Below are 57,671 nucleotides of genomic sequence, written 5' to 3'. Positions count from 1 at the left end.
TTCAATGGAGGAGAGGAAATCGATGGCGGGAGAACTGGAATTCATGAGCCGGGAGGTCGTTTCGGGCCGCCTGTCGAGGCGCGATTTTCTCGGGCGCGCGGCAGCGCTCGGCGTAACGCTCGCCTCGGCCCAGGTGCTGCTTGGCAATGCCGCGCGGGCGAGCGGGCCGGTCAAGGGCGGCATATTGCGGGCCGGGCTCGTCGGCGGCGAATCCACGAACAGCCTCGATCCGGCGACCTGGGCGAGCCAGGTGCCCTATACATTCGGCCGCTGCTGGGGAGAGCAGTTGCTCGAGGTATCTCCGGCGGGCGAGATAGAATATCGGCTGGCTGAATCCTACGAAGCGTCGAAGGACGCGAAGACCTGGGCGTTCACGATCCGCAAGGGGGTGACCTTCCATAACGGCAAGGAACTGACGCCCGCCGATGTCGTCGCCACATTCGAGCGTCATGCCGACAAGAATTCGAAATCGGCTGCCCTGCCCTTCGTCCAGGAATTCGAGACCATCAAGGCAGACGGCGACAAGGTCGTCATCACGCTGCGCCAGCCGAACGCCGACATGCCGTTCATCGTCAGCGATTATCATCTTATGATCCAGCCGAACGGCGGCAAGGATGACCCGACGGCCGGCATCGGAACCGGCCCCTACAAAGTCGTCGTCAACGAACCGGGCGTAAAGCATGTCGGCGAGCGTCAGGACGGCTATTGGGGAGCGGCCGAGCGCGGCCATGCCGATCAGATCGAAATCACTGTCATCAATGACGCAACGGCGCGCACCGCCTCGCTCCAGGCGGGCGGCGTGCACATCATTAATCGCATCGAGCCGAAGATCGTCGCGCTCGTCAAACGCATTCCCGGAGTCACGATCCGCAACGTCCCCGGCAAGGGCCACTATGTCCTGATCGCCCATTGCAACACGGCGCCCTTCGACAACAACGACCTGCGGCTTGCGCTGAAATACGCGGTGGACCGCGAGGAAATGGTGGCGAAGATTCTCGCCGGATACGGCACGGTCGGCAACGATACGCCGATGATCAAGGGTTACCCGCTCTTCGACGACGATATCGAGCAGCGCGTCTTTGATCCGGACAGGGCGAAGTTTCACTTCAAGAAATCGGGCCATGACGGTTCGATCCTGCTGCGGACCTCCGACGTCGCCTTCCCAGGGGCAGTCGACGCCGCGCAGCTTTTCCAGGCAAGCGCCGCAAAGTGCGGCATCGACGTCGAGCTGAAGCGCGAGCCCGGTGACGGCTACTGGTCCGACGTCTGGAACAAGCAGCCCTTCAGCATGTCTTACTGGACCGGCCGGCCGACGCAGGACCAGGTCTATTCCATCGCCTATCTTTCGAAGGCGGAATGGAACGACACCCGCTTCTTCCGCGAGGATTTCGACAAGCTGATCTTTGCGGCGCGCGGCGAGCTGGACGAGGCGAAGCGCAAGGTTCTCTATCGCGAGGCGGCAATGATCCTGCGCGATGAGGGTGGTGTGATCGCGCCGATGTTCAACAACTATATCGATGCCACCAGCGACAAGGTCGGCGGCTGGGTCGACGATCCGAACGGCGAACTCATGGGTGGACATGCGCTGACCAAGTGCTGGCTCGCCGCCTGAGCGTGATCCTTGAAGCAGCCGGCGGCCGATGGCCGTCGGCAACCGTTACACACCTTTCCTGGAGTGCCCTAGCCGCGGCGGCGATGCAGCGAAAGCCACCCGTCCTCGACGAGGCGAGCCTCGACGTCGCTGTAATGCGACAGCATGATATGCGGCATCTCGGCCGCCGCGGCATGCGCCCCGGTGATGACGGCGACCTCGGCGCCCGCGGATTTGCCCGCGAGCACGCCTGCAGGCGCGTCCTCGAAGACGAGGCAATCTTCGGCACGCACCCCGAGTCTCTGGGCCGCGAGCAGATAGCCCTGCGGGTCGGGCTTCCCGACCGAGACATCCTCACCGGTCACCATGTGGCGCGGCACCGGAATACCGGCCGCCTCGAGCCGGCGCGCGGCGAGTTCGAGCGGCGCCGACGTAACGATCGCCCACCTTTCCGGCGGCAATGTCTTCAGGAAGGAGACGGCGCCCGGAATTTCGACAATTCCCTCGACATCGGCAATCTCCGCCTCGGCAAGAATACGCGCCTCCTGTTCCGGATCGACCGGCAGGCCCAGGGCGCGGATCGTGTCGACGGCTCGCACGCCATGGACGATCTTCATGAGCGCCACGGGATCTATTCCGTTGCGGAGTGCCCAGGATCCCCAGACCCTTTCAACGACTGCCATCGAGTTGAGTAGCGTGCCGTCCATGTCGAAAAGGAGGGCGGCGAAATTCTTCGTGAAGATTGCGGAAGAGGACGTGTCCAAACCGGGTCCCTTGGATTTCGAGTTCACATGCTTTGCAGGTCGGCACAACTATAGCCTGAGGCGGCGTTGCACAATGCTAAAGCAATTGCTTTCCGCACGCTTATCGGCGCACTGCCCCGGTTGCAGGAACCTGCAACCCATAGAAACCACACATGGGTATGTCGTCGTGTATCGTTCTAGCTGTATCCATCCGTGACCAGAAAATCGATCGGGCCTCCCGCCCTGTCGTCATCGAAGACGGCGCAGGAGAGCATGCCGCCGAAGACGGCGCCGGAATCGACATTGGTCCTGTTGCCGACGGTGCGGGGATTGCTTCGGCTCGGCGTATGTCCGTGGCAGACATGCTTGCCCCAATAGGTACCGGAGTAGTTCGGATCGGTGCGGATCCAGAGGAGGATGTCGTCGCCCTGTTCTTCGAGCGGAATCGTCTCGTCGACACCCGCATGGACGAAAATGCGATGCCGATCGACGACGAGCGATGGCAGTTCCGCCATCCAGACGAGATGGCTCAACGGAATGGCGCCGCCGTAGGAAGCCATCGTCTCCTCGCCCCCATTCGTTAGCCATAGGGACATCTCGGCCTGGCCCTTGCGTGCCGCCAGCAGCATGGCCTCGTGATTGCCCTTGAGCGTGATCCATTCCCAGCTCGCCCTGCGCGGCCCGCCCATGATCCGCTCCACGACGCCGCGGCTGTCCGGGCCGCGATCGACGAGGTCGCCGAGGAAGACCACCCTGCCGCCGGCGACGACGGATTCGATGCTGGCCAGCAAGGCTTCGAGTTGTTCGAGGCAACCGTGAATGTCACCGACGGCGAAGGTGAAACGCCGGCTATTCATGAATCGCTTCTCCTTTGCTCGTCCAAGACGGCGCGCTCCTTTCGTCGCTGATATGAATCGGCCATCTGAGGCCGCCCGGGGTGTCCGAGTGCTTTAGCGCATCGTCTTGACAATCGGAACCGATATTCGGAATGCCCGATGCGTAGCAGGAATAGTGGGCTCGGACAGGCACAAGACGGCTTCTTCACTTCATCCCTGTGACGGGCACAGGAATGAGGGCCACAGGGAGACCCGCCCAAAGCCTACCGGTGAGAGGATCCCTTCGGAATCGCCGAACTGGTGATCGAGACGGGATCGCTTGCGGGAAACGTATCTTCGAGGCCCTCTTCCAACTGCTCTTCCATGGCGTCCCGGTCATGCGCCTGCCGGGCATTCGCAAGCGCTCCCTCGGGGACCGAAGGAGACCGTTTCGTGCCGGTGATGGCAAGAAGCGTTTCATCCGCCTCGATGGCCGCGGCGAGTATCTCCTTTGCCTGGGCAACGGCATTCAGCCTGTTGAGGCTACCGTCGGCATTCTGCGGACAGGAGACGGAGACGACCTCCCCGTTGGTGCCGACGAATTCGACGGTGAAACCCGCCTTTCCGCCGCGCTCGGGATAGACCTGAATTCCGGCGATCTGCATCGGATTCTCCTCTGATGTACGCCCCGCCGACTGCGGATGCGGGATCGGCCTGCAGTCTACCAGATTTGGTGAAGGTCGACAGCTCGCCCGTGGGAGAGGCATAACGGAAAATCACAAAACGCCGGGCGCCCATCTCGCTTCCTGCGGGCCGCCGGCGCTTGATTCGGGTTCGCCATTCTGGGCCGCGTGATATCCCGGTGCCGGCTGGTGCTCTTTGTTTGCGGGCCGCGTGCAGGCGGCGAAGGCGTCGAGATCGCGGTTATAGACCCTCGTCTCGACGTCCATCATGCCAAGCACCGTGTGAAACAGGTTGTCGTGCGATTTCGGCTTGTCGGCGTCCTTGGCAAGACAGCCGGCGTCGACGCCCATCGCAGCCTGATACGGCTCCGAAAACCAGGCGATGAAAGGCACCTGCGTCTGCTCCTTCGGTGCAATCACATAGGGCGCGCCGTGGAGATAGAGGCCGTTCTCCCCAAGCGACTCGCCGTGATCCGACATATAGATCATCGCGCCGGCAATGCGGTCCTGATGCTTTTCGAGGAGCCGCGCGACGCTGGCGAGGATGTGGTCGGTGTAGAGGATCGTATTATCGTAGGCATTGACCAGTTCCGCAGTAGAGCAACGCATGAGTTCCGGCGTGCGGCAGTCGGGCGTGAAGCGGCGGAACGCCGCGGGATAGCGCAGATAATAAGAGGGGCCGTGGCTGCCTAGCTGGTGCAGCACGATGACGCTGTTCGAAATCGCCGCCCCGAGCTTCCGGTCGAGATCGCTGAGGAGGATCTCGTCCAGGCATTCGCCGTTGTTGCAAAGCGGGCTGTTCTTGCGGCCGGTCTGGCTTGCGAAGCTGATGAGATCGGCAATCCCCTTGCTGCCGGTATTGTTGTCCCACCAGCTCACCGAGACGCCGGCATGCGTCAGCACATTGACGAGATTTTCGGTCGAGCGCGCCTTCCAATCGCTATACTGGCTGCGCGGATAGACCGAAAACATGCATGGAAGCGAGACGGCGGTCGCGGTGCCGCAACTCGTCGTGTTGCGGTAGTTGACGACCCCGAGAGCTTTCAATTCCGGATTCGTCTCGCGTTCGTAGCCGTTGAGCGAAAAGTTCATCGCCCGCGCCGTCTCGCCGGCAACTACGACGACGACTACCGGTTTCCCCGCGGCGGCAACGCGCGCGCCCTGATGGGCATCGGTTCCGAGCGGCCTTACGACCAGATTGCGCTCCCGATAGGTCGAAAGGCCATAGCGCACGGTGGCGATCAGCGGTCCGGACGGATTGAACCTTTTCATGAGGTCCGTATGTTCGCGCAGCGCGTAGGCCACCGTCGCGAAGTTGGCATAGATGAGCCCTGCGCCGACGAGGAGCGATACGGAGACGAAGGCGAAATTGACCGCGGCCTTGGGCAGGAACCGGCGGTGGCGCACCCTGACCCAGACGATCAAGATCGAAGGGAGGACGGCGTAGACGAGCAGATGCCGCGCAAGGCTGAATGTCAGCAGGTGGCTGGCTTCGGCCTGTGTCGTAACGGCGGCATTGCCGATCATGTCCCGATCTATGATGATGCCGAAGGTGTCGGCAAAATACGCGGCGGTGGCGGACACCAGAATGAGAATGACCAGCGCCGGCTTCATCAGGTACTTGACCGAGAGAGGCGTCAAGATCGCGAAGAGGGCGAGATAGAGTGCCGCCGCGAAGGCAAGCAGGCTCGTCCGGGCGTGAACGAAATAGACGCTGGCATGAGCCCAGAACGAGTTGTTGGTCGCCAGCAGCAGATAGAGAGCGACGATCGCGCTCAGGCTTATACTGCCAATCTCGGGCCGGGGAATCCGCGGGATTTTCAAGCTGCTCACCTCCAAAGACGCGCCCCTTGCATGCATGGTGCGGCGTGACGTTCATGTTCCCTGCACCGTTTGCGATCCAGGGGAGCATGCCCAGTAGCCTGGACGAGCTGTCGGAAAGCTGTCGGGAAACACCGCTGGTAGAGCAGAGCTCCGCACCCGGCAGGGACTTCACAAGTTGGCACCTCGGAAAAAACGTCCTATGGTCCGCCGTCACCGGCGCCAGAAGACTCAGGCTGCGATCTGCATGCGTTTACTCCTCGTCGAGGACAGTCCTCGCCTCACCGAACTCATCAACGAGACCATGCATGACGCGGGTTGGCGGCTCGACGGCGTTTCGACGCTGCGCGATGCCGAGGCCGCCATTGCCGCGCGCGAGCACGACCTGGTTCTCCTCGATCTCGGCCTTCCCGACGGCGACGGCCTGCAGCTGCTGCAATGGATTCGGCGGGAGCATGTCGGCCTGCCGGTGCTGATCATCACCGCCCGCGGATCGGTCGACGAGCGTATCGCCGGGCTCGACGCCGGCGCCGACGATTATCTCGTCAAGCCGTTTCACCATCGCGAACTTCTGTCTCGCTGCAGGGCGATGCTGAGGCGAAATCCCAACGCTATACAGCCGGTCCTCGAGGCCGGTGCCCTGCGCTATGATCCTGCAACGGCGGAGCTTACCTGCGAGGGCGCCGTTCTGCCTCTTCCTCCGCGCGAGCGCTCTCTGATCGAGATCCTGTTGCGCGAGGTCGGGCGTGTCGTCCCGAAGCGCAGGCTCGAAACGGCGCTTTCGGAATATGGCCAGGAACTGAGCTCGAATGCGCTGGAACTCGCCGTCTCCAGGGTACGCAAGCGACTGCAGTCGGTGGAAACCGGCGTGCAGATCGAAACCGTGCGCGGCATCGGCTATCTGCTGCGGACCGTTTGATGAAGAGCTGGAACCCGTCGCTCATCGGCATCGTCGCCCGCCGCGTCATCGCCTTCTCCCTGCTCGCCATGATCCTGCAGATCGGCGTCGTCTTCGCCGACTACTGGTTCGACGATGACGAGCTCAGCGTCCTGATGTTGCAGGAGGAGACAGAAACCCTGTCGACCGCAATCGCGACGCAGGACGGGGATCTGACATTCAAGCCCAATCACGAGCTGAAAGAGCGTTACCTGGAACGCCATGGACCGGGTGCGATCTATGTGAGGGTGCGCACCGCTTCCGGCTCGGTTCTCTTCACCAACTGCTCGGCCGAATGTTCACAGCATTTTCTTCCGCTCGCCGTCAGCGCACCGACTTTCTGGAAGCGGCTAATTGCGCCCGGCAAACCCTTCAGCGTTGCCGGCGGCCAATCGTTCGAACGTCATGGCGAGGTCGTGCTCGTCGAGCTCGCCGTCTTGAAGGACCCCAACGGCTTCATGTATAGCGTTCTGCTTCGGGAAATGTTCGATTCCATGATCGTGCCCATGACGCTGATGTTCTGTCTCGTGATCGGAGCCACGATCTGGTCGATCCGCAGTGCGCTCAAACCGGTGGCAGCAGCGGTGCGGGCGGCCGATGCGATCGATCCGCGCGACGGCAATGCCCGCCTGCCCTCGTCGCACATGCCCGAGGAGATCGAGCGCCTGGTCGCCGCCGTCAACCGTCTCCTGGCGCGCGTTGCAGATCTCATCCAGGCGCAGAAGGTCTTTTCCTCCTCGATCGCCCACGAAATCCGCACACCGGTTTCGATCGCCAAGATGGAACTGAGCCGCATCGACGATCCCCGAGCCCGAAACGCGGAGCGCGACCTGGACGCGCTGACCCATATCCTCGAACAACTGACCTCGCTTGCCCGAGCCGACGCTGTGGACCCCACGGCCTTTCAGCGCGCCGACCTCTCGGCGATCGGGGCGGAGGTCGCGCAGACGACTGCGCCGTTCGTTTTCGACAACGGCAAGTCCATCGAATTCGTAGACCACGGCACGCCGCCGGTGAGCGTGATTGCGCCGCTCATCGAGAACATGCTGCGCAACCTGATCGAAAACGCGGTCAAACATAATCCACCCAATACCTGCATAGTGCTCACCTGCGGTCCCGGACCTCTGGTGTCTGTCGAGGACGACGGCAGGGGTCTCGTCGACCTGCCGGAGCACAATGACGATCTCGGGTATGTCAAGCGCTCCGGCCAGCTGGGGCTCGGCCTCAAGATCGTTCACCGCATCGGCGAGCTTCACAAAGCGAGGATCGCGGTCGATACGGTTCCTGGTGGAGGAACGAAAATCACTATCGATTTTGCCTCGGCCGCATAGAGCGGGATGAGGAAACTGTGTGCGGTTTTCCGTCCGCATCCCGCTAAATCAGGTCTGCGCGCGAGTTCATTCGATCGATTGACTTAGTCGGTTGATTGGCGCATTATCGACGCATGATCAAGGACGGAAACCGACCCGCTGTGCTCCGAGCCGACCGCGGCGACGCGACACGGGAGAAGCTGCTCAACACGGCCATCGACGTCTTCGGACGCTACGGCTTCGATGGCGCGACCACACGAAAGCTCGCCGATGCAGCGGGCGTCAATCTCCAGGCGATTCCTTATTATTTCGGCGGCAAGGAAGGGCTTTATGTAGCCGCCGCCGAGCACCTTGCCTCGATCATCGGCGGCCATGTCGGCGACCTGCGGACCATGATCGTCTCCCGCCTTGCCGAACTCGACGCCGAAGGCGCTGCGATGACGTCGATGGAGGCGCGGCATTTCCTGACCCAGATGGTCCAGAGGATGATCGCTCTCTTCGTCAGCAAGGAATCGGAAAGCTGGGCACGGTTCATCATTCGCGAGCAGATGGAACCGACCGAAGCTTTCAAACGCATCTACGGTAGCATCATGGGACCGATGATCGAAATGGCGCGCCGGCTGATCGGCGCGATCCTCGAGGACGACCCGGCCTCGGAGCACATTCGTTTGAGAACTCTGTCCTTCGTCGGAAGCGTTCTGGTGTTTCGAATGGCGCATGCAGCCGTCTATGCCCAGCTCGAATGGGAATCTGCCGGACCGAAGGAGATCGAGACATTGCATCGCCATGCCGCCGAACTCGTGGCGGTGCTCGGTGCCGAGAGGGACCGCCGGTCATGAGGAAGGTCGCCATACTCGTTGCAATCGTCGCCGCAGGTCTCGCCGGTGCCTGGTGGTTCGACCTGCCGGCGCGCCTCGGCTTTGCGCGCGAGCCGCGGCAGGCGGTGCTTTACGGCAATGTTGACATCCGCCAGGTGTCGCTTGGCTTTCGGGTGAGCGGGCGGATCGCTGAGTTGCGCGTCGACGAGGGCGATAGCGTGAAGGCGGGCGACGTGATCGCCAAGCTTGACGCCGAGCCGTTCCGCCAGGCGGTCGGCGCCGCGGAGGCGGAAGCCGAGGTTACCCGGGCGACGCTGGCAAAGCTCAGGGCGGGCGCCCGCGCAGCCGAGATCGCCCAGGCGCGCGCCACGCACGAAGAACGCCTAGCAGAGCTCGAGAATGCGAAGCTCGCCTTTGAACGCGCAAAGCAGCTGCGTCCGAATGGTACGATCTCGCAGGCGGAGCTCGACCAGGCAAATGCCAGCCGTGCAGCGGCGGATGCACGTGCAAGGTCGGCACGCGAGGCCCTGGTGCTTCTCGAAGAGGGAAACCGCGCCGAGGACATAGCGGCGGCAGCGGCCCAGGCGAATGCCGCGACGGCAAAGGCCGACAGCGCCCGCATCTCGCTCGAGGACACCCAACTTGCCGCCCCGAGCGACGGCGTCATTCTCTCGCGCGTGCGTGAAACCGGCGCGATCGTCTCGCCAGCCGATATCGTCTATGTGCTTTCGCTGACGGAACCGGTCTGGGTCCGCGCCTATGTCGCAGAGCCAGACCTCGGCCGTGTGCATCCGGGAATGAAGGTGACGATCACCTCCGACACCGCGCCGGACCGTATCTATGAGGGAACCGTCGGCTTCATTTCCCCCGTCGCCGAGTTCACGCCCAAAACGGTGGAGACGCCCGAGCTCAGAACCGACCTCGTCTACAGGCTGCGCATCGTGATCGCCAATCCGGGCAAGGATCTTCGCCAGGGCATGCCCGTCACCGTGCACCTGCCGGAAGCGAAGGAGGCTTCCTGATGCCCGCCCCCGCAACGGAGCCCGGCACGGCCCCGTTCGTTCGGCTGACCGGCGTCACCAAGCGGTTCGGTACGGCGCGCCCGGCGCTCGACGCAGTTGCGGGTGAAATCTTCGGCGGACGGGTCACCGGTCTCGTCGGTCCGGATGGCGCAGGCAAAACGACGCTGATCCGGCTGATGACCGGCCTGATGCTGCCGGATGCCGGCACCATAGAAGTGCTCGGCTACGATACCCGCAGGGATCCCGCCAGCATTCAGGCGGCAATCGGCTATATGCCGCAGCGCTTCGGCCTCTATGAAGACCTGTCGGTCCAGGAGAACCTCGACCTCTACGCCGATTTGCGCGGCCTGCCGAAGACGGAGCGCAGCCGGACTTTCGGCGAGTTGCTCGACTTCACCGACCTTGCCCGCTTCACGACGCGGCTTGCCGGCAAGCTCTCCGGCGGCATGAAACAGAAGCTCGGCCTCGCCTGCGCGCTCCTGCGCAAGCCAAGGCTCCTGCTTCTCGACGAGCCCGGCGTCGGCGTCGATCCGATTTCGCGGCGCGACCTCTGGAAGATGGTCGGAAATCTGAGGACGGAGGGCATCGGCGTTGTCTGGTCGACCGCCTATCTCGAAGAGGCGGAAGCCTGCGACCATGTTTTCCTGCTCAATCAGGGGAGCCTCATGTTTTCCGGCCCGCCGGCGGAGATGACCGGCCGCGTGGAGGACCGCGTCTTTCGCCTCTCCGGCATCCGCGGCCGCCGCCGCGAAGCGCTTGCGCGATTCCTCGAAGACGAAGGGGTGGTCGACGGCGTGATCCAGGGCGAAGCCATACGGCTCGTCATGAAGGCGGGTCTTTCGCCGCCGCCGCTCGGCGACACTGCCGATGCGGTTGACGCAGCCGTCACCCCGCCGCGCTTCGAGGACGCTTTCGTCGATATGCTCGGCGGAGGTCCCGGCGGCCGGTCGAGGCTTGCGGAAACGCAGCGGGAGTTCACCGAAGATGCCGGCAGACCCGTGATCGAGGCGCGGGGTCTGACGAAACGCTTCGGCGACTTTACCGCCGCCGACAACATCACCTTCGATATTCCGCGGGGCGAGATTTTCGGTCTTCTCGGCCCGAACGGCGCCGGCAAGTCGACGACGTTCAAAATGCTTTGCGGCCTCCTGAAGCCGAGCGCCGGCGAAGGCCGGGTCGCTGGCTTCGACCTCAGGCGCAACGCCCCCGAGGCGCGCAATCGGCTGGGCTACATGGCGCAGAAATTCTCGCTCTACGGTGATTTGAGCGTCATCCAGAACTTCAATTTCTTTGCGGGCGTCTACGGACTGTCCGGCGCGAGAAAACGCGAACGCATCGGTCTGATGAGCGAGATCTTCGACTTCCGCACGATCCTCGACATGTCGGCCAAGGACCTGCCGCTCGGCCTCAAGCAGCGGCTGGCGCTTGCCTGTTCCGTGCTCCACGAACCGGAAGTGCTTTTCCTCGACGAACCGACCTCCGGCGTCGATCCCATCACCCGGCGCGAGTTCTGGACCCATATCAACGGCCTCGTCGAAAAGGGCGTGACCGTGCTCGTCACCACGCATTTCATGGACGAAGCAGAATATTGCGACCGCATCTCACTCATCTATCGCGGCCGCTCGATCGCGCTTGGCTCGCCGGACGACATGAAGGCACGTGTCGCAGGCAAGGACCTCCCCGACCCGACCATGGAGGACGCGTTCATCGCGCTCATTCAGGGCTTCGAGGCGAAGGAGGCTGCATGAAGGCCGAGAGCAAAATGGCGAAAGCGTACGAACCTGCGGGCCGGGCCCGGCGTTTCGCTGCCCTGGTGCGCAAGGAAAGCTATCAGGTCATACGCGATCCGAGCAGTATCCTGATCGCCTTCGTCCTGCCATTGGTCCTCCTCTTCCTCTTCGGTTATGGCGTGTCGCTCGATACGACGCGCACGCGTGTCGCCCTGGTGGTCGAGGAAGCGACCCCGCTCACGCGCGATCTCGCCGCCAGCTTCGAGGCATCGCGCTACTTTTCCGTTGCCACCGGACGCGACCGCAGGGAATTCGAGGACGACCTCGTCCTTGGACGGGTACGCGGCATCCTGGTGATCCCCGCAGGCTTTGCCGCCGAGCACGCGGCGGGGCGCCATCCGTCGGTCCAGGTGATCGTCGACGGATCCGATCCGAACACCGCCAATTTCGTGCAGAACTATGCGCAGGGCGCCGTTGCGAATTGGGAGCGCCAGCGCTTAAGCGAAGGCCGGAGCCCGCCCCCGGCGATCGCCGCCGAACAGCGCTTCTGGTTCAATCCGCAACTGACAAGCCGAAACTTCCTGGTGCCGGGCTCGATCGCCATCGTGATGACGCTGGTCGGCACGCTGCTGACCTCGCTTGTCGTCGCCCGCGAATGGGAGCGCGGCACGATGGAGGCGATGATGGCGACGCCCGTCTCCGCCGCCGAACTGCTCGCCGGCAAGCTGCTGCCCTACTTCGTCCTCGGCCTCACGTCGATGACGCTTTGCGTCCTTGTGGCGGTCTTTCTCTTCGATGTCCCCTTCCGGGGATCGGTGGCGGCGCTCTACGCCCTTTCGGCGACCTTCCTGATGCCGGCGCTCGGACAGGGGCTGCTGATCTCGGCCGCGACGAAAAACCAGTTTCTCGCTTCGCAACTCGCGCTGATCTCGGCCTTCCTGCCGGCCTTCCTGCTGTCCGGCTTTCTCTTCGAGATCAATTCCATGCCCACCGTCATCCAATGGGTCACCTATGCCGTCCCGGCGCGCTATCTCATACCCAGTCTGCAGACCGTGTTTCTCGCCGGCGATATCTGGCCGATGTTTGCACGCGCCATCGCGGTGATGTTCCTGATCGGCTGCATGTTCTTCGCGCTGGCCGCGCGCAGCACCAGAAAGAGGATCGGCTGACATGTGGTGGACGCGGCTCAAAGCCCTGATCGTCAAGGAGCTGCTCGCGGTCCTGCGTGATCCGAAGGGCCGCACCGTCTTGATCGGCCCGCCGATCATCCAGCTCCTGGTCTTCTCCTATGCGGCGACGCTCGAGGTGACGAACGTTGACCTGATGGTGCTCAATCGTGACAACGGCCACTGGAGCCAGGAACTCGTGCAGCAGGTCGGCGGCTCTCCGACCTTTCGCTCGATAGAGCTCGCGAGCAGCCCTCACGAGGTCCGCCTCGCGATCGATACCCAGCGTGTCCTCGCCGTAGTGGAGATCGGCCCCACCTTCTCCCGCGACATCGAGGCGGGGAGACCGGCGGAGGTACAGATGATCCTCGACGGCCGGCGTTCCAACGCATCGCAGATCGTCTCCGGCTATCTCGGCCGCATCGTCGGCGCCGTCGCGGCCGAAACGCCGGCCGGAAAGCGTGCGGCCTCCGAGACCATCCGGGTCGAGGCCCGAAACTGGTTCAATCCGAACCTCACCTATCAATGGTTCATGGTGCCGAACCTGGTCGCGAGCATCGCTCTCCTGATCGGGCTCATCGTCACGGCGCTGTCGGTCGCGCGCGAGCGGGAGCTCGGCACTTTCGACCAGCTCATCGTGTCACCATTGCGCACCCACGAGATCCTGCTCGGCAAGCTCATTCCGCCAATGATGATCGGCCTCTTCCACATCACCATCTATATCCTCGCCGCGGTCTTCATCTTCGGCGTGCCGCTGCGCGGTTCACTGTTCCTGCTCTATGGGAGCGCCATCTTCTATCTCGCGTCCGTCGTCGGTCTCGGTCTCTTCATCTCGGCACTGTCCATGACGCAGCAGCAGGCGATCCTCGGAGCCTTCCTCTTCATGGTGCCGGCCATGCTGCTTTCGGGCTTCGCGACGCCGATCGAAAACATGCCCTCCTGGCTGCAGCCGGTGACGCTCATCAATCCGCTGCGCTATTTCCTGGTGATCGTGAAGGGTGTGTTTCTGAAGGACATACCGCTAGCCGAAGTCGTCCACCAGACACTTCCTCTGTGCCTGATCGCGATCGTCACCCTATCGTCAGCCGCGTGGCTCTTCCGCAGGCGGCTCGAATAGGTTTGGAACGATTGAACCAATTCACTTGCCGAACAGACCCTCGATCTCTTCTCGACCCATCAAGTCGAAATCGTCCGGCACCGTAATTTGACCCGCCAAGAAGCCGATCCGTCATTTCTCGTGCGGGGCCGGCTGATCGAGTGGGACCACTTTCGCCATAGGTTTTCCTGCCTCGGCTATGATGAAGGCCTCTCCCTGCGAAGCCTTCTGAACCAGCCGCGACAAATGCTTCTTCGCTTCATGGATGTCGATCGTTTCCACCACTGCCTCGCCCCCGTGGAATCAGCGCCGCAGAATCCGCGCTGAAGTCCCGCATTCTATCCAGCAAGCTTCGACAACACAGTAAACGTCTTCGTCAGAGCGCCATCAAGCTTTCAGAAACGCTTCGATGGCGCCGATCTCGTTCTGGCGGATGTCGTGGCCGCCGGAATGCCACTCGAATTCCACCGTCGCCTTCTGCTTCGTGTAGTAGTCCCCGAGCGCCTGTGTCATCGGAGCCGGGCAGATCGGGTCCCGCTCTCCGGCGGTAATCAGAATCTTCCGCCCGGCGAGCGCGGGATTGTCCCTCGGACGGAAAGGGATCAGCGGATGCATGAGCACGGCCTTTTCGAAGACGCCCTCTTCGATCAGTACATTCGCGAGAATGTTGGCACCGTTGGAATAGCCGAGACCGATGATCTCCGAGGCATCGTGTTCGCCAGCGAGCGCCTTCACGAAACCCGCCATCTTCTCCGTCGCACGCGCGAGGTCCGCCATGTCGTAAACGCCCTCGCCCGTTCGCCGGAAGAAGCGGGCGGCCCCATGTTCCGATACGTCGCCTCGCGGCGAGACGACGGTAGCCTCCGGCAGGAGCTGCGCTCCGAAGCCGAAGAACTGGTTCTCGTCCCCGCCGGTCCCGTGAAGGACGAAAAGGATCGGAGCGCCGGGCATGCCGGGTTTCAATTTGTGCACATAGCCACGATCGACCATCGATTTCTCCTTTGCGCGCGTAGTGGCGAACACTCATTCTATCTAAAGAAGCGCGCTCCTTCCTGCGCAAGCGGAGGAGGAGCGCGCAGGGTGCTGGCCGCTAGGCTTCCAGTTTCTGCAAATGGCTTTCGAGAACCGGGCGCAGATGCTTGTGTTGTTGCGGCAGCTTCAGCGCCTCGCCCAGATGCGCGATGTCCTCGTCCCGGTCGAAGCCGGGCTCGTTCGTGGCGATCTCAAAGAGAACGCCGCCCGGCGTTCGGAAATAGATCGCCCAGAAATAATCCCGGTCGATCACCGGCGTCACATGGTAGCCGGTGTCCATCAGCGCCTTGCGCACCTCCAGCTGCTTCTCGCGGTTGTCGACGGCGAATGCGACGTGGTGCACCGAACCGGCGCCCTGCGCAGCGCGGCTGATGTTTGGCAGCGTCTCCAGGTCGACGAGGCTCGCGCCGTTGCCGCCGGGCACGATCAGCCTGGTGACGCCGTCCTTGCGGTCGAGTTCCTCGTAACCCATGAACTTCAGCAGTTCCGCCGTCGCGCCTTCGTCGCGTAGGCGTATGGCGACCGAATGGAAGCCGCGGATGGCGTGATCCTCGGTGATGCCGCCCTCGGTCCAGGGCGTACGCGGGTCGTCCTCGACCTCGACGAGAGCGAAGCCGTCGCCGTCCGGACCGGCAAAGTTCAGGCGCTTCTCGCCAAAGCCTTCCGCCTGCTTGAGACCGCTCGCACCGAGTGCCGCCAAGCGCTCCTGCCAGAAGCCGAGCGAGCCCCGCGGGACGGAGAAGACGGTCGTCCCCACCTCTCCCGTGCCCGCGCGACCGCGCGGCATCTGCGGAAAGGGAAAATAGGTCATCACGGTGCCGGGGGTGCCGGTCGCGTCGCCATAGTAGAGATGGTAGACGTCAGGCGAGTCGAAGTTCACCGTCTTCTTGACGCGGCGCAGGCCGAGCGTGTCGGTGAAGAACCGGTTGTTCGTGCGGGCGTCGTCCGCCATCGACGTTACGTGATGCAGGCCTTTGATCTGCTGGAGCATGATCCGCTTCCTTTCTGCCCGCGGCTTTGCGGGATGCGTTGATGCCGATTAGATGCTCTCTGGACGCCGAGAGCGAAAGACCGTTCCGAAAGAACGGATTGTCAATGGCGTGTTGACACGACAGACTGACCGTTAACAATACAGGCCCAGGCAGGAGAGGACTGCCTGCATGGCAGCTTGCCAGGCGTCGGAGCGCCATTTAGCATCGCGGCGGCCGCCAGCAGTCGACCTGCGGCCAACACCGCGAGCGGGAGGAGGAGCCCGGGCATTCCGTGAAATACCGTTTCGTTCTTGCCCTCCTTCTCCTGCCGGCAGCCGCCGGATTGATCGCAGTCCAGGGAACCGCCGTCGCAACGCGCAGCTATATGCAGGAGGCCTCGTCGCAGGCGAACACGGCTCTGCGGCTGGCGGTTGCGGCCCTTAGCGGTCACCTGAACCGCTATCAGGCCCTGCCCGCGCTGATCGCCGACCATGACGACGTCAAGGAACTGGTGACGCGTCCGCGCGACCGGCGGCTGCGCGGGGCCGTCAATTCGTATCTCAAGGAGATCAACGAACTCCTCAAATCCTCCGACATCTATGTCATCACGCCGGACGGCAACACGATCGCGGCCAGCAACTACGATGGGCCGACGAGCTTTGTCGGCGAGAATTTCAGCTACCGCCCCTATTTCCAGGACGCACTCAAAGGTGACCAGTCCCGCTTCTATGCTCTCGGCACGACATCGCTGAAGCGCGGTTACTATTTCGGTGCGCCGATCCGCGTCGGCGGAGAAATCCGCGGCGTGATCGTGTTCAAGGTGGATATCGAAACCATTGAAGCCTCCTGGCAGGGCGGCGAATACAGGATCTTCGTCTCCGACCCGGAAGGCATCATCTTCATGAGCGGCAATCCGGCATGGCTCTATGCCGGGATCCTGCCGCTGACGCCTGACCGGCTTGCCCGGACGGAGGGCTCGCGGCGCTATGCGGATGCAAGGCTTCGACCGCTGCCTGCCGTGCAAAGCGAGCTTTCCGGACATCGATTGCTAAGGGTGTCCGAGGGCAGCGAGCGGGAATATCTTGCCCTCTCGCATTATATGCCGGAGGCGGATTGGACCGTGAACGTGCTTACGGACACCGCCTCCGTGCGGACCCAGGCCCTGACCACGGTTGCGGCCGTCATGCTGCTCCTTTGCCTTGCCGCCCTGGCGATCGCGATTATCATCCAGCGGCGCACACGGCTCAGGGAACGCATTCTGATGCAGGAGCAGGCGCAGGAGGAACTCGAGCGCCGTGTCGAGGAGCGCACGGCGGATCTTGCGCGCGTCAATTCGCAGATCGAAGCGGAGATCGCAGAGCGGCGGCTTACCGAGCAGCAGTTGCGCCAGACCCAGGCCGATCTCATCCAGGCGGGCAAACTTGCCGGCCTCGGGCAGATGTCCGCTGCCCTGTCTCACGAATTCAACCAGCCGCTCGCCGCCGCCAAGACCTATGCCGACAGCGCCGCGCTGCTGATCGAGCGCGGCCGCACGGCCGAGGCGAGCGACAATATCCGGCGGATTTCGGGCTTGATCGACCGCATGGCCTCGATCAGCCGTCACCTGCGCAATTTCGCGCGAAAACCCAACGAGAAGCTCGGCCCGGTTCGTCTCGACGAGGTGGTGCGCGACACGCTGGAGATCGTGGAGACGCGGTTGAAGGCGGCAGGCGCGGAGATGGACATCGATATCGGCGATGAGTTGGCGGTCCTCGCCGGTTCGGTCCGCTTGCAGCAGGTGCTTGTCAACGTGATCTCGAACGCCGCCGACGCCGTCGAGGGACTTGACGATCGCAAGCTTTCCGTGCGCGCCTGGCGCGAAGGCGGCAGGGCCGCGCTGACGGTGCGCGATCGCGGCGCGGGCGTTGCTCCGGCAGTTGCGCAACGCATCTTCGATCCGTTCTACACGACCAAGGGAGTCGGAAGAGGCTTAGGCCTGGGCCTCTCCATTTCCTACAACATCATCAAGGATTTCGGAGGCAGCCTCACCGTGTCGAACCATTCGGAGGGTGGCGCGGTGTTCCGCATCGAGCTTGCCCTTGCCGGCGAAACCGGGCAGGAGGCAGCCGAATGAGCGAAAGCCGCATCCTGCTCGTCGACGATGAAGAGGAACTGCGTCGCTCCAGCGCTCAGGCCCTGGAACTCGCCGGCTTCCGGGTGGATACGTTCGCCAGCGCCGAATATGCACTCGAACGCATCGCCTTTAGCTTCCACGGCGTCGTCATCAGCGATATCCGCATGCCCGGAATGGACGGAATGACCTTTCTGCAGCGCATCCGGGAGATCGATGCCGAACTGCCGGTGATCCTGGTGACGGGACACGGCGATGTGCAACTTGCGGTCCGGGCGATGCGCGAAGGCGCCTATGATTTCGTCGAAAAGCCCTTCACCGCCCAGATGCTTGCCGGCACCATTCGCCGCGCGCTCGATTGGCGCAGTCTCGTGCTCGAAAACCGCCGCCTGCGGGCCGTTGCGGGCAAACGCGACGACATCGAACAGCGGCTGCCCGGGCGAAGCCAGGCAATGGTCGACCTGCGCTACCGCATCAGGGCGATCGGCGCCTCCGACGCCGATACGCTGATCATCGGCGAAACGGGAGTTGGAAAAGAAGTCGTCGCCCGCGCGCTCCACGATTTGAGCAGCCGCGCGAGCGGCCCGTTCATCGCCATCAATTGCGCGGCTCTTCCGGAAAACCTGATCGAAAGCGAGCTCTTCGGGCACGAACCGGGCGCATTCCCCGGAGCGCTCAGGCCGCGCTACGGCAAATTCGAACATGGCCGCGGCGGCACCATCCTGCTCGACGAGATCGGCTCCATGCCTTTCGATCTCCAGGCGAAATTCCTTCGCGTGCTGCAGGAGCGGGTCATAACGCGCCTCGGCTCGAACGAGACCGTACCGCTCGATGTTCGCTTCATCGCCACCAGCAAGGTCGATCTGGAACGCGAGGTAGCAAGCAGCCGCTTTCGTGCCGACCTGCTTTACCGGTTGAACGTCGCAACCTTGAGAGTGCCGACGCTTTCGCAGCGCCGCTCCGATATCCCCCTGCTCTTCATGCAGCTCGTCCGCGAATCCGCCGCTCGCTACGGCCGGGACGACATCGTCGTCTCGCCCGCGCTCGCTTCGGAAATGGCCGCACGCGAGTGGCCCGGCAACGTGCGCGAGTTGCGCAATGCCGCCGAGCGCCTGGTCCTCGGGCTCGAAGTCGAACGCGAAGAGGCGCTCGCACCGGCGAACGGCCAGCGCCTGACCGACAAGGTGGCCGCCTTCGAAAAGAGCGTCATCGCCAGCGCCCTTGCGGCCCATGGCGGCGCGTTGAAGCCCGTCTACGAGTCGCTCGGCATCTCGCGCAAGACGCTGTATGAAAAGATGCAGAAGTTCGGGCTCGACAAGAAGGCGTTATCGGAGGAGCGGTGATCGGTCGGGTCGGGCGACCCTGCCATCGGCCCTGCGAGAAAAGGCCCCTCACCCTAACCCTCTCCCCGCATGCGGCCGCATGCGGGGAGAGGGGACTTTCGTGGCCTCGGCGGCACCGCGTTTCCCTTCTCCCCGTCGAAACGCGTCAAACGGGGAGAAGGTCGCGGCAGCGGGATGAGGGGCGAATCCACGCGAAAATGCCTGCGGCTGCCTCACACGTTGAACGCCGCGCCGATCAGCGTCTTCGTATAGGGCTCCCTCGGCGCATCGAAGATCGCGTCCGTTTCTCCCTCTTCGACGATCCGGCCGTTCTTCATCACGATCACATAGTCAGACATCGCCTTCACCACCGAAAGATCGTGGCTGATGAAGATGTAGGAGAGACCGTGCTTTTCCTGCAGATCGCGTAGGAGTTCGATCACCTGCCCCTGCACCGACCGGTCGAGGGCCGAAGTCGGCTCGTCGAGAATGACGACCTTCGGCTTCAGGATGATCGCGCGGGCGATTGCGATGCGCTGGCGCTGTCCGCCGGAGAATTCATGCGGATAGCGGTTGCGCGACGCGGGATCGAGGCCGACTTCCTTCAACGCGGCGATGGCCCTGCGGTCGCGATCGGCACGGCTCAGGTCGGGCTCATGCACATGGAGGCCTTCGGTGATGATCTCCCCCACGGTCCGGCGCGGCGAGAGCGACCCGTAGGGGTCCTGAAAGACGAGCTGCAGCTGGCGGCGCAGCGGCCGCATCGCGCCGCGGTCAAAGCCGGAAATGTCGGTCGAGCCGAAACGGTAGTAACCGCTGCTCGGCAGAAGCCTCAGAAGCGCCCTGCCGAGCGTCGATTTCCCGGAGCCGGATTCGCCGACGATGCCGATCGTCTGACCCTGCCTGAGCCTAAGATTGACGCCGTCGACGGCACGGAAAGCGGCCGAGGCCCCGCGGAAGAGGCCGCCTGGGATCGTATAGTCCACCGCGACATTGCGACCCTCCAGGATGATCGGGGCGTTGTCGGGGGGCGAAGCCTTGCGCCCGCTCGGTTCGGCCTCCAGCAGCATCCTGGTATAGTCCCCCTTCGGCCGCTCGAAGATATCAGCCGTCATCCCCTGCTCCACGACCTCGCCCCGGCGCATGACCGCGACACGGTCGGCGAAGTACTTGACGATGCCGAGGTCGTGGGTGATCAGCACGATCGCCATGCCGAAGCGCCTTTGCAGCGATTTGAGCAGATCGAGGATCTGGGCCTGGATGGTCACGTCAAGGGCGGTCGTCGGCTCGTCGGCGATCAGGATATCCGGCTCGTTGGCAAGCGCCATGGCGATCATGACACGCTGGCGCTGGCCGCCGGAAAGCTCGTGCGGATAGCTGTCGATGCGCCGCCCCGGCTCGGGAATGCCGACGAGCTCCAGGAGCTCGAGGACGCGCCCGCGCGCCTCCTTGAAGCTGCCGCCGCGGTGATGGACGATCGGCTCGGCGATCTGACGGCCGATGGTGTAGAGCGGATCGAGCGAGGTCATCGGCTCCTGGAAGATCATGGTGATCTTCGAGCCGCGCACCTTGTTCAGGGCCTTCGGTGCGAGCCCTACGAGTTCCTGGCCGCGATAGCGCGCCGAACCGGTCACCGTCCCGTTCTTGGCGAGCAGGCCCATGATTCCCATCATGGTCTGGCTCTTGCCCGAGCCGGATTCGCCGACGACCGCGAGCGTCTCGCCGGAACGGACGTCGAGATCGATGCCCTTGACCGCTTCGACGGTGCCGTCGGGGGTGGAAAAGTCGACCTTCAGGCCACGTACAGCGAGAATGGAGTCCTTCATCTCTGTCATGTCAGCGGTCCTTCGGGTCGAGCGCATCACGCAGGCCGTCGCCGACGAAGTTCAGCGAGAACAGCGTCACGACGAAGAAGATGGCGGGGAAGATCAGGAGCCACGGCGCCGACTGTATGTTGTTCGCACCTTCCGAGATCAGCGCACCCCAGCTCGTAAGCGGGGCCTGCACGCCCAGTCCGAGGAACGACAGAAAGCTTTCGAGCAGGATGACCTTCGGCACGACGACGGTGACGAAGACGATGACCGGACCGATCGTATTCGGGATGATGTGCCGGCGGATGATCTGCCAGTCGGTCAGACCCAGCGCCTGCGCCGCTCCAACGAACTCGCGCCGCTTAAGCGCCAGCGTTTGGCCGCGCACGATGCGGGCCATATCCAGCCATTCGACAGCCCCGATCACCAGGAAGATCAGGATGAAGCTGCGGCCGAAGAAGACGACGAGCACCACGACGAGGAAAACGAAGGGCAGCGAATACAGGATCTCTACCAGGCGCATCATGACGTTATCGACGCGCCCGCCGATATAGCCCGAGGTCGCCCCGTATACGACGCCGATGCCGAGCGAAACGAGACTAGCCAGCAGGCCGACGGCGATGGAGATCTGGCCGCCCAGCATCACCCGGACAAGCAGGTCGCGGCCGTTGGAATCGGTGCCGAAGGGGAAATATTCCCGCGCCACCTCGCCCTCGACCTTCAGGGTACGGCCATCGTTCTCCGTCGCGACCACCTTGGAGTTCTCGAACTCGTTTGCCCGGTCGAAATAGCGCGTGGCGCGGGGATCGATCGGCTTATCGGAGGTCACCGTGGCGGTGAAGGTTTCGCCGTCGACGTTGAATTCCGTGAGCGTGACGCGTGCACGGGTCGCCACGCCCTCCATCACGTCCTGAAGCGTCGACGTATCCGGGCGCGGCTCGAGGCTGGGGCCGATCGTGACATAGGACGGAAAGACCTGATCGTAGCTGTGAGGCGAGAAAAGCGGACCGACGAATGAAAACAGCGCGATGAGCACCAGCATGACGCAACCGGCCATGGCCGGGCGGTTGCGGCGGAAGCGCAGCGTTGCAAGCTGGAAGAGGCTGCGGCCCTTGGTTTCGGGCGTCGATGCGGGAATCTGAGCGATATCAGTCATGGCGAACCCTCGGATCGAGCAGGCCGTAGAGAATATCGACCAGAAGATTGAAGAGGATGACGAAGATCGCGATGAGGATCACGGTGCCCATTACCAGCGTATAGTCGCGGTTGATTGCTCCGAGCACGAAGTAGCGCCCGACCCCCGGTATAGTGAAGATCGTTTCCACCACGGCCGAGCCCGTAAGGAGGGCGGCGGCGCAAGGAGCAAGATAGGAGACGACCGGCAGCATGGCACCGCGCATGGCGTGCGTCACGACCACGGCGCGGGACGGCAGGCCATAGGCTTTCGCGGTGCGGATATGATCCGTGTTGAGCGCCTCGATCATCGAGCCGCGTGTGAGCCTGGCGAACACTGCAAGCTGGGGAAGCGCGAGCGCGATCATCGGCAGGATGAGGAAGCGGAGAGAACCGTCCCCCCAGCCGCCGGCGGGCAGCCACGCGAGCACGATCGCAAAGATCAGCGTCAGAACGGGACCGACGACGAAGTTCGGAACGGTGACCCCGATCGTGGAAACCGACATGACCGCGAAATCCAGGAAGCTGTTCTGCCGCAATGCGGCGATCGTTCCCGTTATGACGCCGCCGACGACCGCGAGTAACAGCGCGTAAAAGCCGAGCTCCATCGAATAGGGCAGGCCCTTGCCGATCAGCTGCGCCACATTGTTGTCATGGTAGATGTAGCTCGGACCGAAGTCGCCCGTGACCGCATTGCCTAGATAGGTAGCGTATTGGCGCCAGAGCGGCTGATCGAGGTGATAGGTCCTCATCAGGTTCTCCATCGTGGAGGGCGGGAGAGGACGCTCGAGGTTGAAGGGCCCACCGGGGGCAAAACGCATCAGAAAGAAGGATATGGTGACGACGATGAACAGCGTCGGCACCGCACTCGCCAGCCGGCGAAGGATGAAGGAGATCATGGACTTGGCTCCGGAGGCGACGCGCGGGTGCCCGCGCGTCGCCTCTGTTCGTTACTCGGCGACGCTCAGGAACTTGCTCAGATGCGCGTTCGGCGCATTGTCCTGCCAGCCCTTGACCCGTTCCGAAACGAGCCAGAGGTCCGCCTGGGTCAGGAACGGCGCGATCGGCTGCTCCTTCATCAGCAGAGTTTCAGCCTCGTGCATGATCTTCGACCGTGCCGCCGGATCCTGTTCCTCATACGACTTCTTCATCAGGGCATCGAATTCGGCGTTTTCGAAGTGTCCGTAGTTGAAGGTCTTATTGGTGCTGAGGCTCAGCGCCAGGAAGTTCTCGGCATCGGCGTAATCGGCGACCCAGCCGGCACGCGCAACGTTGAACTTGCCGCCCTCCTGCAGGTAGGCATAGTGCGACGACACGTCGAGATTCACCAGCGAGACCTTGGCGCCGAAGGTGTTCTTCCACATGTCGGCGACCGCTGTCGCGACACGCTCATGGTTGGGGTTGGTGTTGTAGCGGATTTCGATGTTGAGCGGCTTGCCGCCCTCGCCGTAACCGGCTTCCTTCATCAACTCGATCGCCTTGTCCTCGCGGTCGAGTTGCGACATGTCGGCAAAGTCGGCCTTGGCGGGGTCGCCGTAGCTCTCGATGCCCGGCGGGACCATCGAATAGGACGGCAGCTGCGAACCGCTGTAGATTTCCTTGGCAAGGAAGTCGCGGTCGACCGCCATCGAAAGTGCCCGGCGGACGCGGACATCGTTATAGGGCTCCTGACGCGTATCAAACGCGTAGTAGTAGGTGGCAAGCGTCGGGGAAACGTGCACCTGCTCTCCATAGGACGTGCGCAGGCGCTCGATCTGGTCGGCGGAGAAGTTGTAGGCGAGATCCATTTCCTTCGCTTCGAAACGACGAACGGATGCCGCCTGGTCGTCGATCGGATAGAAGATCACCTTGTCGAGCTTGACGTTGGCGGCATCCCAATAATTGGTGTTCTTCTCCACGGTCAGGCTGTCGTTCGGCACATGTGCCGTCAGCTTGAACGCGCCGTTCGAAACCATCACGCCCGGCTTGACGAAGTCCGCGCCGTTCTTCTCGACGCTTGCCTTGCTGACCGGAAGCGCCGTCTGGTGTGCGAGCAGTTCCAGGAAGAACGGCGTCGGCCGCTCGAGAGTAACTTCCAACGTCTTTTCGTCGACGGCCTTTACGCCGAGCTGGTCGACCGGCACTTCGCCCTTGTTGACCTTTTCGGCGTTCTTTATCGGGAAGAGGATGTTGGCGTATTCGGCCGCCGTCTTCGGATCCTCCACGCGGCGGAAGGAGAAGGCGAAATCCTCTGCCGTCACCGGCGAGCCGTCAGACCACTTGGCATCGGCACGCAGTTTGAACGTGTAGACGGTACCGTCGTCCGAAAGCTCCCAGGTTTCGGCGGCGCCCGGAACGATCTTGCCCGCGGCATCGTAGATCGTCAGGCCTTCATAGAGGTCCTTGAGGATGAACTCCTCGATGTTGATCGAAGTGTGGGCCTGGTCGAGCGTCTGCGGTTCGCCGGCATTGCCGCGGTGAAGTACCGCCTCGGCGAGCGCGGGGCTTGCCCCGATGAGCAGCGAGCCTATGAGCGCAGCGGCCCTGAGATTGAGTTTCAGTGAAGCCATTTTTCTTCTCCTTCCCCTCGTTTTGGGTTCATTGATCGCAGGAGAGAAGTGCAAATTTTCAGCGAACGCAAGCGATCTGCCCGGAAAATTGCATCCTTCTCTTTAAAACGCGAACAACAATGATCGCGTAGATTGTATAGGCGTTTGCGACGAATTTCCTCCCTTTCGCGACGCGGCTCTGGCGACCGGCCCCGGCGCGCGGACATCCACCTGCAACGTTGTAGATCGCTTCGGCATGTTGCGCTTCGTCACGGAAGAATGCTCCGAAAGAGCAGTCATGCAACCTTCATGAATTGTAGCGGCACTTTACGTAATATGCATAAAAAATTGCCCCTATCGCTGCAATCTTTTTGCAAATCGGCTCACCCGCCTGCGGATGCCGGACGCGTCCACGTTCCGGACCGAACCTGCCTCCGGAAGCGAAAACCCGCGGCTGCACTGTGGGCACAACTGAGATTGGCAACACCACCAGAGGGCGAAAGTAGCGATTTCTGACAGGGGTATTTCTCATCCACAGCAATTTGGTCTGACGCACGTCCATCAAGCGACCGGCAGGACCGCCGGCCCGGTTGCCAAACGCCCCGCATGAACTATTGTGCCCTTGAACTGGCGCCTGGAGTGGCGCGGAGCATCAGGGAGTTAAGAATGGCATTGATCACATTGCGGCAACTGCTCGACGACGCGGCGGAGAACGATTACGCGCTGCCGGCCTTCAATGTGAACAATCTCGAATATATCCAGGCCGTCATGAGAGCCGCGGATGCGACCGACTCTCCTGTCATCCTGCAGGCGAGCCGCGGTGCGCGGGCCTATGCCGGCGATGCGTTTCTGCGCCATCTGATCCTCGGCGCTGCGGAAGAATATCCGCATATCCCCGTCTGCCTCCACCTCGACCATGGCGACCAGCCGTCGACATGCATCTCGGCGATCACCAACGGCTTCACCTCGGTGATGATGGACGGCTCGCTGGAGAAGGACGGCAAGACCGTCGCGAGCTACGAATATAATGTCGCCGTCACCGCGGAAGTCGTGAAGATTGCCCATGCGGCCGGCGTTTCCGTCGAAGGGGAACTCGGCTGCCTCGGCAATCTGGAAACGGGTGCGGGCGACAAGGAGGACGGACATGGATTTGAAGGCAAGCTCTCGCGCGAGGAACTGCTGACCGATCCCGAGCAGGCCCTCGACTTCGTCTCGAAGACCGGCGTCGACGCTCTTGCGGTCGCGATCGGCACCAGCCACGGCGCATACAAGTTCACCCGTGAACCCGACGGCGAGATCCTCTCGATCGAGACGATCGCCAAGATCAACAAGCGTCTGCCGAACACGCACCTCGTCATGCACGGTTCCTCGAGCGTTCCCGCCGATCTCCAGGAACTCTTCAACGCCTATGGCGGCAAGATGAAGAAGACCTGGGGCGTTCCGGTATCCGAGATTCAGAAGGCCATTCCGCTCGGTGTGCGCAAGGTCAATATCGACACGGATCTCCGCCTCGCCTTTACCGGCGAGATCCGCAAGCACCATATCGAGCATCCGGATAATTTCGATCCGCGCAATTATCTGAAGCCCGCGATTGCCCACATGACCGAGGTCTGCAAGGAGCGCTTCGTGGCCTTCCGTGCCGCCGGCCAGGCATCGAAGATCCGGGTGCTGCGTTTGCCGGAGATGGCCAAGCGCTACGCCGCCGCATAATTTTCCGATCGGAGGCCCCTCATCCGCCTGCCGGCACCGTCTCCCCGCAAGCGGGGCGAAGGGACTCGTGGGAGCCTCCGCCTCCTCCATTGGTTGCCGGAGATTTCCCGGCGGCGCCGCTTGTCCCTTCTCCCCGTCCGCGCCTCAGCGCCGGCAACCGGGGCGAATGGACAAGCGGCTGGGTCTTCGCGTGCCCTGCATCCGGCCGCTGAGCGTGCCGCAAACCTACCCTCCACCCCCCATGCCGGTCTCATGCTCGTAGAGCTGGTCCATGCTGAGCGACGCGACGTCCGCCAGTGCGGCCTGGCCCTTGACGCGCCCGGAGCCGAGGACCACGACGTCGTCGCAGAACGAGATCGTGCTCCTGTGATGGCTGATCACGATCGTCGTGCGTCTGCCGGCCCTCGATCTCAGCGTCTCGACGATCGCCGCCTCCGACAGGCCGTCCACCGCATTCGTCGCCTCGTCGAGGATCAGGATGGCCGGATCGCGCACCAGCGCCCTGGCCAGCGCGATGCGCTGGCGTTGGCCTGCCGAGAGGCTTGCACCCCTGTAGCCGACGAGCGTCTCATAGCCCTGCGGCAGCTGCTCGATGAAGCCATGCGCTTCGGCCAGCTTCGCGGCGCGTTCCGCTTCTGCTGGCGTGGCGCTTTGACCGTAGGTGATGTTTTCCAGAATGGTGCCGTCCACCAGTTCGAGGTCCTGACTGGCGACCGCGATCTGGCGCCGCCACTGAACGGGATTGATCTGACCGAGCGGCACGCCGTCGACGAGGATGCGGCCTTCGTCCGGCTCGACGAAACGGCAGAGGAGATTGACGATCGTCGTCTTTCCGGCGCCGGAACGGCCGATGATTGCAGTCGAACGGCCGCTGCGGATTTCGAAGCTTGCGGAATGCAGCACCAGGGGACGCACTTCGGAACCGGGATACCGGAAGGTCACCCGGTCGAATGTCATGCCCTGGTGGAGGCCGTCGACCGGTGCATTGCCCTGAGGAGGCTTTGGCTTGTCGGAGGAGTCGAGAAGCCATCGCACCTCTTCGAGCGATCCGCTCCAGCCCTGAATCTGGCTCCAGGACATCTGCAGGGCGCGCATATGCGGCTGCAGTCGATATAGCAGCACGACGAAGGCGACGATCACCGGAAAGCTGACGCCGATGGACCAGGCGCTCACGACCACGGCCAGAAACAACGCCGAATGCAGCACTTCAGTCAGCGGCGGCAGCGCCCCCTGTCGTGACTGGAGCGCAAAGCCGGCCCGGCGAACGGCGTCGGATGCGGAATCAAATGCATTCTTCTCGCGTGTTTCCTGGCCGAACACGCGGATCAGCCTTCCGGCATGAACGAGATGCAGCATTCTGGCGGCAAGCTCGCTGTTGAAGGAGGTCACATGGCGGCTGGGGCCCTTGAGCGTCGCAGAGAGCGCTGCATGGGCAAGCTGGACAAAGACGAGGCCGAGCGCCACGAACAGCGTCATCTGCCAGGACATGAGCAAGAGAAAGGCGAGCAGGATGACGGCCGCCGAGCCGTGCACGATAGACGAAAGGACCGTCTGGATCGCGTCGGACGCGCGCCATGACTCGTTGGAGATGATGTTGAGCAGCCGGCCGGGACTTTGCTGCATGAAGAACGGATATCCTATCCGTAGGAGCTGATCCGAAAGCGCGCTGCGGATGGCGTGGCTGGCCTTGCCGTAGATGAAGGTGGTGAGCAGCGTGTTGGCGAAGGCGAGGATATTCTTGAGCACGATCAGCGCGAGCACGGCGGCCGCAATAACCAGGAGGCGTTCGCCGTCTCCCAAGCCCTCTCCTATCGCCTGAAAGTAAGCGGAAATGCCGCTCAAGCCGTTGGCCTGTCCATCTCCGGCGATGATGCCCAGCATCGGAATGATGAGGCCGATGCCGGCACCTTCGAGCGCAGCGCTGGCGAGGCCGAGAATGACCACGGCCGGCAGCAGGCGCATTTGCCGCCCCAGTGCGCCGCGCAGGACCTCAAGGCCTGGCAATAAGAATCTACGCATCTGCGGTCCTCACCTGAGCTTCGGTGCTGCTTGTCCGGGCCGGCGCCGTTCGGTCGGCTGCGCCGGGTTCGTCATGGCAAGCCGCGCGAAGCGCGCGGCGCCGACAATATTCATCGAAACGATCGGCCAATGCGACAGTTGCAGCTTTGGGTCGAAGCGGGCGCCGCCGAAAACTTCGCCGCATGCGGACCTGACGGTCCAGCCGAAATGCTTGAGAAGCCAAGGCGCGCCGAGGAGGTGCTTCAGACAGAGCCCGCCATTGCCGAGGCTGTAATTGCGATGCAGTTCTTCGATCGCCGCACGAAGACGGCGGCCGTGATGATGATGGACGATCATGTCCGGCACGTATTCGACCGGGATGCCGAGTTGAAATGCCCGGACCAGGTAATCCGTATCTTCCGCGGCTTTCAGGGGCGCGCCGGCACCGAAGCGCTCGTCGAAAGGACCGATGCTCGCCGCGACGTCGCGATGCATGGTCATGTTGCAGCCGAGGACGAAGCCGCCGGGGTGGACATCGCGGGTCAGACGTGCCGCGATCTTCGACCGCTTGATGGTGAACGGCAGGTCGGCAGGATCGCCGAGCTCCACGCGTCCTCCGCGGATGACCCGCGCGTCGCCATTGGCGTAGTGCCGTTCGAGGTCGGCGAGATAGTTCCTGTCCACCTCGCAGTCGTCGTCGATGAATACGAGAATTCGGCCCCGTGCGCGCCCCATCCCTGTATTGCGTGCCGCGGCGAGGCCCGGGCGAGGCTCGGTGGCGAGCGTTATCGGCATTGTCGTGGTTGCTGCCAGGCGTGCGAGTTCTTCCGGGGTGCCGTCCGTGGAGCCGTTGTCCACGACCACGAGTTCGCTCCTGATCGCCGCATGGGCATGGCATGCGGTCTCGATCGATCGGATCGAGGCGCCAAGCGACCGGACGCGGTTACGCGTGCAGACGATGAAGCTGGCGAACGGCTCCGGCGCTTCGGACAATGAAGCGGCCACCGAGTGCCGAGCAGCCGGTGCTCTTAGATGTTTCTGCGCTTTTGCGGGATGTTCGACGGCCATATCAGGTCAAGCCATGTCCGGGAAGCACGGTCGCGGCGGGCACCGACTGCAGGCGGCGCGCGAGCAGATCCACCCGCTTGCTTGCGGCAAGTGAAATCCGGCTGCACCAGGGTGCGCGAGCGGCCGCAAGCAGCCCGTATCGCTCGCGGCGGCGGATGAGGCCCCATTTCCCCGTCCGTGTCAGGAACTCATGAGTCAGTCGCGGCTGCTCCTCCTCGGCGATGAGCTGGTAGAGGAAGTAGAAAAAGCAAAGGGCGCCATCCTCATAGGCACGCCGAACCTCGCCCGGCTGCGCCGAAATCTCACGCTCGAGCGCCAGGACCAAGTCGGCAAGACGTGCCACCGTCTCGCTCGTTACCGCGGCGCCGATCGCTTCGAGGGCAGCGGAATCTCTGAGAAGGGCATCCCGCGCCAGGTTCTCGGCGACGATGGTCAAATGGGTCCGGCGCATCTGCCGCTTGTGCTTGCTGGTCACGCTATCCTCATGGATCCGATAGGCGACCAGCGCCTCGTCGATCATGTGGACTGGGAAACGATCGGCGATCCGCCTGAAGAGATCGAAATCTTCCGCATGCACATAATTCGGGTCGTAGCGGAGCATCTCTTCCGGGATGACGTTACGGTTATAGACAACGGTCGAATGCATGAAGATGGTGAAGAACATCGACAGGATTCGTAGGCTTCCCGGGCGGTAAATGGGATTGGGCTTGCCGCGGATGATCCGATTGCCGATCAGCATGTCGATGCCCGTGCCCGATAGGGCGAGCCGGGGCTCTGCGGAAAACAATGCGACCTGCCGCGACAGGCGCGACGGATAGGCGATGTCGTCGGCATCCATTCGCGCGATAAGCTCGCCCTTTGCGAGCGCGAGGCCTTCATTCAGGGTCGCTATAAGGCCGCGGTTCTCGCGGGAGATGATGGACACGCGAGAGTCGCTCTTGCGGTATCGTTCGAGAATGTCCCGCGACCGATCCGTCGACCCGTCGTCGATCGCGATTACCTCCAGACGCTCGTAGTCCTGGCGCAACACGCTCTCGATAGCTGCGGCAATGTACGGCTCCGCGTTGTAGACCGGCAGGACGATGGAAACGACGGGCGTCGGCATGGTTTCGGCTCGTGTGCTTATCGAAGGTTCTGGGGCTGCAAGGCTTCGTCGCGACTGGCGCCAGGGATAGCGGCTGCCGCCCCCGCTCCGCCGTCCGGACGAACATAGGGAAAGTGGCGCTTCAGCCCGTTCAACGGCTTCTCGAAGAACAGCCAGGAAACCGAGGCGAGTATCAGGGTCAGGGCGCCGGCAACGACGAACCGCCCTGCCCCCTGATCCGAGACATTGACCGGGATGAAAGGCTGCGCCTGAACGACCAGGGCCAGCACGAACGCGTGGAAAAGGTAGACGCCATAGCTGATCCGGCCCAGCGCCGCCAAAGGCGAAAGCGCGATGAGCCGACCGGCAAGCCCGCCGATCCCCTTCGAACAACCGCCGACCAGCATTGCGAGCGGCAGGAGAGGGACGACCTCCAGGCCAATCCAGGCGAACCACGCGACGACCGGTGTCATGGCGACCGGCTTCGACCACACGAGGCAGAGCGAAGCGAGCGAAAGCGGCATCCAGCTCAGTTTTGCCCATGCCGGCCAACCACTTCGCCAGGATGGGCGGGCGGCGAGCAACGCGCCCACGGCCAGCGCATCCATCGACGCCGGCGGCAAGAGGTCCCGCGCGAGTGATGGCGTACCGGTGAGCGGCCAATAGAAGCGGTAGGCGAGCGAGCAAACGATAACGCCGACGCAAACTCCGGCAACCGACCGGCGCGGCACGAGCAGCACGATCAGTGGCCAGACGAGGTAGAACTGCTCCTCGATGCTCAGGCTCCACGTATGACAGAGAACCCACGGGGTCCATTCGTTCTGCAGCGCGTACCAGAAATTGGACAGATAAAGGGCGTGCCACGCCATGACCTCCTTCGATCGTTCCAGATCCAGGAAAAAGACGGCGGCCAGGACGGCGAAGTAGGGAGGGAAGATGCGAAGTGCGCGGCGTGCGTAGAAGGATTTGAGTGCCGTCGCCGGCTCGAAACGGGCAGCGTCGCGCGCATCGAGCAGCAGCCGTGTTATCAGGAAGCCGCTCAAAACGAAAAACAGCCGGACACCGAGATGGCCCAAATGGGATCCATCGGCTGCCAAGAAATGCGCGTAGAGCACCATTGAGACCGCGACGGCTCTCAGGCCGTCCAGCTGCTGGTCGCGCACCATCTGCATCAACACTCCCTCTCCGTTCGAGCTTTCTTCCGTCAACTCGCGAACAGGTGCGTCAGCTGCAATCAGGTTCGTTGAGCGCTCAGCGATGGAAGCCAGCAGTCGGGCAGGCTAAAGAACTGTTCGAGGCTGAACGGGGGAATCGGGCCAAACTTTGTTCCGTCCTTCATCAACATAGTCGGCCGATCCCCAAGACGCCGGGAGTGTGTCTTGCGCGCAATATTTGGCGTCGGCGCGATTGAATAGGCGTTGCGGTTGGGGAGCAGCACGGCTCATTACGTCGAAAGACAGCTGTCAGAGATAAACATTTTTATTATTTTCACGCCGTAAGTGCCGTTGTTTCCTATCAAAACGTCGGCGGCGTATTGATCCACAACAACACGGTTTCGCCGTCGTGCCTGTTCGACCAGGCATGGCGGCGGCGGCTCTCGAAATAAAGGGAGTCGCCCGGGTGGAGATCGTAGAACTGATCCGAATCCAGCACGAACTCCACATGTCCGGAGAGGACGTAGACGAATTCCTCCCCCTCATGCCGGTAGGCGCCCTCGCTCGAGGCGCCTGGTGCCAGAACGAAGCGATGGCAATCCATCTGGTTCTTGCCTTCGGCAAGCAGCTGCACCGTCACCCCCGGTGTCGTGCGCGGCCAGTTGCGCCATTCGCCGGCCCGCACGAGCGCCCGCGCCCTTGTCTGCTCTTCGCCGGAAAGGCTCGAAACGGTGGTTCCGAAATATTCCGCCAGATTGTGCAGAACGGCGACGGAGACACCCTGCGACGTCCGCTCCAGAGTCGAAAGCACGGATGCGGCGATGCCGATGTCACCGGCCACCTGTTCCAGCGTCTTGCCCGCGGCATGTCTCAGACTGCGCAGCTTCCGCCCGACCTGCATGTCGCCATTGTCTTCGGTCGGCATTGCCGAGCCGTTTTCGTCTTCGGTGAAGGCGCTTTCCGCCTCCAGAGCCTCCCTGATCGCTGCGGGGTTGAGGCCGCGTTCGGAGCGGAACCAGGAAATGCGCTTCAGCCGGGCGAGATCGGCATCGGTATATTGTCTATGCCCCGTCACCGAACGCTCCGGCACGACGAGACCTTGCGTTTCCCATAGCCTGAGCGTCGAGGCGGACACGCCGGCTAGCCTTGCCGCCTCGGCAACCTTGTAGCGAATGGTGCCAATACCGCCCATCAATCCATATCCTCATACCGTGCGGATCCGTGCCGTCGATCGCTGGCGGCTATCTAGCCGCGAGCGCGGCGGCTGCACAAGAAGCGCCCATCAATCCGGGTGTTGTCTCGATCAGCAAATTTGATTTGCAATCCATCCTGAAAAATGTACCTCTTCCTGAGAAAAGTTGCAGAAAAAATGCAATATATTCCCTCTCGACCAGGACGACAACGATGACGAGCCTCACAGATCGCAAGAACGCAGCCATCTCCCGCGGTGTCGGAATGACCACGCAGGTCTATGCCGATCGCGCGGAAAACGCCGAGATCTGGGACAAGGAAGGCAACCGCTACATCGACTTTGCCGCCGGCATCGCCGTGGTCAATACAGGCCACCGCCACCCGAAGGTGATCGCCGCCGTCAAGGCGCAGCTCGACCGCTTCACCCATACATGCCACCAGGTGGTGCCCTACGAGAACTACGTGCATCTGGCGGAGCGCCTGAACGCGATCGTGCCCGGCGACTTCGCGAAGAAGACCATCTTCGTCACGACCGGCGCGGAAGCCGTCGAGAACGCAGTGAAGATCGCGCGGGCCGCGACGGGCCGCCAGGCGGTCGTCGCCTTCGGCGGCGGTTTCCATGGCCGCACCTTCATGGGCATGGCGCTGACGGGCAAGGTCGTTCCGTACAAGGTCGGTTTCGGCGCGATGCCGGCAGATGTCTTCCACGCCCCCTTCCCGATCGAGCTTCACGGCGTGACTGTCGAGCAGTCGCTTTCGGCGCTGAAGAAGCTGTTCGCGGCCGATGTCGATCCGGCCCGCGTCGCAGCGATCATCATCGAGCCGGTTCAGGGAGAAGGCGGCTTCTATCCGGTCCCGACCGCCTTCATGAAGGCGCTTCGCGAGGTCTGCGACCAGCATGGCATCCTGCTGATCGCCGACGAGGTGCAGACCGGATTTGCCCGCACCGGCAAGCTCTTCGCCATGGAACATCACGGTGTCGCGCCGGACCTGACGACGATGGCGAAGAGCCTCGCCGGCGGCTTTCCGCTTGCCGCCGTCACCGGCCGCGCCGAAATCATGGATGCGCCCGGGCCGGGCGGCCTCGGCGGCACCTATGGCGGTAATCCGCTCGGCATCGCCGCCGCGCATGCCGTCCTCGACGTGATTGCCGAGGAGAACCTGTGCGATCGGGCGAACCAGCTCGGCAACCGGCTGAAACAGCGCCTTGCGGCGATCCGCGAGAAAGCAACGGAAATCGTCGACATCCGCGGACCCGGCTTCATGAACGCCGTCGAATTCAACGACGTGAGGACGAACCTGCCGAGCGCCGAATTCGCAAACAAGGTCCGCCTCCTTGCCCTCGAAAAGGGGCTCATCCTGCTGACCTGCGGCGTCCATGGCAACGTCATCCGTTTCCTGGCGCCGATCACGATCCAGGACGAGGTCTTCGCAGAAGCCCTCGACACTATCGAGGCATCGATCCTCGAAGCACGCGGTTGACGGCTGCCGGGCCCGCCGCTATCGCGGTCACCCATGCCGGGGCGCATGATCCGCGCCCTCACAAGGAATAGAAGCGAGGCCTGCGGTCGCCGCAGGCGTCGTGGGAGGACTCCCGATGGCCCTGACGCCCGCACTCACCAGACACATCCGGCGACCGAAGATCTTCGCCTCCCTCGACGAGGTCACACGGTCTTCCGGGCAGCCGGCCGGCCCCGTCTTCGATGTTTCCAACCCATCGACCGGCGAGCTACTGGCGACGCTTCCCGACATGGGAATCGATGACGCACGCACGGCTATCGACGCGGCCGCCCTCGCCCAGCCTCTCTGGGCCGGCAAGCCGGCCAAGGATCGCAGCATCATCCTGCGCCGCTGGCATGACCTGATCGTCGAGCATGCCGACGACCTCGCCGCGATCCTGACGGCCGAAATGGGCAAGCCCGTCGGCGAGGCAAAGGGAGAAGTCCTGCACGCCGCATCCTATGTCGAGTGGTACGCGGAGGAAGCCAAGCGCGTTTACGGCGAGACCTTCCCGGCACCCGCCAACGATCGGCGTATGCTCGTGATCAAGCAGCCGGTCGGCGTAGTCGGCACGATCACGCCCTGGAATTTCCCGGCCTCGATGGTCGCCCGCAAGATTTCCCCGGCGCTTGCCGCCGGCTGCACGATCGTCCTGAAGCCCGCCGAACAGACGCCGCTGGTGGCAGGCGCGATGTTCGTGCTTGCCGAGAAGGCAGGCTTCCCCGAAGGCGTGCTCAATCTTCTCTACGCCTCCGAAGGCGCGCCGATCGGGCGCGAACTCTGCGGCAATCCCAAGGTCCGCAAGATCAGCTTCACCGGATCGACGGAGGTCGGAAGGCTGCTGATGCGGCAATGCTCTGACCAGATCAAGAAGGTGAGCCTCGAGCTCGGCGGCAATGCCCCCTTCATTGTCTTCGACGACGCCGATATCGACGAGGCGGTGGACGGCGCGGTCCAGGCGAAATTCCGCAATGCCGGCCAGACCTGCGTTTCGGCGAACCGCATTTATGTGCAATCGGCGGTGCATGACGCATTCGCCGAGAAGTTCGTCACGCGCGTGCGCGAACTCACGGTCGGTGACGGTTTTGCTCCCGACGTCGCCATCGGTCCGATGATCGACGCCCACGCGATTGACAAGATCGAGGCGCATGTGGCCGACGCCGTAGCCAAGGGAGCGCAAGTGCGCTCGGGCGGCAGCCGGATCGGAACGACCGGCACCTTCTTCGAACCGACCGTGCTTACCGGCATCTCGCACGACATGCGCATCGCCCAGGAAGAGACATTCGGGCCGATCGCCCCGATCATCCGCTTCGAGACCGCCGAGCAGGTGGTGGCCGAGGCGAACGATACGATCTACGGTCTCGCCGCCTATTTCTACGCCGAGAACCTCAAGCGGGTCTGGCATGTCGCCGAGGCTCTGGAATACGGCATGGTCGGCATCAATACGGGCCGCATGTCTTCCGAGGCCGCTCCCTTCGGCGGCATCAAGCAATCGGGCATCGGCCGGGAGGGCTCCCGCCACGGTCTCGAGGACTATCTCGAGATGAAATATCTCTGCATGGGAAACATCTGACCGGGCCTGTCGGCACGATTAGGTCCTGAGCCGTCTTCAACGAGCACGGATGATCGCCAGCGTATGGCGGGCGATCATCAGTTCCTCGTCGGTGGGCATGATGTGGAGCGCGACACGGCTCCCTGCCTTCGAGATGACCGAGGCGCCTGCATCGTTTGCGGCCGGATCGAGCTCCGCGCCGAGCCAGGCGAGACCTTCGGAAACACGGGCCCGGATCGGCGCGGAGTTTTCGCCGATACCGGCGGTAAAGACGAAAGCGTCGAGGCCGCCCAAGGCTGCGGCCAGCATGCCGGCATCGAGCGCGCAGCGATGCACGAAATGGTCGATCGCGAAGGAAGCGCGCGGGTCATCGCTCTCCAGAAGCTCGCGCATGTCGTTCGATATGCCGGAGAGACCTTTCAAGCCGGACCGATGGTAGAGGAGGTCCGACACAGCTTGTGCACTCATACCCTGATCCGTGAGCAGGTGGAGAACGACGCCGGGATCCAATTGGCCCGGTCGCGTGCCCATCGGCAGCCCGTCAAGCGCGGTAAAGCCCATCGTCGTCTCGACGCTGCGTCCGTCCTTCAGCGCGCACATCGACGCGCCGCTGCCGAGATGGGCGACGATCACCCGGCCGCGGGCGACCTCCGGCGCCACCTCGCGCAGCCGACCGGCGATATATTCATAGGAAATCCCATGAAAGCCATAGCGCCGCACACCCTGCTCATAGAAGGTGCGCGGCAGGGCGTAGCAATCGGTGTGTTCGGCACGGCCCCGATGGAAGGCCGTGTCGAAACAGGCAACCTGCGGCACGTCCGGCTTGATGTCCATGGCGAGCCGGATCGGCGCGAGATTGTTGGGCTGGTGCAGAGGCGCGAGGTCCTGATAGCTTGCCAGACGGTCGAGCACCGTCGTTTCGATCAGCACCGGCCGGACGTAATCCGGACCGCCATGCACCACCCTGTGGCCGATCGCCCGGAGGTCGAAACCGCGAAGCGTCGCCAGCCAGTCGCGTGCTACCGAGAGGGCCTCGGGAAGGTCGGGAACGGCGGTCGCATCTAAGCGCCGATTGATGAGCTCGGTGCCGTCGGCTGCCGTCGCCTTCAGGCGCGGCTGGGTTGCGATGCCGTCCAGTTTCGCACGAACCTGCCGCTCGAGCCCCGCCGTGGCGATCCCGAAGATCTGGAACTTCAGGCTGGACGAGCCGGCATTGATGACGAGCAGCGCTTCCATCGGATAGGAGCTTCGCACCGAAGCGGGGCTGCCGCAAGACGACCCTTGAAATTCAGGCCGCGGCTTGCCAATTGGGAGCAAACATCAAGGAGGCCGAAAACGCGATGAGTGAAGTCGAAACGTCCGTAGAGAAACATGTCTTCGAAGCCGATGTGGCGAAGCTGCTGCACCTGATGGTGCACTCCGTCTATTCCGACAAGAACGTCTTTCTCCGCGAGCTGATTTCGAACGCGGCCGACGCCTGCGAAAAGCTGCGCTACGAAGCGATCGTCGCCCCGGAGCTCCTCGGCAGCGATCCCGCCTCGCGCATCACGCTGACGCTCGACGAGGAGAATGCCCGCCTGGTCATCGAGGACAACGGCATCGGCATGGGCCGCGACGAGCTTGTCGAATCGCTGGGCACGATTGCACGCTCCGGCACGCGCGCCTTCATGGAGCGGATCGAAGCAGCGCAGAACAAGGACGGCGCCCAGCTCATCGGCCAGTTCGGCGTGGGCTTCTATTCGGCCTTCATGGTCGCCGACAATGTCGATGTCGTTTCCCGCCGCGCCGGTACCGACAAGGCCTGGCACTGGGCATCCGACGGCAAGGGCAGCTACACGGTTTCGGCGGTCGATCTCGCAGACGCGCCGGCGCGCGGTACGCGCATTACGCTGCATCTGATGGACGAGGCCAAGACCTTCACCTCGCGCTGGACGGTCGAGCGCATCGTCAAGGAGCAGTCCGGTCACGTGCCGGTTCCGATCTCGATCGTCGAAAAGCCCGGAGCAGAACCGGCACAGGTCGCAGACGGCACGGCGCTCTGGACGAAGCAGAAAAGCGAGATCAGCAAGGACGATTATACGGATTTCTATCGCGGCGTTGCCGGGCAGTATGACGAGCCGGCGCTGACGGTACATTTCCGCGCCGAGGGGCGCCACGAATATACCGCGCTTGCCTTCGTGCCGGGCTCGAAGCCCTTCGATCTTTTCGACCCCGATCGCAAGGGCCGGATGAAGCTCTACGTCAAGCGCGTCTTCATCACCGACGAGGCGGAGCTGCTACCGCGCTACCTGCGCTTCGTGCGCGGTCTTGTCGACACGGCCGACCTGCCGCTCAACGTCTCGCGGGAAATGATCCAGGAAAGTCCTCTTCTCGCAAATATCCGCAAGGGGCTGACGAACCGCGTCCTGACAAGCATCGAAAAGCTTGCGGAAAGCGATTCCGAGGCCTTCGCCAAGATCTGGGAAAACTTCGGCAGCGTGATCAAGGAGGGCATTTACGAAGATTTCGAGCGGCGGGGCCAGCTTCTTGCGCTGTCGCGCTTCCGCACGACCGCGGATGACGACAAGCCGCGTGCCTTGAGCGACTACGTCAAGGAGATGAAGGAAGGCCAGTCGGCTATCTACTACCTGACCGGCGACAACCTCGCCCAGCTGAAGGCGTCGCCCCAGCTCGAAGGTTTTCGCGCCCGCGGCATCGAGGTGCTGCTCCTGACGTGCCCGGTCGACAGCTTCTGGGTGACGACCGCGCCCGACTTCGATGGAAAGCCGTTCAAGTCGATCACGCAAGGTGCGGCAGATCTCGCGGGCATCGCCAAGAATGACGATGCGGCCGCCGCTTCCCCGGAAGCAGGCGCCGCAGTCACCGACTTCGTGAGCTTCGCCAGGGAGACTCTTGGCGAGGCTGTTTCAGACGTGCGAACCTCCGACCGGCTGACGGAAAGCGCCGTCTGCCTGGTTGCGCCCGAACAAGGACCGGACCGGCAGCTCCAGAAGATGTTGCAGGGTGCCGGGCGTATCGAGGGCGCGCCAAAACCCGTCCTCGAAATCAATCCCGGCCATCAGCTGATCGCCTCGCTTGCCACCTGCCCCTCGGAGGACAAGGCCTTCCGCGAGGACGCGGTCAAGCTTCTTCTCGACCAGGCACGCGTCCTCGACGGCGACAGGCCCGAGGACCCGCGTGCCTTTGCAGAACGGCTGTCGCGCGTATTCGGCCGTGCTTTGAAGGAGTGAGGCATTAACGTTTCGATGTTTCAATGAAGCCGTGAAAGGCTCTTGGAGAAAAGCCCCTCATCCGGCCTGCCTGCCACCTTCTCCCCGCAAGCGGGGCGAAGGGGACTCGCGGCGGCCTCGCACTCGTCCCCTCGCCCCGCTTGCGGGGAGAGGGTTAGGGTGAGGGGCATATATTCAGGGCTCAAATTAACTTATCCGCCCTTCGGCGAATTCATTCCGATCTCCGCCAGCACCTCCGCCGTATGTTCCCCGAGCCGAGGCACGCCACGGTCCAGCGCAAGGGTTGCGCCGGAAAAGCGGATCGGCGTTCTGACGCCCGGCGATGTTCCCGCCGCTGCACCGGTATGCGGCGTGTCCACCCGCATCTGCCGATGAACAATCTGCGGATCGGCGAATACGTCGGCGACGGTGTTGATGGGGCCGCCGGGAACGCCTGACGCTTCGAGCTTTTCGAGCAGCGTGTCCCTCTCGTACTTCGCGGTTTCCGCCGCAAGTTCCGGCGTCAGGCTGTCGCGGTGCTGCACGCGGTCTGCATTGGTGCGGTAGCGCGCGTCGGCCGCGAGGTCCGGTCGGCCGAGGAGTTCGCAGAATTTCACGAATTGCCGGTCGTTGCCGACGGCGACGATCAGGTGCCCGTCGGAGGTCGGGAACACCTGGTAAGGTGCGATATTCGGATGGGCATTGCCGAGCCGGCGCGGCGCCTTGCCGGAAACGAGAAAGTTCAGCGCCTGATTGGCGAGCACGCCCGTCATGCAGTCCAGCAGCGCCATGTCGATCTGCTGGCCCTCGCCCGTGCGTTCCCGCTGCGCCAGGGCCGCCTGAACGGCGATGACACCATAGAGCCCCGTGAAAATATCGGCAAAGGCAACGCCGATCTTTTGCGGTTCGCGATCCGGCTCGCCCGTCAGGTCCATGATGCCGCTCATGCCCTGGACGATGTAGTCGTAGCCGGCGCGATGAGCATAGGGCCCGTCCTGACCGAATCCGGTCACCGAGCAATAGATGAGCCGCGGATTGACTTTGCTCAGACTTTCATAATCGAGGCCGTATTTGGCGAGGCCGCCGACCTTGAAGTTCTCGAGCAAAACGTCGGATTGCGCGGCAAGGCGGCGCACCGCCTCCTGCCCCTCTGCGGTCGTAAAATCGAGAACGACAGACCTCTTGCCGCGGTTGCACGCGTGGAAATAGGCGGCATCCAGCCTTTCGTCGTCTTCGCCTGTCACGAAGGGAGGTCCCCAGGTCCGGGTGTCGTCTCCGGCCGGGCTCTCGACCTTGATGACGTCAGCGCCGAGATCGGCGAGGGTCTGCCCGATCCAGGGCCCCGCTAGAATGCGGGCAAGTTCGAGCACGCGGATGCCCTTGAGCGGCGCTTCCATAGCGGCGGCGCTCAGAAGAAGGCCTGCAGCCCGGTCTGGGCGCGGCCGAGGATCAGCGCATGCACGTCGTGCGTGCCCTCATAGGTGTTGACGGTCTCGAGGTTCATCATGTGGCGCATGACCTGATATTCCTCGGAAATGCCGTTGCCGCCGTGCATGTCGCGGGCCATGCGTGCGATATCGAGTGCCTTGCCGCAATTGTTGCGCTTGACGATGGAGATCATCTCCGGCGCCATGCGGCCTTCGTCCATCAGCCGTCCGACCCGGAGCGAGCCCTGCAGCCCGAGCGCGATCTCGGTCTGCATGTCGGCGAGCTTCTTCTGGAAAAGCTGGGTCTGTGCGAGCGGTCGGTTGAACTGCTTGCGGTCGAGACCGTACTGGCGGGCCGCATGCCAGCAGAATTCGGCCGCCCCGAGCGCGCCCCAGGAAATTCCGTAGCGAGCACGGTTGAGGCAGCCGAATGGTCCCTTCAGCCCCTCGACATTCGGCAGCAGCGCCTCCTCTCCGACCTCGACATTGTCGAGTACGATTTCGCCGGTGATCGAGGCGCGCAGCGAGAGCTTGCCTCCGATCTTCGGTGCGGAAAGGCCTTTCGCGCCTTTTTCCAGCACGAAGCCCCGGATGGCATTGTCATGCGCTTCCGATTTCGCCCAGACGACGAATACATCGGCGAGCGGCGCATTGGAGATCCACATCTTGGAGCCGACCAGACGGTAGCCGCCCTCGGTCTTGATCGCCCGGGTCTTCATGCCCGCCGGATCGGAGCCGGCGTCCGGCTCGGTCAGCCCGAAGCAGCCGATCCACTCGCCGCTGATAAGCTTCGGAAGGTACTTCCGCTTCTGCTCTTCCGAGCCGTAGGCGAAAATCGGATAAATGACGAGCGACGATTGCACGCTCATCATCGAGCGATAGCCGGAATCGACGCGCTCCACCTCGCGTGCGACGAGACCGTAGGCGACGTAGGACGCGCCGACGCCGCCATAGGTGTCGGGCACGGTCACGCCGAGCAGGCCGAGGTCGCCCATCTCGCGGAAGATCGACGGGTCCGTCGTCTCCTCGCGGTAAGCTTCGATCACGCGCGGCTGCAGCTTTTCCTGGGCATAGGCGCGCGCCGTGTCGCGGATCATCCGCTCGTCTTCGCTCAGTTGATCCTCGAGGAGGAACGGATCGTCCCACTGGAATTGGCTTTTGCCGGCCATCTCTATCTCCCGTCGCATTGTCGCGTCTGTGTTATCGCAAGCCGGATCAAGGCTTTCAAACGAAATTGAGACACTGGCTCATGCGCCTGCTGCATGATTCATCTGATCGACGCATTGGCGATTGGCCTTGTGCAAGCGACCATTCTTCTGAATATGCATAAAGTACATTTTCGCTCCGCCGGCCACCATGACCAACAACCGCCTTGAACGTTTCGCCCACAATCTCGATTGGAACCTGTTGCGCACCTTCGTCGTGGTCGTCGAGGAAGGCAGCATCACGGCGGCCGCAAATCGGCTGCTCCTGCAGCAGCCCGCCGTCAGCATGGCCCTCAAACGGCTCGAGCAGACCATCGGGCAGAAACTGATCGACCGCCGTCCGGGGCGTTTCGATCTGACGGAAGCAGGTGAGAAACTGCACCTCCAGTGCCGCGACATCTTCGCGGCCGTCATTCGCCTGCCGCACGTTCTGGAAACGGCGGGCGAGGAGATCACCGGCCATCTCAACATCCATGCGGTGAGCCACGCCCACAATCCCGCCTGGGACCGGAAGCTCGGCAGCTTCTTCCGCATGCATCCGAAGGTCACGATTTCCATGACGGTGGCAACGACCGTCGACGTGTTGAGCGCCGTCGAGCGCAACATTGCGACGATGGGTCTCTGCGACGGCATCATACCGGAGGGTTTGAACAAGAGCTTCCACATACGCGAACGCTACGCGCTCTACTGCGGCCGCGGCCACCGGCTTTTCGGCGTCGAAGGTGTCGATTTCCACGATCTGCGCGGCGATCCTTACATCGCCTTCATAGCGGATGTGCTCGGCGGTCAGCACATGAATTCCGTGACCGCAGTCCGCGCCGTAGGCTCCTTCGGCCAGCAGGTTCGGGGCGTCTCCTGCAACGTCGAGGAGGTTATGCGGCTGATCGCCGCCAATGTCGGGATCGGCATGCTGCCCGACCATATCGCCAGCGAGGCCCTCGCGGCGGGAGATTTGTGGCAGTTGCCCCCCTATCGCGACCTGCCGACGACCGACGTTTTCCGCATTTCGAATCCGAATTCCATTCTCAATCCGGCCGAAGCCGCCTTCCTCGCCCATGTCGCCGACACCCAAGCGTTGGATCATTGCTACCATCAGCAGGATTGATAACGACATTTTCCACTATAAATTTGAGCGGTGCCCGAACCGTCCCTATTCTCCGCCGGCAAGTTGCGGGAGCGGTACATGCCAAACTACGACGTCGTGATTATCGGGGGCGGGATCGCCGGCTTGTCGCTCGCCTATTTTCTGAGCCCGCATCGTTCCGTCGCCGTCCTGGAACGGGAGGAGGCGCTCGGCTATCACAGCACCGGCCGCTCGGCCGCCGAGTTCGTTCTCAGATACAACGCGCCGGAGATCTGCAAGCTCGCGACGATATCGAGGGCCTTCTTCGATCGGCCGCCGGAAGGCTTTAGCGAAGTGCCGCTGCTAAGGCAGCGCGGCGGCGTGATGATCGCCGGTGCCGGGAAACTCGATCGATTTGAAAAGCTGCTCGCCGAAGAACGCGAATTCACACCAGAAATCCAGCGGCTCACGAAGGACGAGGCGCTTGCCTGCGTTCCGATCCTCAAGCCCGACTATGTCGCAGCCGCCTTCCACGACCCGAATTTCTGGGACATCGAAGTCGAGAACCTGCTCCAGGGCTACGTCAAGGGCGCCCGCCGCAACGGCTGCGACATCCTCGAGCGCCATGAAATCCGTGCCGCTCGGCATCATGGATCGGGCTGGCTGCTGGGCACGGCGGCCGGTGAGATCGGGGCCAAGGTCGTCGTCAACGCGGCCGGTGCCTGGGCGGACCCGGTTGCCGGGGTCTTCGGCGTAAGCCCGAGCGGCATCGTCCCGCATCGGCGCACCGCCATCACCGTCGACCTGCCTGCAGGCATAGATGCAGCAAAGCTTCCGGAAATCAACGAGGTAGACGAAGACTTTTACATGAAGCCCGAGGGAGGGAGGCTGCTCGCCTCGCCCGCCGACGCGACGCCGTGCGAAGCATCGGACGTTCAGCCGGAGGAGATCGACGTCGCCTGGGCCGCACACTACGTCGAGGAGGCGACGACGGTCCCGGTAAGAAGAATCGTCAAGAGCTGGGCGGGTCTGCGCAGCTTTTCCCCCGACCGGCTGCCCGTCATCGGTTTTGCGCCAGGCTGCCCGGATTTCTTTTGGCTGGCCGGCCAGGGCGGCTATGGGATCCTCACTTCGCCTGCGCTTGGCGCGCTGGCGGGCACCCTTCTGCGCGACACCGCACCGCCCGCAGGCTTCCGGGCCGAAGGGCTCGATCCCCGACAATTCGACCCGGGTCGCCTGCAGAGCTGAAGCAATTTCGCGAACCGGGTCGCAATCGCGACAAATTCCCGCCCGCAGACGTGATACCTAGCTCGACAAAGGGCAGCGCGCCCAGCCAATTGGAAATCGCCGATGCTTGGTCTGCAATCGATCTCGAGTTCCGATCTCGGATCGGCCCTGACGGGCCACGGGATCATCACGGTCGACGAGTCGGCGCTCGGGCAAATCGAAGCGGGAGCAGATCGCGTCCTCGAAGAGGTCGGCATTCGGTTCGAGGACGACCCGGAGACGCTCGACCTCTGGCGCGAGCACGGCGGTATCATAAAGGGCGACCGCGTTTTCCTCGAAGGGTCTCGCCTGCGTCAGATCATCAGGGGAAGCGCACCGCAGAGCTTCGTCCTTAGAGGCCGCAATCCGGACCGCGACACCGGAATAGGCGCTGGCCAACCTGCGGCCATCGCACCGATCTACGGCGCGCCGAACGTCCTGCTCCCTAACGGCCGCCGCGCTGCCGGATCGCTGGAGATTTACCGACGGCTGGTCTCGATGGCCCATGCGGCACCGGCAATCTCGAACACGGGCCACATGATCTGCGTGCTGAACGATGTGGCGGAGGCCGACCGGCCCATGGAGATGGCGCTCGCCCACCTCACACTGTCCGACAAACCGTTCATGGGCACCATCGCATCTCCGGAAGCCGCCGAACAAGTGATCGACGCGGTCTCGATGGCGGTCGGGCGGGAGCCGAAGGCCGGAGAATGCGAACTGCTGCACTTGATCAACGCCACGCCGCCGCTGACGTACAAGGAAAATCCGCTGAAGTGCCTGCGCGCGATCGCGCAGCGCCGTCAGGCTTGCATGGTGACCTCCTACATGATGATGGGAGCGACGTCGCCGGTGACCGGTGCAGGCACGTTGATTCAGGGATATGCCGAGGTCCTGGCAGGGCTGGCCCTCGCACAGCTCTGGTCGCCGGGCGCGCCGGTGGTGATGGGACTGTTCGGCATTCCCTTCGATATGCGCAGCATGCTGCCCTGCTATGGCGATCCTGCCTCGCATCTGGTGCAGATCTATGCGGTCCAACTCGCTCGCCGGCTGGGCGTGCCGGTTCGCGGCGAAGGCGGCGTCACATCGGCTAAGATGGACGACGGCCAAGCCGGCAGCGAAGGCGCGCGTGCGACCGCAGCTTCGTTGCTTTCCGGCGCCGATTTCATCCTCCACGGGGCCGGCTGGCTCGAACAGGGCCGGTGCGTCTCCATCGGCAAGTTCAAGCGTGAAGCCAAGGCGATTGCCGAAAGCTGCGGCTTCGGCACCGACCAATCCGCACTTCCGCTGCCGTTCGATCCGCGGTTGGAAGCCGACCTGCGCCGCAGGTTGCGGGGGTGACGGGTCTCACAGGTCACGATGACTGCGGCCGAAGCGTTCGAGGTTCATGAACCGCACCTGTGCACTGTTACAGAACCTACACGAAACTGACACTGCGCTTTCATGAAGCGCGGATATGGCAGGGTCATACCGATGACCGGTCTCCCCGAAAGAGGAACTGCTGCCAATGTTTCAGTTGAAGAACGTAACCCGCCAGTTCGGCAAGAAGACAGCCGTCAGCTCGGTTACCTTCGACATACCGCAGGGTCAGATGGTTGGCATTATCGGTCGCTCCGGCGCCGGCAAGTCGACACTCCTGCGCATGATAAACCGTCTCGTGGACCCCTCCTCCGGCTCGATCGAATTCGCCGGCCTACAGGTCTCCTCGCTCAAGGGGGCGGCTCTGCGCAATTGGCAGCGCGACTGCGCGATGATTTTCCAGCAGTTCAATCTGGTGCCTCGACTCGACGTGCTGACCAATGTTCTCCTCGGGCGACTGAACCATCGATCCACCGTACTGAGCGTCCTCAACATGTTCAGCCGCGAAGAGCGCATCATGGCGATCGGTGCACTGGAGCGTCTGGGGATCGAACAGACCGCCCTTCAGCCGGCCGGCACGCTCTCGGGTGGGCAGCAGCAGCGCGTCGCAATCGCCCGCGCGCTGATGCAGCAGCCGAAGGTGCTGCTCGCCGATGAGCCGATCGCGTCGCTCGACCCGCTCAACGCCAAGATCGTGATGGACGCGCTGCGCGACATCAACGAGCGCGACGGCATCACCGTGATTACCAATCTGCATACGCTCGATACCGCGCGGAACTATTGCGAGCGGGTCATCGGCATGGCGCATGGCCGTGTCGTCTTCGACGGGCAGCCGAAGGATCTTACCGCCGCCGCGGTCGCGGCGATCTATGGCGCGGAAACGGCGATCGAGGAGTCGATGACCTCGACCAGCATCAACACCCCCGCGGAAGCCCCGCGGGAAACAGCATCGGCCGGCTTGAAGCCGCTGGCACTGGCCGGCCCTTAAGGTCCGCCGCGATCGAATGCCCGCGTCAAGGGCGCCTTTTCGAAACCGAGAAAGACCCCGGCGCGTCCGGGAAAACGGGAGAACGAACCCAATGCTTAAAAAAGCTCTTCTGAGCGCGGTCGCGCTTTTCGCCCTCGTCGGCCACGCACAGGCCGAAGACCTGAAGGAATTCCGCGTCGGCATCATCGGCGGCGAAAACGAAGCCGACCGCCTGCGCAACTACCAGTGCCTCGTCGATCTGCTCCCGGCAGCCATCGGCGTCGAGAAGGTCTCCCTCTTCCCGGCGGCCGACTATGACGGCGTGATCCAGGGCCTCCTCGGCGGCACGCTCGATTACGCCGAACTCGGCGCCTCCGGCTATGCCAAGATCTATCTCGCCAAGGCAGACGCGGTCGAGCCGATCCTGACGACCGTCCAGACCGACGGCTCCACGGGCTATCATTCGATCATGGTCGCCCGCAAGGACTCGGGCATTACAAAGCTCGAAGACCTGAGGGGCAAGAAGCTCGGCTTCGCCGATCCGGACTCGACCTCGGGCTATCTCGTTCCCCTCGTCACGCTGCCGGAAGCGATCGGCGCGCCGGTCAAGGAATATTTCGGCGAGACCGGCTTCGGCGGCGGTCACGAGAACCTCGTGCTTGAAGTCGTGAAGGGCACCTTCGATGCCGGCACGACCTTCGGCTCGGGCGTCGGCGAGTTCAAGGACGGCTACACCTCGGGCAACCTGCGCAAGATGGTCGACAAAGGTATCGTCGACATGAACGACCTCGTCGAACTGTGGAAGTCGCCGCTGATACCGAACGGCCCGATCGTCGTGCGTACCGCATTGAACGACGACATGAAGGCCAAGTTCAAGCAGTTCATGATGGATCTGCCGAAGACCGATGCAGCCTGCTTCTCCGCCATCCAGGGCGGCGACTTCACCGGTTTCGTCGAGGTCAACAGCGATTTCTACAAGCCGATCATCGACGCCCGCAAGGCGACGATCGGCGGCTGATCGCCGAACGCGTCATCCTGCGCCGGCCGCCAAGCTGCGGCCGGCGTTCGACTATCGGGCACCTGCAGCCGCCGCTCCGGATCGTCTCGATCAAACGATCCTACTTTTTGAAACGACGCACTTCCTCTTCCCGGAAGCGCTCTAGAGGCCGGCCCCCAGCCGGAAACCCAATGGCCACTTCCGTGTCTACACGGCACCTCAGCGAGAACGGCGCTCTTATCGAGCGTCACTGGCAGGAGCTCAACAATCGCCGGCGTCTCTATACCTGGCTCGGTCTCGCATTTCTCGCGTTGACGCTTTTCAGTTCGCTCTGGTTCGCGAACGAGTCGAACGCGGGCAAGTTCTTCGACCGGCTGCCGCACTTCTTCGATTTCGTCGGACATCTCATGCCGCGCGATCCGATAGAGATCATTCGCGCCCTCTTCGACCTGCCTTCGCCCTATGACGACGGCAGTTTCAAATACAATTACCCGGATGGGCGCCTCTATGTGACCGAGAGCTTCTACATCCCGGAATATGTTCACAAGATGCTGGAGACCGTGAACATCGCCATCTTTTCGACTATCATCGGAGTCTTCTTCGGCTTCATCCTGTGCTTCCTCGCCGCGAAAAATCTGATGCCCAATCCCTGGATCAGGGGCATCGTACGCCGGCTGATGGAAATCCTGCGCGCCTTTCCGGAAGTCGTCATCGCCGGCTTTTTCCTGGCAATCCTTTCGCTTGGGCCTATTCCCGCCATCGCTGCGGTGTCGATCCACACGATCGGCGCGCTCGGCAAGCTGTTCTTCGAAGTGGTCGAGAATGCCGACATGAAACCGGAGGAAGGTCTGCGTGCCGTCGGCGCCAACTGGATCGAGCGGGTCTGGTTCGGCATGGTCCCCCAGGTGCTGCCCAATTTCACCAGCTATTTTCTGCTCCGGCTCGAAATCAACGTGCGCGCCTCGACGATCATCGGCGCCGTCGGCGGGGGCGGAATCGGGGAACTCCTGCGTCTGTCGATCGGCCAGGGGCATGAAGCGAAGACGCTCGCGATCGTCCTCCTGCTCTTCGCCACGATCTTCGCCGTCGATCAGTTCTCCGCCTGGCTTCGCCGCCGCCTCGTCGGCGACCAGGCCTTTCAGCTTGCGCAATAGGACCGCATCATGATTGCCTCGACAAACCTCGATGCGCGCGAAATGGAAGCTATCGCAGCGCGCCACCCGCATCTCTTGCAGTCGTCGGCCGCCAAGCGGCGCAGTACGGCACTGATAACGGCTGGCGTCGTTCTTTACATGATCTTCAGCTGGTGGTTCTTCTCGATCGGCCACGTGCTCGCCAATGCCAATTGGGGGATTGCCGGCACCTATCTCGCAGACTGGGTATCTTACGAAGTGCGGCCCGAGATCGCCGTCGCACCCGATGGAACGATGAGCGTGTCCTTCGGGCGCAATTCGCCGCTTGGAGACGATCCGAGCCCGGAATGGGTCACGCTCGAAAAGGAGACGGTGACGCGAACCGTCGCCGCTCCGGCGACCGCGGCGCAAGTCCAGAAGCCAAAGACCGCCTCCTCTTTCAGCTTCATGGCGCCCAACGCGGCGCGCGGCGCCGACACGAATTCGACGCCGCAGGAAGATGCCGCCACGACCCGCACCGAAGAAGCCGTCACGCACGCCGTGGTGAACTTCGATAGCTCCACGCGTATCGACGTCGCCGAAAAGCTGGTGACAGTCACACACTCGGGCGAGACGCTCGTGCTTCAGGTCGACGGCGCGGACAACGTGACGCCGGAAGGACCCCTTCCCTCCTGGGCGATCCAGAAGCGGCCGGGCGAGAAGGTGACGCTGTCCTTCGGCACCACCGGCTGGGCCGAAGTGGAGGGCGACGAGGTCTCCATCCGCAATCGCTTCTTCGGCTGGGTGAATTTCCTCTTCGACACCAACTCGCCCTTCTTCGGGAAGCCATACAGCGAAGTCGCCTCCTTGATCGTCTCCGGAGAACGGCTCGATCCGGCGCGCTCAAATCTCTCCCTTGCCTGGAACAACATCCTCTACAATGCGGAATGGCAGCATCTGGACGTGTGGACCAAGCTCCTGCAGACGATCGTCATGGCTTTCGTCGGAACGCTCTTCGCCTCCTTCATCGCCTTCCCGCTTTGCTTCCTCGCGGCGCGCAACATCACGCCGAGCCGCCTCACCAATCAGTTCGTGAAGCGTTTCTTCGATTTCCTGCGGTCGGTCGACATGTTCATCTGGGCGCTGTTTTTCACGCGCGCCTTCGGGCCCGGGCCGCTCGCGGGCATCTCGGCGATCTTCTTCACCGACACGGGCACGCTGGGCAAGCTCTACTCCGAAGCGCTCGAGAATATCGACGACAAGCAGCGTGAGGGCGTCAAATCGGTCGGCGCCGCGCCGGTCGCCGTGCAGCGCTTCGGCGTGCTGCCGCAGGTCCTGCCGGTCTTTGCCAGCCAGGCCCTCTATTTCTGGGAGTCGAACACGCGTTCGGCCACCATTATCGGCGCCGTCGGCGCCGGCGGGATCGGCCTAAAGCTGTGGGAGGCGATGCGCACAAATTCGGATTGGGAAAATGTCGCCTATATGGTGCTGCTGATCTTGATGGTCGTGTTCGTTTTCGACAGCATCTCCAATCTCTGCCGATCGCGCCTCATTGGCCGTACACACTAGAGCGGGATGAGGAAAAGTGTGCGGTTTTCCGCCCGCATCCCGCGTCTCAACTTCTTGGAATCGATCACGTTGATGTTTTTGGGTCGACCCGACCTAGAATCATTGTGATCTAGAAACGGATCGGCCGATTCGGATAATGACGAACTGATTCTGATAACTGGAGCGGGAGCAGGCGAAGCTGCAAACAATCCATCCCGCTCCGAACCGATTTGCGTTCTGAGCCGATGTCATCATGATGTTGTCATGCAAATCGGCTAGCTGCGCATTTCATCCCGCGAACCATCGACTCGGGGCAAACTGCGTCGAGGCGACTGATGAAGAGAGTGTGAACCCGTGCGCTATGCAATCTACTTCGCGCCGCCGTCCGATGACCGGCTGTCGCAGACCGCCTCGCGTTGGCTGGGACGCGACGCGTTCACCGGCGGCGCCCTGGACTGCCCGGAAAATCCGGCAATAGGATGTGAAGAGCAGATGGCATTGACGACCGAGCCCCGCCGTTACGGTTTCCACGGGACGCTGAAGGCACCCTTCGGGCTTAGCTCCAGCCGCCGTGAAGCCGACTTGATCGCGGCTTTCGACGAGTTCGCCGCGGAGATCGAGCCGTTCGAAGTGCCGGAGATCGTCCTGCATCAGATCGGCCCCTTCTTCGCGCTCGTCTCCGCCGAGCCTTGGCCGCCCCTGCAGCGCCTTGCGGAGCAGGCGGTTCGCCGTTTCGAGCCATTCCGGGCGCCGCTTTCGGAAGCCGATCTCGCCCGCCGCAATCCGGAGAGGCTTACGCAGCGTCAGCGCGAGTACCTGGCCGCATGGGGCTACCCATACGTCTTCGAGGAGTTCCAGTTCCATCTGACACTTACGGGGCCGGTGCCGGAAGAAATGCAGCGGCCCATGAGAATGGCGCTCGAAACGGTCTTCGCCGAATTCATCGGCAAGCCGCTTGCCGTCTCGACGATTGCGCTTTTCGCCGAAGAGCGCCGCGGCGCTCCTTTCACCGTCCATTCCCTGCTGCCGCTTGGCGGCGCATCCGAACGAAAGATCGCATGACATGCCCAAAGAACAGGTTTTGACCAACGCCCGCATCGTTCTGGAGGACCGGATCCTCGACGGTTCGGTGCTGATCCGCGACGGCAGGATCGCCGACATTTCCGAAGGGGCGAGCGCCGCGGGCGAGGATTTCGAGGGTGACTACCTGCTGCCCGGGCTGGTCGAACTGCACACCGACCATCTCGAGGCGCATTATTCTCCGCGCCCCGGGGTTCGCTGGCTGAAGATCGCGGCCATCCAGGCCCATGACGCCCAAGTCGTCACCTCCGGCATCACCACCGTCTTCGATTGTCTGCGCCTGGGCTCGGACGAGGACAGCGGCTTTCCGAAGGGCGAGATGCGCAGCATGGCCGATGCGCTCGCCCAGGCCAAGCAAGAGGGCCGTTTGCGGGCCGATCACCTGATCCATCTGCGCTGCGAAGTGTCGACCGCCGACGTGCTGGAGCACTATGAGGACTTCCGGAACGACCCGCAGGTCCGTCTGGTTTCGCTGATGGACCACGCGCCCGGGCAGCGCCAGTTCCAGACGATGGACCAGTACACGCTCTACTACAAAACCAAGCGCGGCCTTACCGACGATGCCTTCGCCGCATTCATCGAGCGTCAGCAGGCGCTCTCGGCTCGCTATGCGACACCGCATCGAAACGCGCTCGCAAAAGCCTGCGCCGAGCGCGGCATCACGGTCGCCAGCCACGACGATGCGACGGTCGAGCATGTCGAAGAATCGATCGGCTACGGCATTCGCCTTGCGGAGTTCCCGACAAGCTTCGAGGCGGCGGAAGCCTCGCACCGCGCGGGCCTCAGCGTATTGATGGGCGCGCCCAATATCGTGCGCGGTAAGTCACATTCCGGCAATATCGCCGCGCGCGATCTCGCGAAGCGCGGCGTCCTCGACGTGCTTTCTTCCGATTACGTTCCCTTCAGCCTGATCCATGCGCCTTTCATTCTGGCAGACGAGGTCGAATCGATCGGCCTTCCCGAGGCCATTGCGATGGTGACGGCGACGCCCGCCCGCACAGTCGGGCTCGAAGATCGCGGCCGGATCGCCGTGGGGCTGCGCGCCGACATCGCGCGCGTTCGCCGGCCGGAGGGCATACCGGTCGTCCGCTCGGTCTGGCGCGAAGGACGGCGTGTCGCATGACCACCGCCGATCGAGTATCCGGAACGCTCATCGTCGTCGTCGGTCCGAGCGGTGCCGGGAAAGACAGCGTCATGGGCTTTGCCGCCCGCCATTTCGCGCAGCGGCCCGATATTCTCTTCGTCCGGCGGGCGATCACAAGACCGTCGGATGCAGGCGGCGAAGTGCACGAAAGCGTGTCCGACGCCGAATTCGAGGAGATGAGCCGGAGCGGCGCTTTCGCCGTTTCGTGGCAGGCGCATGGGTTGAGCTACGCCATCCCGGCAGAGATCGCCGAAAAGATCGCCAAAGGCATGACCGCGATCGTAAACGGCAGCCGCGCCGCCCTCCCCGCCATTCGTCAGGCGTTCGGTACGATCGCCGTTGCGGTGATCACCGCCGAGCCGCCGGTGCTGGCGAAGCGGCTGGCGGAGCGCGGCCGGGAGAGCGAGGAAGACGTGCTCCGCCGCCTGACGCGGCAGGCACCCGACGTCATCGCCGATGCCGACGTAACGGTCATCGACAACAGCGGCAGGCTGGATGTGGCGGGCCGGCAATTCGTCGCGCTGGTCGAGCGGCACTCAGCTAAGCGCCATCACCCTGCCTGAAGAAGAGGCGGGCGGTTCTTTATCGCGCCTCGCCTTGTGCCAGGGCCTCCTCCTCTGCATCCTCGATCTTCTTGACCATGGGCAGGTCCACCGCGGCGGTGATAATGGAATCGAGGAGGCCGGGAAAGCGGATGTCGAGATCGTCGCGCCGCAGCGTGATCAACCGGCTGGTACCGGAGACCTCGGTACGCGTGATGCCCGCCTCGCGCAGCTTGGCCAGATGATAGCTGATATTGGTCTTGGAGCCGAAATCCGTGAAGTTCAGGCACATGGTCGGCCGTCCGGCGCGGCGGGCGAGATAGCCCACGATCGCCAGGCGCGTCGGATCGCCGAGGGCCACTAGGACATTGGACAGGGTGATCTGATCGGCGGTGGGATGCGGTAGGGTCATTGGATCCACGATTAGCAGTCTCGGCATATTGACACGGCGAGCAACCAAGTTCAATAGTTCAATATCTTTTGAACAAGCGGGGTCTCCCGATGGACAAGCGCATCATCTGGCTCGCCGTTGGCTCTTTTACGATGAGCACGGTCGGCTTCGTCTTTTCAAGCCTTTTGCCGTCGATCGCTGCCGACACGCACACGACCATTCCCCGTTCGGGGCACCTGATCACGCTGTTCTCGCTTTCCTATGCCATCGGCGCGCCGCTGCTTTCGGCCCTGGCCGGCGCGGCGGACCGGCGTCGACTGCTGGTGACTGCAATGCTCGTATTCGTCGTCGGCAACTGCATCGCGGCGATGAGCGTCTCCTTCACCACGCTGCTGCTCGCCCAGATCGTGATGGGAATGGCAAGCGGACTGTTTGCCGCCACGGCGCAAGCGGCGGCGGTTTCACTGGCAGGACCGGAGCACCGCGCATTGGCGATTTCAATCGTGGTGGGCGGCACCACATTCGCCGTGGCGCTGGGCGCGCCTCTCGGCGCGCTGATTGCCGCCTTCTGGGGATGGCGCGGCACGTTCGGGGCGGTCGCTCTGCTTGGGCTCACCTGCGCTGCCGTGCTCTGGCTGCGCCTGCCGCGGGGCCTCAGTGGAACGAAGCTGACAATGTCCGAGCGCTTCGGCGCCATCGGCCGTCCGGGCGTGGCCTCGTCGCTCATGGTGACGTTTCTGTATCTCACCGGCGGCTTCATGATCATCTCTTATCTCGCCCCGCTGGCGATCGACGGAGCCGGGCTTTCGCAACTGGCGCTGCCGGGGCTGTTGCTCGCCTTCGGGGTCGGCGCGGTGATCGGCAATCTCTCCAGCGGCTATCTGGCCGACCGGCTCGGCGCCACGCGCGTGGTGACAGCTTCGCTGATCTCCGCGCTCGCGGTCTCGCTGATGATCGCCTTCGGCCTGCACTTCCTCACGCGCGATCTCGCCGGCTTGCTGCTGATCGGCATAATGGTGCCATGGGGAATCGTCGGTTGGGCGTTTCCGCCGGCCCAGGCGAGCCGCATCGTCGGCTTCGCGCCGGAGGTTGCCCATTTGACCCTGTCGCTCAACGCCTCGGCGATCTATCTCGGCATCGCGACCGGCACGGCGATCGGCGGACGGGTGCTCGAGAATACGGCTGCCGCGGATCTCGGCTTCTTCGCGGCACTGTTTCCGGTGGCTTCACTCGCCGTCCTTTATGCAGGACTGCGATCCCATCGGCGGCGCCTGGCGACTGCGGCGGCGGAATAGCTTCCCGCTTCCGCATAGTCGCCGACGCAGGCCAGACCTCAGTTCTCTCCATAAGCCCCGGACGGAAGTTCGGGGTTTTTCTGTGGTGCGCCCGGCGGAGCGAGAAGTCAGCAGAGGTCGTAGTAGCCGTATCCGCGGCGAAGGACCGAACGAAGAGGAGGGCTTGAGGCATAGCGATGCAGGAAGCCAGGCATCAGATGCCCGCGAGAGCGGGGGTAGTGTGCTGAAGGTTCTGCAAATTCACTGAGAGAGGCGGTCATGGCAGGCTGGTGATGTTGACGTCACCTGATTCCCTGGAAGGAACGCCACCATGACCAAGACTGAAGGTAAGACAGCCAGCGCCGCCGTCAAAGACATTTTGCTTTCGAACCCCGATGGGCTGCGCGAGGTGATCCGCACGGTGATGCAGGAGGTGCTGGAAGCGGAGATGGACGAGGCGCTGGGAGCTGCGAAAGGCGAGCGCACGCCGGAGCGGCTCGGCTACCGTTCGGGCCACTATGGCCGCACGCTGATCACGCGGGTGGGCAAGCTCGAGCTGCGGGTGCCGCAGGATCGCTCGGGGCACTTCTCCACCGAATTGTTCGAACGCTATCAGCGCTCCGAGCGGGCGCTGGTGGCAACCTTGGCGGAGATGTATGTGCAAGGGGTGTCGACGCGGAAGGTCAAGGCGATCACCGAGGAGCTGTGCGGCCATGCCTTCTCGGCGTCATCGATCTCGGCGATCAACAAGCGGCTGGACGAGAGCCTGAAGGCCTTTGCCGAGCGCCCGCTTCAAGAGCCGTTTGCCTACCTGATTCTCGATGCCCGTTATGAGAAGGTGCGCGAGGCCGGTGTGGTGATGAGCCAGGCGGTGTTGATCGCTGTCGGCATCGACTGGGACGGACGGCGGCAGATCCTGTCGGTCGAGATGGCCGGCCGTGAAAGCCGTTGCGCCTGGAAGGACTTCCTCGTCAGGCTGAAAGGGCGCGGTTTGAAGGGCGTCGAACTGGTGGTCTCCGACGACCATGCCGGTCTCGTCGCGGCAATTGGCGAGGTGATCCCGGAAGCTGCCTGGCAGCGCTGTTACGTGCATTTCCTCAGGAACGCCCTCGATCACCTGCCGCGCAAACATGGCGACGATTGCCTGCAGGAGCTTCGATGGCTCTATGATCGCCGCGACCTTGATGAGGCGAAGGCCGATCTCGCCGCGTGGCTGGGAAAATGGTCGGTCCGCTATCCGCGCCTGACCTCCTGGGTTGAGGAAACCATCGAGCAGACGCTGACCTTCTTTCGTCTGCCGCGCCAGCATCACAAGCACCTCAAGAGCACCAACATGCTGGAACGCCTCAACGAGGAAATCCGCCGCAGAACCTACGTCGTGCGCATCTTTCCCAACACCGAGAGCTGCCTACGACTCGTCCGCGCCCTCGCCGTCGAAACCCACGAAAACTGGATGGAGGCCAATCGCTACATCAACATGGACGACCTGCGAGAGCACAAGAAACTCGCACTCCGTCAAGCCGCATGACCAGCACGCATGACCGCCCATTTTGCAGAACTTGACGCACACAACCAGAGCGGGGCGGTCCGGGGGGAGACAGGGTGAAGCCCTGTCTGAACCGGGCAGCGATGAAGCGACCTGCCCGCGCTGTGACGCGCAGAGCACAGGGCCGGGGCTGCTGGAAGCGGCCCTGGCGCGCGAGAACCTGCAAAGAGCCTGGAAACGGGTGAAGGCCAACAAGGGCGCGGCTGGTGCGGACGGTCTGTCCATCGAGGCGACCGCGGCTCATCTGCGCACGTCGTGGCCTGACATCCGCGAACGGGTTCTGGCGGGAACGTACCGGCCGATGCCGGTGCGACGGGTGACGATCCCGAAACCGGATGGCGGCGAGCGCGAGCTCGGCATCCCGACGGTGACGGATCGCTTGATCCAGCAGGCGCTGCTGCAAGTGCTGCAGCCGCTCCTTGATCCCGCTTTCAGCGAGCACAGCCACGGCTTCCGGCCGGGCCGCAGTGCGCATGGGGCCGTGCTTGCGGCGCAATCCCTTGTGCAGTCGGGCCGGCGGATCGTCGTGGACGTCGACCTGGAGAAGTTCTTCGACCGGGTCAACCACGACATCCTGATCGACCGCCTCAGCAAACGGATATCGGACAGGCGGGTTATCCGCCTGATCCGGGCCTATCTGAACAGCGGCATCATGGACCATGGCGTGGTCCAGGAGCGGGTGATGGGCACGCCGCAAGGCGGGCCGCTGTCGCCGCTTCTGGCCAATGTGCTGCTCGATGAGGTGGATAAGGAACTGGAACGCCGGGGCCATTGCTTCGTGCGCTATGCGGACGACTGCAACGTTTACGTTGGCAGCCGCAAGGCGGGCGAACGGGTCATGGCGCTTCTGCGGCGGCTTTACGGACGGCTGCACCTGACGATCAACGAGGGCAAGAGCGCGGTTACCAGTGTGTTTGGCCGCAAGTTCCTCGGCTTCAGCTTCTGGCGGGACCGGGATGGCGCGGTCAAGCGCAGGGTGGCCGACAAGCCGCTCAAGGCGTTCAAGCGCCGCGTCCGGCAACTGACCCGCCGTTCGGGCGGGCGCAGCATGGCGGAAGTGGCCGAGCGCCTGCGCGTCTATGTTCTGGGTTGGAAAGCCTACTTCCGGCTGGCACAAACTCCAAGGCTCTTCAAGGAGCTGGAGGAGTGGATGCGTCACCGGGTGCGCGCGATCCAGCTCAAGCACTGGAAGCGTGGCAAGACCACCTACAAGGCCCTGCTTGCCAAGGGCGCCAAGCCCGAAGTGGCACGGCAGATCGCGGTCAACAGCCGCAGATGGTGGCGCAACAGCGGCATGTTGCTCAATTCGGTCCTAACCCTCAGGTGGATGGATGCCCTCCGTATCCCCCGCCTCGCCTGACCTCAACTCTTCGAACCGCCCGGTGCGGACCCGCATGCCGGGTGGTGTGGCAGGGGCGCGGTCACAACGGCCGCCCCCTATGCCGATCCTGTTTTCGTGCTTCTGGCCGGCAGCTCCCATCGCGTTATCTCACGGATCATATTTCTCACTTGTCATCGCCGGTATTATGTATATACATTATTGGCGAAGAAGGGCGGTACCTATGGACGGAAACGAAAACCCAAATCCTGCCAGAACCAGCCTCTGGC

Annotated in this window: 47 protein-coding genes and 1 pseudogene (1 of these 48 running past the window's edge); 28 read left to right on the top strand and 20 right to left on the bottom strand. The window is 63.1% G+C overall.

The window, feature by feature from the left end; translation table 11 throughout:
• The first annotated feature begins 22 nt into the window (after positions 1 to 22).
• Complete coding sequence (locus M1D43_RS21520; protein WP_014527194.1) at positions 23 to 1,612, top strand: ABC transporter substrate-binding protein; 1,590 nt, start codon at positions 23 to 25, stop codon at positions 1,610 to 1,612.
• Positions 1,613 to 1,680: 68 nt separating this feature from the next.
• On the opposite strand, the gene M1D43_RS21515 is transcribed toward M1D43_RS21520, so the two are convergent.
• The 4 genes from M1D43_RS21515 to M1D43_RS21500 form a co-directional block, all read right to left on the bottom strand.
• Entirely contained in the window at positions 1,681 to 2,355 is a 675-nt protein-coding gene (locus tag M1D43_RS21515; protein ID WP_013850688.1) for an HAD family hydrolase, read from the bottom strand.
• 176 nt (positions 2,356 to 2,531) lie between these two features.
• A complete protein-coding gene (locus tag M1D43_RS21510; RefSeq protein WP_010975730.1) occupies positions 2,532 to 3,191 on the bottom strand; it encodes a metallophosphoesterase family protein in 660 nt (219 codons plus the stop codon).
• A 242-nt stretch (positions 3,192 to 3,433) separates the two neighbouring features.
• Positions 3,434 to 3,814, bottom strand: coding sequence for a hypothetical protein (locus M1D43_RS21505; protein ID WP_010975728.1), 381 nt, complete (start codon positions 3,812 to 3,814; stop codon positions 3,434 to 3,436).
• 111 nt (positions 3,815 to 3,925) lie between these two features.
• Entirely contained in the window at positions 3,926 to 5,656 is a 1,731-nt protein-coding gene (locus M1D43_RS21500) for a phosphoethanolamine transferase (protein ID WP_014527195.1), read from the bottom strand.
• Positions 5,657 to 5,900: 244 nt separating this feature from the next.
• On the opposite strand from M1D43_RS21500, the gene M1D43_RS21495 reads away from it, so the two are divergent.
• The 7 genes from M1D43_RS21495 to M1D43_RS21465 all read left to right on the top strand — a co-directional run bounded on the left by M1D43_RS21495 (position 5,901) and on the right by M1D43_RS21465 (position 13,753).
• The gene (locus M1D43_RS21495; protein WP_010975726.1) at positions 5,901 to 6,572 is read left to right on the top strand and encodes a response regulator; all 672 of its coding nucleotides are present in this window, start codon (positions 5,901 to 5,903) and stop codon (positions 6,570 to 6,572) included.
• Positions 6,572 to 7,921, top strand: coding sequence for a sensor histidine kinase (locus M1D43_RS21490; protein WP_014527196.1), 1,350 nt, complete (start codon positions 6,572 to 6,574; stop codon positions 7,919 to 7,921). The genes M1D43_RS21495 and M1D43_RS21490 overlap by 1 nt, the downstream gene beginning before the upstream one ends.
• Before the next feature lie 113 nt (positions 7,922 to 8,034).
• Positions 8,035 to 8,739, top strand: coding sequence for a CerR family C-terminal domain-containing protein (locus tag M1D43_RS21485; protein WP_014527197.1), 705 nt, complete (start codon positions 8,035 to 8,037; stop codon positions 8,737 to 8,739).
• Positions 8,736 to 9,740 (top strand): secretion protein HlyD, encoded by a 1,005-nt coding sequence (gene hlyD / locus M1D43_RS21480; protein ID WP_014527198.1) that lies wholly within the window; start codon positions 8,736 to 8,738, stop codon positions 9,738 to 9,740. The genes M1D43_RS21485 and hlyD overlap by 4 nt, the downstream gene beginning before the upstream one ends.
• Positions 9,740 to 11,488, top strand: coding sequence for an ATP-binding cassette domain-containing protein (locus M1D43_RS21475; RefSeq protein WP_014527199.1), 1,749 nt, complete (start codon positions 9,740 to 9,742; stop codon positions 11,486 to 11,488). Before hlyD ends, M1D43_RS21475 begins: the two co-directional genes overlap by 1 nt.
• A complete protein-coding gene (locus M1D43_RS21470) occupies positions 11,485 to 12,639 on the top strand; it encodes an ABC transporter permease (protein WP_003529050.1) in 1,155 nt (384 codons plus the stop codon). The genes M1D43_RS21475 and M1D43_RS21470 overlap by 4 nt, the downstream gene beginning before the upstream one ends.
• 1 nt (position 12,640) lies before the next feature.
• Positions 12,641 to 13,753 (top strand): ABC transporter permease, encoded by a 1,113-nt coding sequence (locus tag M1D43_RS21465; protein WP_014527200.1) that lies wholly within the window; start codon positions 12,641 to 12,643, stop codon positions 13,751 to 13,753.
• Between the two features lie 21 nt (positions 13,754 to 13,774).
• Here the strand turns inward: M1D43_RS21465 and M1D43_RS21460 are convergent.
• The 3 genes and pseudogenes from M1D43_RS21460 to M1D43_RS21450 all read right to left on the bottom strand — a co-directional run bounded on the left by M1D43_RS21460 (position 13,775) and on the right by M1D43_RS21450 (position 15,755).
• Positions 13,775 to 14,014, bottom strand: a pseudogene (locus M1D43_RS21460) (type II toxin-antitoxin system Phd/YefM family antitoxin).
• Between the two features lie 105 nt (positions 14,015 to 14,119).
• Positions 14,120 to 14,722, bottom strand: coding sequence for an alpha/beta hydrolase (locus M1D43_RS21455; RefSeq protein WP_014527201.1), 603 nt, complete (start codon positions 14,720 to 14,722; stop codon positions 14,120 to 14,122).
• 100 nt (positions 14,723 to 14,822) lie between these two features.
• Entirely contained in the window at positions 14,823 to 15,755 is a 933-nt protein-coding gene (locus M1D43_RS21450; protein ID WP_014527202.1) for a VOC family protein, read from the bottom strand.
• A 272-nt stretch (positions 15,756 to 16,027) separates the two neighbouring features.
• Here M1D43_RS21450 and M1D43_RS21445 point away from each other — a divergent pair, with 272 nt between their 5' ends.
• Complete coding sequence (locus M1D43_RS21445) at positions 16,028 to 17,848, top strand: sensor histidine kinase (protein WP_014527203.1); 1,821 nt, start codon at positions 16,028 to 16,030, stop codon at positions 17,846 to 17,848.
• The gene (locus M1D43_RS21440) at positions 17,845 to 19,188 is read left to right on the top strand and encodes a sigma-54-dependent transcriptional regulator (protein WP_014527204.1); all 1,344 of its coding nucleotides are present in this window, start codon (positions 17,845 to 17,847) and stop codon (positions 19,186 to 19,188) included. Before M1D43_RS21445 ends, M1D43_RS21440 begins: the two co-directional genes overlap by 4 nt.
• A gap of 212 nt (positions 19,189 to 19,400) precedes the next feature.
• Here the strand turns inward: M1D43_RS21440 and M1D43_RS21435 are convergent, their stop codons facing one another.
• From M1D43_RS21435 to M1D43_RS21420, 4 genes are read right to left on the bottom strand one after another with little or no spacing between them, the layout of a single operon-like run.
• The gene (locus M1D43_RS21435; RefSeq protein ID WP_014527205.1) at positions 19,401 to 21,002 is read right to left on the bottom strand and encodes an ABC transporter ATP-binding protein; all 1,602 of its coding nucleotides are present in this window, start codon (positions 21,000 to 21,002) and stop codon (positions 19,401 to 19,403) included.
• Between the two features lies 1 nt (position 21,003).
• Positions 21,004 to 22,134: an ABC transporter permease gene (locus M1D43_RS21430; RefSeq protein WP_003529064.1), complete on the bottom strand. Its 1,131-nt coding sequence runs from the start codon at positions 22,132 to 22,134 to the stop codon at positions 21,004 to 21,006.
• The gene (gene oppB, locus M1D43_RS21425) at positions 22,127 to 23,050 is read right to left on the bottom strand and encodes an oligopeptide ABC transporter permease OppB (protein ID WP_003529067.1); all 924 of its coding nucleotides are present in this window, start codon (positions 23,048 to 23,050) and stop codon (positions 22,127 to 22,129) included. Before oppB ends, M1D43_RS21430 begins: the two co-directional genes overlap by 8 nt.
• Positions 23,051 to 23,101: 51 nt before the next feature.
• Positions 23,102 to 24,700, bottom strand: a complete 1,599-nt coding sequence (locus M1D43_RS21420; protein ID WP_010975714.1) for a peptide ABC transporter substrate-binding protein — start codon at positions 24,698 to 24,700, stop codon at positions 23,102 to 23,104.
• Positions 24,701 to 25,345: 645 nt separating this feature from the next.
• On the opposite strand from M1D43_RS21420, the gene fba reads away from it, so the two are divergent.
• Positions 25,346 to 26,389 carry a class II fructose-bisphosphate aldolase gene (gene fba / locus M1D43_RS21415; protein ID WP_010975713.1) on the top strand — a complete coding sequence of 348 codons (1,044 nt, stop codon included), beginning with the start codon at positions 25,346 to 25,348 and terminating at the stop codon, positions 26,387 to 26,389.
• 225 nt (positions 26,390 to 26,614) lie between these two features.
• Here fba and M1D43_RS21410 read toward each other — a convergent pair whose 3' ends face one another.
• The 5 genes from M1D43_RS21410 to M1D43_RS21390 form a co-directional block, all read right to left on the bottom strand.
• On the bottom strand, positions 26,615 to 28,408 hold the full coding sequence (locus tag M1D43_RS21410; RefSeq protein WP_013850696.1) for an ABC transporter ATP-binding protein: 1,794 nt from the start codon (positions 28,406 to 28,408) through the stop codon (positions 26,615 to 26,617).
• Between the two features lie 9 nt (positions 28,409 to 28,417).
• Positions 28,418 to 29,455 carry a glycosyltransferase family 2 protein gene (locus M1D43_RS21405; protein ID WP_010975711.1) on the bottom strand — a complete coding sequence of 346 codons (1,038 nt, stop codon included), beginning with the start codon at positions 29,453 to 29,455 and terminating at the stop codon, positions 28,418 to 28,420.
• A gap of 1 nt (position 29,456) precedes the next feature.
• A complete protein-coding gene (locus tag M1D43_RS21400) occupies positions 29,457 to 30,560 on the bottom strand; it encodes a glycosyltransferase family 2 protein (protein ID WP_010975710.1) in 1,104 nt (367 codons plus the stop codon).
• Positions 30,561 to 30,577: 17 nt separating this feature from the next.
• Positions 30,578 to 31,711, bottom strand: a complete 1,134-nt coding sequence (locus M1D43_RS21395; RefSeq protein WP_010975709.1) for an acyltransferase family protein — start codon at positions 31,709 to 31,711, stop codon at positions 30,578 to 30,580.
• A gap of 343 nt (positions 31,712 to 32,054) precedes the next feature.
• On the bottom strand, positions 32,055 to 32,885 hold the full coding sequence (locus M1D43_RS21390) for a MerR family transcriptional regulator (protein WP_003529089.1): 831 nt from the start codon (positions 32,883 to 32,885) through the stop codon (positions 32,055 to 32,057).
• A 212-nt stretch (positions 32,886 to 33,097) separates the two neighbouring features.
• Between M1D43_RS21390 and M1D43_RS21385 the strand changes: the two genes are divergently transcribed.
• Positions 33,098 to 34,366, top strand: a complete 1,269-nt coding sequence (locus M1D43_RS21385; RefSeq protein ID WP_498814219.1) for a 4-aminobutyrate--2-oxoglutarate transaminase — start codon at positions 33,098 to 33,100, stop codon at positions 34,364 to 34,366.
• A 115-nt stretch (positions 34,367 to 34,481) separates the two neighbouring features.
• Complete coding sequence (locus M1D43_RS21380) at positions 34,482 to 35,957, top strand: NAD-dependent succinate-semialdehyde dehydrogenase (protein WP_010975707.1); 1,476 nt, start codon at positions 34,482 to 34,484, stop codon at positions 35,955 to 35,957.
• A 36-nt stretch (positions 35,958 to 35,993) separates the two neighbouring features.
• On the opposite strand, the gene M1D43_RS21375 is transcribed toward M1D43_RS21380, so the two are convergent.
• Positions 35,994 to 37,172 (bottom strand): acetate/propionate family kinase, encoded by a 1,179-nt coding sequence (locus M1D43_RS21375; RefSeq protein ID WP_014527208.1) that lies wholly within the window; start codon positions 37,170 to 37,172, stop codon positions 35,994 to 35,996.
• 104 nt (positions 37,173 to 37,276) lie between these two features.
• On the opposite strand from M1D43_RS21375, the gene htpG reads away from it, so the two are divergent.
• Positions 37,277 to 39,166 carry a molecular chaperone HtpG gene (gene htpG, locus M1D43_RS21370; protein ID WP_014527209.1) on the top strand — a complete coding sequence of 630 codons (1,890 nt, stop codon included), beginning with the start codon at positions 37,277 to 37,279 and terminating at the stop codon, positions 39,164 to 39,166.
• Between the two features lie 191 nt (positions 39,167 to 39,357).
• On the opposite strand, the gene M1D43_RS21365 is transcribed toward htpG, so the two are convergent.
• Both M1D43_RS21365 and M1D43_RS21360 read right to left on the bottom strand, forming a co-directional pair.
• Positions 39,358 to 40,542, bottom strand: a complete 1,185-nt coding sequence (locus M1D43_RS21365; protein WP_010975704.1) for a CaiB/BaiF CoA transferase family protein — start codon at positions 40,540 to 40,542, stop codon at positions 39,358 to 39,360.
• 11 nt (positions 40,543 to 40,553) lie between these two features.
• Entirely contained in the window at positions 40,554 to 41,741 is a 1,188-nt protein-coding gene (locus tag M1D43_RS21360) for an acyl-CoA dehydrogenase (protein WP_013850703.1), read from the bottom strand.
• Between the two features lie 187 nt (positions 41,742 to 41,928).
• Between M1D43_RS21360 and M1D43_RS21355 the strand changes: the two genes are divergently transcribed.
• The 10 genes from M1D43_RS21355 (at position 41,929) to phnN (ending at position 52,873) form a co-directional block, all read left to right on the top strand.
• Entirely contained in the window at positions 41,929 to 42,882 is a 954-nt protein-coding gene (locus tag M1D43_RS21355; RefSeq protein ID WP_014527210.1) for a LysR family transcriptional regulator, read from the top strand.
• A gap of 78 nt (positions 42,883 to 42,960) precedes the next feature.
• Complete coding sequence (locus M1D43_RS21350) at positions 42,961 to 44,088, top strand: NAD(P)/FAD-dependent oxidoreductase (RefSeq protein WP_013850705.1); 1,128 nt, start codon at positions 42,961 to 42,963, stop codon at positions 44,086 to 44,088.
• Between the two features lie 102 nt (positions 44,089 to 44,190).
• Complete coding sequence (locus tag M1D43_RS21345) at positions 44,191 to 45,444, top strand: trimethylamine methyltransferase family protein (protein ID WP_010975700.1); 1,254 nt, start codon at positions 44,191 to 44,193, stop codon at positions 45,442 to 45,444.
• Positions 45,445 to 45,610: 166 nt separating this feature from the next.
• On the top strand, positions 45,611 to 46,450 hold the full coding sequence (gene phnC / locus M1D43_RS21340; RefSeq protein ID WP_014527211.1) for a phosphonate ABC transporter ATP-binding protein: 840 nt from the start codon (positions 45,611 to 45,613) through the stop codon (positions 46,448 to 46,450).
• Positions 46,451 to 46,541: 91 nt separating this feature from the next.
• Positions 46,542 to 47,447 (top strand): phosphonate ABC transporter substrate-binding protein, encoded by a 906-nt coding sequence (gene phnD, locus M1D43_RS21335; RefSeq protein WP_014527212.1) that lies wholly within the window; start codon positions 46,542 to 46,544, stop codon positions 47,445 to 47,447.
• A 170-nt stretch (positions 47,448 to 47,617) separates the two neighbouring features.
• Positions 47,618 to 48,580: a phosphonate ABC transporter, permease protein PhnE gene (gene phnE / locus M1D43_RS21330; RefSeq protein ID WP_014527213.1), complete on the top strand. Its 963-nt coding sequence runs from the start codon at positions 47,618 to 47,620 to the stop codon at positions 48,578 to 48,580.
• 9 nt (positions 48,581 to 48,589) lie between these two features.
• Positions 48,590 to 50,107 carry a phosphonate ABC transporter, permease protein PhnE gene (phnE, locus tag M1D43_RS21325; RefSeq protein ID WP_010975696.1) on the top strand — a complete coding sequence of 506 codons (1,518 nt, stop codon included), beginning with the start codon at positions 48,590 to 48,592 and terminating at the stop codon, positions 50,105 to 50,107.
• Positions 50,108 to 50,440: 333 nt separating this feature from the next.
• Positions 50,441 to 51,148: a DUF1045 domain-containing protein gene (locus M1D43_RS21320; RefSeq protein ID WP_013850708.1), complete on the top strand. Its 708-nt coding sequence runs from the start codon at positions 50,441 to 50,443 to the stop codon at positions 51,146 to 51,148.
• Position 51,149: 1 nt separating this feature from the next.
• Positions 51,150 to 52,289 (top strand): alpha-D-ribose 1-methylphosphonate 5-triphosphate diphosphatase, encoded by a 1,140-nt coding sequence (locus tag M1D43_RS21315; protein ID WP_014527214.1) that lies wholly within the window; start codon positions 51,150 to 51,152, stop codon positions 52,287 to 52,289.
• Positions 52,286 to 52,873, top strand: coding sequence for a phosphonate metabolism protein/1,5-bisphosphokinase (PRPP-forming) PhnN (phnN, locus tag M1D43_RS21310; protein WP_013850710.1), 588 nt, complete (start codon positions 52,286 to 52,288; stop codon positions 52,871 to 52,873). The genes M1D43_RS21315 and phnN overlap by 4 nt, the downstream gene beginning before the upstream one ends.
• A 19-nt stretch (positions 52,874 to 52,892) precedes the next feature.
• Here the strand turns inward: phnN and M1D43_RS21305 are convergent, their stop codons facing one another.
• Positions 52,893 to 53,264, bottom strand: a complete 372-nt coding sequence (locus M1D43_RS21305; RefSeq protein WP_013850711.1) for an ArsR/SmtB family transcription factor — start codon at positions 53,262 to 53,264, stop codon at positions 52,893 to 52,895.
• A gap of 89 nt (positions 53,265 to 53,353) precedes the next feature.
• On the opposite strand from M1D43_RS21305, the gene M1D43_RS21300 reads away from it, so the two are divergent.
• From M1D43_RS21300 to hutI, 4 genes are all read left to right on the top strand, one after another.
• The gene (locus M1D43_RS21300; protein ID WP_010975690.1) at positions 53,354 to 54,538 is read left to right on the top strand and encodes an MFS transporter; all 1,185 of its coding nucleotides are present in this window, start codon (positions 53,354 to 53,356) and stop codon (positions 54,536 to 54,538) included.
• Between the two features lie 310 nt (positions 54,539 to 54,848).
• Positions 54,849 to 56,045, top strand: a complete 1,197-nt coding sequence (locus M1D43_RS21295) for an IS256-like element ISRm5 family transposase (RefSeq protein WP_153313422.1) — start codon at positions 54,849 to 54,851, stop codon at positions 56,043 to 56,045.
• Between the two features lie 22 nt (positions 56,046 to 56,067).
• The gene (gene ltrA / locus M1D43_RS21290; RefSeq protein ID WP_498814214.1) at positions 56,068 to 57,423 is read left to right on the top strand and encodes a group II intron reverse transcriptase/maturase; all 1,356 of its coding nucleotides are present in this window, start codon (positions 56,068 to 56,070) and stop codon (positions 57,421 to 57,423) included.
• 202 nt (positions 57,424 to 57,625) lie between these two features.
• Positions 57,626 to 57,671: the 5' end (the start) of an imidazolonepropionase gene (hutI, locus tag M1D43_RS21285; protein ID WP_014527217.1), read on the top strand. The gene runs 1,202 nt beyond the window's last position; only the first 46 of its 1,248 coding nucleotides appear in the window; it begins with the start codon at positions 57,626 to 57,628; the stop codon falls past the right edge of the window.

Source organism: Ensifer sp. R1-3 (assembly GCF_056739175.1).
This window is presented reverse-complemented; position numbering and strand designations above follow the sequence as displayed.

What these genes read in the sequence shown, in the direction of transcription:
- M1D43_RS21520 (WP_014527194.1), top strand. Translation starts at nt 23, where the DNA reads ATGGCGGGAGAACTGGAATTCATGAGCCGGGAGGTCGTTTCGGGCCGC.
- M1D43_RS21510 (WP_010975730.1), bottom strand. Translation starts at nt 3,191, where the DNA reads ATGAATAGCCGGCGTTTCACCTTCGCCGTCGGTGACATTCACGGTTGC.
- M1D43_RS21505 (WP_010975728.1), bottom strand. Translation starts at nt 3,814, where the DNA reads ATGCAGATCGCCGGAATTCAGGTCTATCCCGAGCGCGGCGGAAAGGCG.
- M1D43_RS21495 (WP_010975726.1), top strand. Translation starts at nt 5,901, where the DNA reads ATGCGTTTACTCCTCGTCGAGGACAGTCCTCGCCTCACCGAACTCATC.
- M1D43_RS21490 (WP_014527196.1), top strand. Translation starts at nt 6,572, where the DNA reads ATGAAGAGCTGGAACCCGTCGCTCATCGGCATCGTCGCCCGCCGCGTC.
- M1D43_RS21485 (WP_014527197.1), top strand. Translation starts at nt 8,035, where the DNA reads ATGATCAAGGACGGAAACCGACCCGCTGTGCTCCGAGCCGACCGCGGC.
- hlyD (WP_014527198.1), top strand. Translation starts at nt 8,736, where the DNA reads ATGAGGAAGGTCGCCATACTCGTTGCAATCGTCGCCGCAGGTCTCGCC.
- M1D43_RS21475 (WP_014527199.1), top strand. Translation starts at nt 9,740, where the DNA reads ATGCCCGCCCCCGCAACGGAGCCCGGCACGGCCCCGTTCGTTCGGCTG.
- M1D43_RS21470 (WP_003529050.1), top strand. Translation starts at nt 11,485, where the DNA reads ATGAAGGCCGAGAGCAAAATGGCGAAAGCGTACGAACCTGCGGGCCGG.
- M1D43_RS21465 (WP_014527200.1), top strand. Translation starts at nt 12,641, where the DNA reads ATGTGGTGGACGCGGCTCAAAGCCCTGATCGTCAAGGAGCTGCTCGCG.
- M1D43_RS21455 (WP_014527201.1), bottom strand. Translation starts at nt 14,722, where the DNA reads ATGGTCGATCGTGGCTATGTGCACAAATTGAAACCCGGCATGCCCGGC.
- M1D43_RS21450 (WP_014527202.1), bottom strand. Translation starts at nt 15,755, where the DNA reads ATGCTCCAGCAGATCAAAGGCCTGCATCACGTAACGTCGATGGCGGAC.
- M1D43_RS21440 (WP_014527204.1), top strand. Translation starts at nt 17,845, where the DNA reads ATGAGCGAAAGCCGCATCCTGCTCGTCGACGATGAAGAGGAACTGCGT.
- M1D43_RS21435 (WP_014527205.1), bottom strand. Translation starts at nt 21,002, where the DNA reads ATGACAGAGATGAAGGACTCCATTCTCGCTGTACGTGGCCTGAAGGTC.
- M1D43_RS21430 (WP_003529064.1), bottom strand. Translation starts at nt 22,134, where the DNA reads ATGACTGATATCGCTCAGATTCCCGCATCGACGCCCGAAACCAAGGGC.
- oppB (WP_003529067.1), bottom strand. Translation starts at nt 23,050, where the DNA reads ATGATCTCCTTCATCCTTCGCCGGCTGGCGAGTGCGGTGCCGACGCTG.
- M1D43_RS21420 (WP_010975714.1), bottom strand. Translation starts at nt 24,700, where the DNA reads ATGGCTTCACTGAAACTCAATCTCAGGGCCGCTGCGCTCATAGGCTCG.
- fba (WP_010975713.1), top strand. Translation starts at nt 25,346, where the DNA reads ATGGCATTGATCACATTGCGGCAACTGCTCGACGACGCGGCGGAGAAC.
- M1D43_RS21410 (WP_013850696.1), bottom strand. Translation starts at nt 28,408, where the DNA reads ATGCGTAGATTCTTATTGCCAGGCCTTGAGGTCCTGCGCGGCGCACTG.
- M1D43_RS21405 (WP_010975711.1), bottom strand. Translation starts at nt 29,455, where the DNA reads ATGGCCGTCGAACATCCCGCAAAAGCGCAGAAACATCTAAGAGCACCG.
- M1D43_RS21400 (WP_010975710.1), bottom strand. Translation starts at nt 30,560, where the DNA reads ATGCCGACGCCCGTCGTTTCCATCGTCCTGCCGGTCTACAACGCGGAG.
- M1D43_RS21395 (WP_010975709.1), bottom strand. Translation starts at nt 31,711, where the DNA reads ATGCAGATGGTGCGCGACCAGCAGCTGGACGGCCTGAGAGCCGTCGCG.
- M1D43_RS21390 (WP_003529089.1), bottom strand. Translation starts at nt 32,885, where the DNA reads ATGGGCGGTATTGGCACCATTCGCTACAAGGTTGCCGAGGCGGCAAGG.
- M1D43_RS21385 (WP_498814219.1), top strand. Translation starts at nt 33,098, where the DNA reads ATGACGAGCCTCACAGATCGCAAGAACGCAGCCATCTCCCGCGGTGTC.
- M1D43_RS21380 (WP_010975707.1), top strand. Translation starts at nt 34,482, where the DNA reads ATGGCCCTGACGCCCGCACTCACCAGACACATCCGGCGACCGAAGATC.
- M1D43_RS21375 (WP_014527208.1), bottom strand. Translation starts at nt 37,172, where the DNA reads ATGGAAGCGCTGCTCGTCATCAATGCCGGCTCGTCCAGCCTGAAGTTC.
- htpG (WP_014527209.1), top strand. Translation starts at nt 37,277, where the DNA reads ATGAGTGAAGTCGAAACGTCCGTAGAGAAACATGTCTTCGAAGCCGAT.
- M1D43_RS21365 (WP_010975704.1), bottom strand. Translation starts at nt 40,542, where the DNA reads ATGGAAGCGCCGCTCAAGGGCATCCGCGTGCTCGAACTTGCCCGCATT.
- M1D43_RS21360 (WP_013850703.1), bottom strand. Translation starts at nt 41,741, where the DNA reads ATGGCCGGCAAAAGCCAATTCCAGTGGGACGATCCGTTCCTCCTCGAG.
- M1D43_RS21355 (WP_014527210.1), top strand. Translation starts at nt 41,929, where the DNA reads ATGACCAACAACCGCCTTGAACGTTTCGCCCACAATCTCGATTGGAAC.
- M1D43_RS21350 (WP_013850705.1), top strand. Translation starts at nt 42,961, where the DNA reads ATGCCAAACTACGACGTCGTGATTATCGGGGGCGGGATCGCCGGCTTG.
- M1D43_RS21345 (WP_010975700.1), top strand. Translation starts at nt 44,191, where the DNA reads ATGCTTGGTCTGCAATCGATCTCGAGTTCCGATCTCGGATCGGCCCTG.
- phnC (WP_014527211.1), top strand. Translation starts at nt 45,611, where the DNA reads ATGTTTCAGTTGAAGAACGTAACCCGCCAGTTCGGCAAGAAGACAGCC.
- phnD (WP_014527212.1), top strand. Translation starts at nt 46,542, where the DNA reads ATGCTTAAAAAAGCTCTTCTGAGCGCGGTCGCGCTTTTCGCCCTCGTC.
- phnE (WP_014527213.1), top strand. Translation starts at nt 47,618, where the DNA reads ATGGCCACTTCCGTGTCTACACGGCACCTCAGCGAGAACGGCGCTCTT.
- phnE (WP_010975696.1), top strand. Translation starts at nt 48,590, where the DNA reads ATGATTGCCTCGACAAACCTCGATGCGCGCGAAATGGAAGCTATCGCA.
- M1D43_RS21315 (WP_014527214.1), top strand. Translation starts at nt 51,150, where the DNA reads ATGCCCAAAGAACAGGTTTTGACCAACGCCCGCATCGTTCTGGAGGAC.
- phnN (WP_013850710.1), top strand. Translation starts at nt 52,286, where the DNA reads ATGACCACCGCCGATCGAGTATCCGGAACGCTCATCGTCGTCGTCGGT.
- M1D43_RS21305 (WP_013850711.1), bottom strand. Translation starts at nt 53,264, where the DNA reads ATGACCCTACCGCATCCCACCGCCGATCAGATCACCCTGTCCAATGTC.
- M1D43_RS21300 (WP_010975690.1), top strand. Translation starts at nt 53,354, where the DNA reads ATGGACAAGCGCATCATCTGGCTCGCCGTTGGCTCTTTTACGATGAGC.
- M1D43_RS21295 (WP_153313422.1), top strand. Translation starts at nt 54,849, where the DNA reads ATGACCAAGACTGAAGGTAAGACAGCCAGCGCCGCCGTCAAAGACATT.